General features: G+C 44.6%; 41 protein-coding genes. 10 read left to right on the top strand and 31 right to left on the bottom strand.

Annotated features, from left to right (window positions below):
* The 18 genes from ICN25_RS09850 to ICN25_RS09765 all read right to left on the bottom strand — a co-directional run.
* The coding region (locus ICN25_RS09850) for a phage major capsid protein (RefSeq protein WP_216179470.1) at positions 1-484 on the bottom strand (484 nt) is incomplete at its 3' end.
* A 334-nt stretch (positions 485-818) separates the two neighbouring features.
* The gene (locus ICN25_RS09845; RefSeq protein ID WP_216182482.1) at positions 819-2,288 is read right to left on the bottom strand and encodes a Fic family protein; all 1,470 of its coding nucleotides are present in this window, start codon (positions 2,286-2,288) and stop codon (positions 819-821) included.
* Between the two features lie 341 nt (positions 2,289-2,629).
* Complete coding sequence (locus ICN25_RS09840) at positions 2,630-3,832, bottom strand: hypothetical protein (protein ID WP_216182479.1); 1,203 nt, start codon at positions 3,830-3,832, stop codon at positions 2,630-2,632.
* Entirely contained in the window at positions 3,813-5,774 is a 1,962-nt protein-coding gene (locus tag ICN25_RS09835; RefSeq protein ID WP_216182476.1) for a hypothetical protein, read from the bottom strand. Before ICN25_RS09835 ends, ICN25_RS09840 begins: the two co-directional genes overlap by 20 nt.
* A gap of 112 nt (positions 5,775-5,886) precedes the next feature.
* Complete coding sequence (locus ICN25_RS09830) at positions 5,887-6,579, bottom strand: ABC transporter ATP-binding protein (protein ID WP_216182473.1); 693 nt, start codon at positions 6,577-6,579, stop codon at positions 5,887-5,889.
* Between the two features lies 1 nt (position 6,580).
* Positions 6,581-7,771, bottom strand: coding sequence for an ABC transporter permease (locus ICN25_RS09825; protein ID WP_216182470.1), 1,191 nt, complete (start codon positions 7,769-7,771; stop codon positions 6,581-6,583).
* A complete protein-coding gene (locus ICN25_RS09820; RefSeq protein ID WP_255536764.1) occupies positions 7,768-8,925 on the bottom strand; it encodes an efflux RND transporter periplasmic adaptor subunit in 1,158 nt (385 codons plus the stop codon). The genes ICN25_RS09825 and ICN25_RS09820 overlap by 4 nt, the downstream gene beginning before the upstream one ends.
* Positions 8,926-9,744: 819 nt before the next feature.
* A complete protein-coding gene (locus ICN25_RS09815) occupies positions 9,745-10,293 on the bottom strand; it encodes an HPP family protein (RefSeq protein ID WP_216182467.1) in 549 nt (182 codons plus the stop codon).
* A 68-nt stretch (positions 10,294-10,361) separates the two neighbouring features.
* Positions 10,362-10,952, bottom strand: coding sequence for a nitroreductase (locus ICN25_RS09810; protein WP_255532669.1), 591 nt, complete (start codon positions 10,950-10,952; stop codon positions 10,362-10,364).
* Positions 10,942-11,616, bottom strand: coding sequence for a carbonic anhydrase (locus tag ICN25_RS09805; RefSeq protein ID WP_216182450.1), 675 nt, complete (start codon positions 11,614-11,616; stop codon positions 10,942-10,944). Before ICN25_RS09805 ends, ICN25_RS09810 begins: the two co-directional genes overlap by 11 nt.
* Before the next feature lie 19 nt (positions 11,617-11,635).
* Positions 11,636-12,337 (bottom strand): respiratory nitrate reductase subunit gamma, encoded by a 702-nt coding sequence (gene narI / locus ICN25_RS09800; protein ID WP_216182447.1) that lies wholly within the window; start codon positions 12,335-12,337, stop codon positions 11,636-11,638.
* A complete protein-coding gene (narJ, locus tag ICN25_RS09795; RefSeq protein ID WP_370624735.1) occupies positions 12,334-13,011 on the bottom strand; it encodes a nitrate reductase molybdenum cofactor assembly chaperone in 678 nt (225 codons plus the stop codon). Before narJ ends, narI begins: the two co-directional genes overlap by 4 nt.
* An 8-nt stretch (positions 13,012-13,019) precedes the next feature.
* A complete protein-coding gene (gene narH / locus ICN25_RS09790) occupies positions 13,020-14,543 on the bottom strand; it encodes a nitrate reductase subunit beta (protein WP_216182441.1) in 1,524 nt (507 codons plus the stop codon).
* Positions 14,544-14,555: 12 nt separating this feature from the next.
* The gene (locus ICN25_RS09785) at positions 14,556-18,329 is read right to left on the bottom strand and encodes a nitrate reductase subunit alpha (protein ID WP_216182438.1); all 3,774 of its coding nucleotides are present in this window, start codon (positions 18,327-18,329) and stop codon (positions 14,556-14,558) included.
* A 20-nt stretch (positions 18,330-18,349) separates the two neighbouring features.
* Positions 18,350-19,732 (bottom strand): NarK family nitrate/nitrite MFS transporter, encoded by a 1,383-nt coding sequence (locus tag ICN25_RS09780; protein WP_216182435.1) that lies wholly within the window; start codon positions 19,730-19,732, stop codon positions 18,350-18,352.
* A 24-nt stretch (positions 19,733-19,756) separates the two neighbouring features.
* Positions 19,757-21,019, bottom strand: coding sequence for a nitrate/nitrite transporter (locus ICN25_RS09775; protein WP_216182431.1), 1,263 nt, complete (start codon positions 21,017-21,019; stop codon positions 19,757-19,759).
* A 128-nt stretch (positions 21,020-21,147) separates the two neighbouring features.
* Entirely contained in the window at positions 21,148-21,807 is a 660-nt protein-coding gene (locus ICN25_RS09770; protein WP_216860525.1) for a response regulator, read from the bottom strand.
* Between the two features lie 40 nt (positions 21,808-21,847).
* On the bottom strand, positions 21,848-23,698 hold the full coding sequence (locus ICN25_RS09765; protein ID WP_041484816.1) for a type IV pili methyl-accepting chemotaxis transducer N-terminal domain-containing protein: 1,851 nt from the start codon (positions 23,696-23,698) through the stop codon (positions 21,848-21,850).
* Positions 23,699-23,715: 17 nt separating this feature from the next.
* On the opposite strand from ICN25_RS09765, the gene ICN25_RS09760 reads away from it, so the two are divergent.
* A complete protein-coding gene (locus ICN25_RS09760) occupies positions 23,716-24,681 on the top strand; it encodes a potassium-tellurite ethidium and proflavin transporter (protein ID WP_015420595.1) in 966 nt (321 codons plus the stop codon).
* Positions 24,682-24,702: 21 nt separating this feature from the next.
* Here the strand turns inward: ICN25_RS09760 and ICN25_RS09755 are convergent, their stop codons facing one another.
* Genes ICN25_RS09755 through ICN25_RS09740 form a run of 4 tightly spaced genes read right to left on the bottom strand, consistent with a single transcriptional unit; the run spans position 24,703 to position 29,960 of the window.
* A complete protein-coding gene (locus ICN25_RS09755; protein WP_216182428.1) occupies positions 24,703-27,123 on the bottom strand; it encodes an adenosylcobalamin-dependent ribonucleoside-diphosphate reductase in 2,421 nt (806 codons plus the stop codon).
* On the bottom strand, positions 27,104-28,318 hold the full coding sequence (locus ICN25_RS09750) for a nitronate monooxygenase family protein (protein WP_255536765.1): 1,215 nt from the start codon (positions 28,316-28,318) through the stop codon (positions 27,104-27,106). The genes ICN25_RS09755 and ICN25_RS09750 overlap by 20 nt, the downstream gene beginning before the upstream one ends.
* A 50-nt stretch (positions 28,319-28,368) precedes the next feature.
* Positions 28,369-29,523: an NnrS family protein gene (locus tag ICN25_RS09745; RefSeq protein WP_216182422.1), complete on the bottom strand. Its 1,155-nt coding sequence runs from the start codon at positions 29,521-29,523 to the stop codon at positions 28,369-28,371.
* Between the two features lie 11 nt (positions 29,524-29,534).
* Positions 29,535-29,960 carry a PAS domain-containing protein gene (locus ICN25_RS09740; RefSeq protein WP_216182419.1) on the bottom strand — a complete coding sequence of 142 codons (426 nt, stop codon included), beginning with the start codon at positions 29,958-29,960 and terminating at the stop codon, positions 29,535-29,537.
* Positions 29,961-30,166: 206 nt separating this feature from the next.
* Here ICN25_RS09740 and ICN25_RS09735 point away from each other — a divergent pair, with 206 nt between their 5' ends.
* Positions 30,167-30,373, top strand: a complete 207-nt coding sequence (locus ICN25_RS09735; protein ID WP_216182416.1) for a DUF3079 domain-containing protein — start codon at positions 30,167-30,169, stop codon at positions 30,371-30,373.
* Positions 30,374-30,819: 446 nt separating this feature from the next.
* Here ICN25_RS09735 and ICN25_RS09730 read toward each other — a convergent pair whose 3' ends face one another.
* A complete protein-coding gene (locus tag ICN25_RS09730) occupies positions 30,820-31,434 on the bottom strand; it encodes a class I SAM-dependent methyltransferase (RefSeq protein ID WP_216182413.1) in 615 nt (204 codons plus the stop codon).
* 143 nt (positions 31,435-31,577) lie between these two features.
* Here ICN25_RS09730 and ICN25_RS09725 point away from each other — a divergent pair, with 143 nt between their 5' ends.
* From ICN25_RS09725 to ICN25_RS09700, 6 genes are all read left to right on the top strand, one after another.
* Positions 31,578-32,351 carry an energy transducer TonB gene (locus ICN25_RS09725; RefSeq protein ID WP_216182411.1) on the top strand — a complete coding sequence of 258 codons (774 nt, stop codon included), beginning with the start codon at positions 31,578-31,580 and terminating at the stop codon, positions 32,349-32,351.
* A gap of 537 nt (positions 32,352-32,888) precedes the next feature.
* Positions 32,889-34,133 (top strand): tyrosine-type recombinase/integrase, encoded by a 1,245-nt coding sequence (locus tag ICN25_RS09720; protein ID WP_216182408.1) that lies wholly within the window; start codon positions 32,889-32,891, stop codon positions 34,131-34,133.
* Positions 34,130-34,717, top strand: coding sequence for a hypothetical protein (locus ICN25_RS09715; protein WP_216182405.1), 588 nt, complete (start codon positions 34,130-34,132; stop codon positions 34,715-34,717). The genes ICN25_RS09720 and ICN25_RS09715 overlap by 4 nt, the downstream gene beginning before the upstream one ends.
* Before the next feature lie 100 nt (positions 34,718-34,817).
* Complete coding sequence (locus ICN25_RS09710) at positions 34,818-35,009, top strand: AlpA family transcriptional regulator (RefSeq protein WP_216182403.1); 192 nt, start codon at positions 34,818-34,820, stop codon at positions 35,007-35,009.
* Positions 35,006-35,653, top strand: coding sequence for a hypothetical protein (locus ICN25_RS09705; RefSeq protein WP_216182401.1), 648 nt, complete (start codon positions 35,006-35,008; stop codon positions 35,651-35,653). Before ICN25_RS09710 ends, ICN25_RS09705 begins: the two co-directional genes overlap by 4 nt.
* 1 nt (position 35,654) lies before the next feature.
* Positions 35,655-37,460 (top strand): DNA polymerase, encoded by a 1,806-nt coding sequence (locus tag ICN25_RS09700; protein ID WP_216182398.1) that lies wholly within the window; start codon positions 35,655-35,657, stop codon positions 37,458-37,460.
* Positions 37,461-38,507: 1,047 nt separating this feature from the next.
* Here the strand turns inward: ICN25_RS09700 and ICN25_RS09695 are convergent.
* Genes ICN25_RS09695 through ICN25_RS09665 form a run of 7 tightly spaced genes read right to left on the bottom strand, consistent with a single transcriptional unit; the run spans position 38,508 to position 47,182 of the window.
* Complete coding sequence (locus tag ICN25_RS09695) at positions 38,508-39,482, bottom strand: tripartite tricarboxylate transporter substrate binding protein (protein WP_255536763.1); 975 nt, start codon at positions 39,480-39,482, stop codon at positions 38,508-38,510.
* Between the two features lie 21 nt (positions 39,483-39,503).
* The gene (locus tag ICN25_RS09690) at positions 39,504-39,896 is read right to left on the bottom strand and encodes a VOC family protein (protein ID WP_216182395.1); all 393 of its coding nucleotides are present in this window, start codon (positions 39,894-39,896) and stop codon (positions 39,504-39,506) included.
* Positions 39,897-39,906: 10 nt separating this feature from the next.
* Positions 39,907-40,890: a D-glycerate dehydrogenase gene (locus tag ICN25_RS09685; RefSeq protein ID WP_216182392.1), complete on the bottom strand. Its 984-nt coding sequence runs from the start codon at positions 40,888-40,890 to the stop codon at positions 39,907-39,909.
* Positions 40,891-40,894: 4 nt separating this feature from the next.
* Positions 40,895-42,211, bottom strand: a complete 1,317-nt coding sequence (locus ICN25_RS09680; protein ID WP_216182389.1) for a glycerate kinase — start codon at positions 42,209-42,211, stop codon at positions 40,895-40,897.
* Positions 42,211-45,015, bottom strand: coding sequence for a phosphoenolpyruvate carboxylase (gene ppc, locus ICN25_RS09675; RefSeq protein WP_216182386.1), 2,805 nt, complete (start codon positions 45,013-45,015; stop codon positions 42,211-42,213). The genes ICN25_RS09680 and ppc overlap by 1 nt, the downstream gene beginning before the upstream one ends.
* Before the next feature lie 21 nt (positions 45,016-45,036).
* Positions 45,037-45,972, bottom strand: a complete 936-nt coding sequence (locus ICN25_RS09670) for a hydroxymethylglutaryl-CoA lyase (RefSeq protein ID WP_216182384.1) — start codon at positions 45,970-45,972, stop codon at positions 45,037-45,039.
* Positions 45,973-45,985: 13 nt separating this feature from the next.
* Positions 45,986-47,182 carry a CaiB/BaiF CoA-transferase family protein gene (locus tag ICN25_RS09665; protein ID WP_216182381.1) on the bottom strand — a complete coding sequence of 399 codons (1,197 nt, stop codon included), beginning with the start codon at positions 47,180-47,182 and terminating at the stop codon, positions 45,986-45,988.
* Positions 47,183-47,295: 113 nt separating this feature from the next.
* On the opposite strand from ICN25_RS09665, the gene ICN25_RS09660 reads away from it, so the two are divergent.
* The gene (locus ICN25_RS09660; RefSeq protein WP_216182378.1) at positions 47,296-48,210 is read left to right on the top strand and encodes a LysR family transcriptional regulator; all 915 of its coding nucleotides are present in this window, start codon (positions 47,296-47,298) and stop codon (positions 48,208-48,210) included.
* A gap of 262 nt (positions 48,211-48,472) precedes the next feature.
* Here ICN25_RS09660 and ICN25_RS09655 read toward each other — a convergent pair whose 3' ends face one another.
* Positions 48,473-48,790, bottom strand: coding sequence for a hypothetical protein (locus tag ICN25_RS09655; RefSeq protein WP_216182375.1), 318 nt, complete (start codon positions 48,788-48,790; stop codon positions 48,473-48,475).
* A 217-nt stretch (positions 48,791-49,007) separates the two neighbouring features.
* Here ICN25_RS09655 and ICN25_RS09650 point away from each other — a divergent pair, with 217 nt between their 5' ends.
* Entirely contained in the window at positions 49,008-49,280 is a 273-nt protein-coding gene (locus ICN25_RS09650; RefSeq protein ID WP_216182372.1) for a hypothetical protein, read from the top strand.
* Positions 49,281-49,482: the final 202 nt, after the last annotated feature.

Below are 49,482 nucleotides of genomic sequence, written 5' to 3'. Positions count from 1 at the left end.
CTACTGCATCGGCGCCGTGTGAGCCGTCGCGGTGAAGCTCTAAGTCCAACTTATTCAGAAAGCCCTCCCTCAAGACTTCAAGTTGCTCATCCAAGAGGTTGATGAGTTGTACACGCTCGTTGTATTCGAGCTGAAAACCTCGAGCCCCGCCTTCACGCACTTTGATGCCATTGCTAAATAGGCGGTCATAGTCAATATAGAGACCATCCACTGCTCTGCGCCACGGGAAGGAAGCTTGCTCAGTCGTATTACGTTTATTGAACTTGACCGTCTCTTCTCCAAAGGCCCAGCTAAAGTTACTACCGTGTTCTTTGCGGATGTTCTCGACTACGTTCTGCTTTGCGCCCAATAGGCTCTTGCGCCCTTCCATCAGTTTCTTAAGGAAAGGTCTCTCTACAGCGATTTGATCGACTGGTAGATTGCGAAGGTACTCATCCAAGGAAACCTTAGCTAACTCTTGCAAGTCTGTATTTGAAATTGGCATATGCCACCCCATCAATAGTTATTTAATAAATTGGTGGCTTCAATACCTGGTGATGGAGCGTGAACCCATCTATTGCTACGCTACTAGGCGCGACTCTAGCTTTAACACATAGGCGTGAAGCACTGAGATCAATTATTGGGGCGGTAGATATAGGCTCGGGATATTTGTGGGGTTTTTGTTGAGTTACTAAATGAACTCGCTTTGGGTCTTTATGCCCAATGTGTCTTTCTGCCACCTTGGGCATAAAAGAGCGTTGCTTTAATCGTGGCCGTCAAGGGTTCGCAAGCCACCCCTTTGGGGTGCCCTTGACAGAATTACTCTGGGGATTTTTGAATCAGCCCACTACCTTCGCATATTCAACCTCAATTGCATCAAATATTTCTTCAGGTACTGTTGCAGCAAATTTCTTACGGCGGTTAGCCGATAGTTTTCCGTTTTGCTCCATGCAGGCCAGAATTAATGAATTGAGATCTTTGCCTCTGATGTCGTACTGCCCATCAATCGCACGGTAAATGAGGTCGTACTTGGCCAAGAACTCAGTCTCTTCTCTTAAGTCCTTTTCTAGCGCCTGCTTGGCCATCTCCAATCCAAACTCAACGCAGGCAGTGGCATTCCAATAGCGATATAAGGAATCATCTGATTTGAAGGTCATTTGATATTCATCACCGTCAATCCAAATGACTTCCCAGCGCTTGCGAGCAGGCTCAGAAAAACTCTTTAGAGCAGCTAGGTATAAATCTTCATTGCGCTTCATCGCAATAGATACTGGCAATAGCAAGCCATTCTTTAAGGCACCCGACTGGCACAAAGCATGATGAAATAAGAAGCGCGATAAGCGCCCATTACCGTCCATGAATGGGTGAATGAAAACAAATCCGAATGAAACAATCGCAGCAGCAATTAAGGGATCGATCTGCTTTGGTGCGGTATTGGCAAAATCTACCAAACCTTTCATCAAGTCATTAACGATTTCAGGTGGCGGTGGAATATACGTTACGCCAGCAGCACCACGCAATGGACTGCTTAACCAGTTTTGTTGGTGGCGATAGTTAACTGCCCTATCCAAAGGATTGGTAATGGCGGTATTTTGCAAGCCAACCAAGTACTCTTCATCCAACTGGGTAGTCAGATGAGCTTTTTTAAGAAGCTCTACAAATGCCTCCGATTTCGTGGCACTCGGTGTCTCATGCTCGATCTCAAAAGAGCTTTTGGTCTCACTTAAATAAGCCCAAGACATTGCCCTATCGGATGCTGCCCCACCAAGCTCTGATAGAAATTCATTTGCTTTCTGGAGGATATTAGATTCAAGCAGGCTATTAATACGTGTGGTTCGCTCAACAGTTACGCAGTAATCCAAAGAACCCAAGCCATTGAAGTTAACTCGCCATTTGGCATTGCGTATGCTTGGTCCTGTAATGTATTTTTTGGGGTCAAATAAATTAACCATTGGCCCCGTAATTACTGGCGCACCCTTTAACTCTTGCTTATTAAAGGCTTCCCACAAAAAACAAGCTGTACGAATATAAACGCCTGTTGGCGATTCGCTAATTGCGGCCAGCATCTCTTGGGCTGGGATTTTTCTTAAGGCCTGCGATAACAATTGGAGATTAACTCCTTCATGCTTTAGCGCAAACAACAGGTGGCTTAGTGGGCGATCATCTTTGGGAGCTACCTTTGCGGGTATCAACAATGCGCCCTGGGTGGGCGTTACACTGGTTACCGAGGCAAGGCGTGCAGGTACAAGTGGGTCAAAAGCACTGAGATCAAGCTGACTTTTTACCTGTGAATAGCCTATATCGCCCATATTTCCCCCAAGCCCCACTTTTTCGTTCGAATGGCTATTTTCCCACACTTTTTCTTACATATACACACTTTTTCTTACGATTACACATATTTACACACTTTTTCTTACATATTTCAATAGATTCCTACATTTTTAAACATATCCTCACTTTTTCTTACGAAATAGCAGTTTGAGTATTTTTTGCTAACTAGCTTCAAAAGCTAAATTCACCTGGAATAGGCAGATTTATTAACAATAACTGCGATTATTAGCAGTTTTATTGACATTCCAGGGCAATTTAGCAAGAAATATGCAGCTTTATTGACATGTCACCCATTAGGAGCGACATGTCAAAAAACACCTTAAATTCCCATATTGCCTAAGTGTTGCGCAATCCGATCCATGGGATTGCCTGCACTAGCTAACGGCGCTCCTAATGCTGAAGTTCGCGCCCGAATCGGTTGAGGGCTATGGATTGCCATAGGCTTAACACTTGCAAAGCTTGGCTCCGGCCTTCCTATTGCCTCATAGATAGACTCAATCATGGTCTGCCACTGCTCTGGCTGATTGCTCTGCACAAAGACTTGCATGTAGAACGGGTCTGACATGTATTTGTTAAAGCAGATCGCCTTATCGGTGTGATCGATTTCATCTGAACGGGTATTTAAGAACTTGAGCATTTGCAGCTTTGCTTCGGATACCAATTCAGAAGGCTTTTTCTGGCTATTGGCGAGAGTCATCACATTGCCTACAAGCTTGCCCTCTATTTCGTATTTGCGAACTGCATCCTGAAGAGTGGCCACCATAGATTGCAAATCAACAACCTGCTTTTCTAGGTCGCGTTTTTCATTAATCATTTTCTGAATACGTTCACACCCTCGCTTTGATTTGATGCTACTAGAGGATTCTGTATTCACACTAGGGTCGGCATCGGGACTCGAAACCGCGGACCCAGAGTTCAAAGCCCGCTTCATTAGCTCTTCAGCTGTCTCAGCTTGAATATCAGTCTTTGGAAGTGTATCGACGGTAATGGCGACTGGTGCAGGCAATATTTCACCTAGGTCATGGGCTTGTAGTGGCGCCGTAACCTCTGTAGCAGGCATAAAGGCTGGCACATGCACTTCGCCCCTTACAGGTGTAAATATAGACTCAGGCTCTAGAGCTTCAGATTCCTCTTCTAATACTTCGCCCTCATCAATGTCCTCAGATAACTTGGTAAGAGATGCATTAGGGGCCTTACTTAAATCATCTAGTAAGTTGGTTGCTTGGGTCCGACTCTGACTCTTACGTTCCGCCTTTTGGGTTTGTTGCGCCTGAGCGCTACGCTCCTTATCTAATTGAGCGGCTTCTTGCCTGGCTTTTGCTTGTGCAATCAATTCAAGCGCACGCTCTTCCCTTGCCTTATTGCGCCTTGCGGCGCTCTCGGCGGCGTGCTTCTCATAGGCTTCTTTTTCAAGCCGCTCGCGCTCTTTCTTGGCCTCCCTATTCTGCTCCCTTTGAATTGAGCCACCCTTGGATAGAACCTCCGACTTAAAGCCTTCCACTTCATTTGCTACTTGCGTCATTGCCTGCCTCCTCTTTTAATAAGTTGCTGTCGTAATGCATTTCAGCATTTGTCTTTTGCCTTCGTTCAGAAAACCAATTCATTCCTAAGTTTGGATCGTCATCGCGTGACCATCCCTCCATTTGCTTTTCTACATTCGGTATAAATAGATTTGAATCGATACGATCGTCATATCGCAAGAGGGTCTCGTGTAGGAGATTACGGATATGCTCGTAATCCATTCCTCTGGCTTGTAGGTTTTGTATCTGAATTGATAGATTCGTAATCATGGGTAAAACCTTGAGCCAGCTCTCTTTGTCTTCTATCCCGTCTGGTGCGCCGGTAGTACCTGCACGTATTCGTAGATCAACCATGTCAAAGATTCGGTCTTTGGTGAGTTCTGGCCAGTCATAGGTTTTCTCCATAGTCATGACTAGTTCGCCATTGACCATGGTGGTCTTAGTACTTGGTGGCCCCATGTAGCGCTCTACTTGCTCTTTGGCCAGTTCTTGTAAAAGTACTTGGGCGCTGTATTGCGCGATCTCTTGTAGCCAATCTTCTATCTGGTCTTTGAATTCAAACACGCGCCCCGATAAGGCTCTTTGTAATATGTTGGCTTCGGTGGCTGTCTTGGGCCTGACTACGGTAGATCGCGCAGCATCTTGCAAGCCAGTGACTTGCTCCCAGTCATAACGTACTGCACTGGTGTCATAGACGATGGGGTCGATCTTCGGATGACCTCTAGGAATAATCACTTGATTAAGGGGTTTGCCTTCGGTATCCACAATCGTGATCTCGCCAAATCTTGAGTCCGAGTGCTTCTTGATGGTCTTCTCATTGATATCAGCAGAGGCTACCCATCCCGGTATACAGAGGTCGCGATGTTGATTGAATCGATCTCTTGCTTCGTTGTGCTCGTCTTGTAGACGCTCGGTTAGATCTACCAAACTTGGACCAACAAACTGGCCATCAACTACTTGGTACGGTAATAGGAAGAATGGATACCAGCGTTCTCCTGCTCTTGGAGGTGAGTAGGGTTCACGTAGCCATTCAGTCGCGCCCTCCACCATGGTGTAAACACGCTGGGTAGCTCTGTCCCAGATCTCCAGCACTGCTATTTGTTGATCATCAATGACCGGGCCTGAACCAGCATTCATCTGCATTGAGGCTAGGCGCTTGGCTTTCTTATGGGATAGTTCGCCTTGGCCTGGTTGGTAGATCTTGGCATTGGCTAGGTTCTTTTTGTAGAGCGCTTCAGCCTGGCCACGTTTCATGGGGATGATTTGGCAAATCCAGTCTGCATCGGTGTAGTCCCAGAACTCGCAGATGGATGGATCAATAAGGAGGTTTTCTGTAAGAACTCTGTCGATTACTAAGCCTTCGGCAGATTGCACTTCCGATTGTTCCTGCAATGACTTGATGAGCTCTTCTAGCTCCGCTCTCTTGGCATCATGATGATGACGTTGGTCATTCTCTTGGAGGTCTCGCGCTAGCTCCTCTATTGCCAGGAGGTTTTCTTGGGCATCGTTGATGCGACCTTGGACATAGGAATCCTTGCTGGGATCTCGTTGATACATCACTTTCAGAATGCCGAAGCTACAGGTCAGCGCTGCCCTTACGGTGGACTTCGCTCGATTCTTAAGCTGAGCCTGTTCTAGCGCTCTATTGGTGACCTTCTCTAGTGTTTTACAGAAGAGCTTGATATCCGCGCCCGAGTGGGTTGGGGTTGTTGAAATTTCTGGATTGCGAGCGTAGACATTGGGAAGGACTGCTGAGATAGTGCCGTGTATGAGGTTAGCTCTTAGGCTATAGAAGTCTTTGCCGGTGGGGTCGGCATTCCAGCTAAAGCCGGCTACTGTATTGCGGTTGTGTCTTACACGCTTATGAAAGGTTGCCCAGTGAGCGCGCGCATGCGTAATGCGGGCGGTCCATTTTTGCTGGAGGGCTTTGGAATCTTGGGGCACATAATAGTTATAAAGCCCAAACTCTAAGGAGCGGATTTATTTAAGACAAATAATCGATACAGTATTTCAATCAAAAGCAGATTTTCGTGACCGGTAAATTGGTAATGAACTCCTATCTAGATTCCTCAATAGTTTGCCCATCTCTAATAGCGTAAATCCGCTTAAATAAAGGAATGATTTTTTCATCATGGGTAACCACAATAATCGCAGTCTGATATTGACTGGCCATTTGATTTAAGATTCCCATTACCCCTAGAGCCCTCTCGCTATCTAGAGGCGCAGTAGGTTCATCAGCCAAAATCACTGGGGGTCTATTTGCCAAAGCTCTTGCAATGGAAACTCGTTGTTGCTCACCCCCAGATAATTCTGATGGGCTTGCATTAGCCCTATGTGCAACATCCAAAGCCTCTAGCAACTCCTTAGCGCGCGCTCTAGCAATGTTGTTTGGTACTCCCGCAAGCATGGGTAAAAGCGCCACATTATCCGTCACGTTCAGAAAGGGTATTAAGTATGGCGCCTGAAAAATAAAGCCAATTTTGTCTCTTCTCAGGGCTCTTAGGTCTTTAATCTTCCAGCCATTCTCGTAAATCACCTCACCACCCAAAGTCATGCGACCTGCAGTGGGCTCAATGACTGCACCTAGACATTTCAGTAGCGTACTTTTTCCGGATCCAGATGGGCCAATAAGCCCCACCACTTCACCTGGAGCAATTTGCATATTGACATTTTTCAGGGCATCTACAGCGGCGTCGCCTTGCCCATAAGTTTTTCGAAGCCCCTCTAATTGAATGCTGTATGTACTCATATCAGCCTCCAATCGCTTGGGCAGGATCTACCAGCAAAGCAGCTCTAATCGCCAAGGTACTAGCTAGAGCGCAAATGACCATCACTAAAATGAATCCGATGATTGCATCTACAGGCTCTAATAAAACATACTTTGGAAATAGCGGCGCCCAAAAAGTAGCGGAAGTTTTTCCCACAATAAAGCCAATTAACCCCAAGCCAAGGGCTTGCTGCAAGATCATGCTGGCAATAGTACTATTTTGAGTACCAATCAATTTCAACACCGCAATCTCCCTTATCTTTCCTAGGGTCATGGTGTAGATAATGAAAGCCACAATGGCAGCGCTTACTACCGCCAAGATCACTAGAAACATACCAATTTGTTTCGCAGAATTTGCAATCAACTTGGCAACAAGGATTTCTTCCATCTGCGCTCTTGTATACACCTCAAGATGTTTCCAGCGACGGATTGGTTTAGCCACCTCCTCCGGAGTTCTTCCCTCTTGGATTTGAACAAGGATGGCATTAACGCTATGATTGGTAGATTGCGATGCCGTAATAGCATCCAATAACCCAGGAATGGGGCGATTCAAACTTGGATTAGCTGTATTTCTGGCGCGATCATTCAGAATCGCATCGTTGTCCTTTAGAAATTGCGCCTCTTGTGCATCTTTAATCGGAATGAATACCATTGGATCGCCGCCCGATGAAACCATACGGCGAGTTAAACCTACTACCCGATACTGATGGCGCTTAATTTGAATCAGGTCGTTTAGCTCAAACCCCGTTTTGATATCTGCTAAAGCTTCATAGTGTGATTGGACTATGTGTCGACCAGAAATCAAATAAGCCGGCTCACCAAGCTGCCCACTTTCCACCCCAACCACCATGGCTCTAGTGTCACTCTGCCCTTTACGAACCTGCATTGTGAGATAGGTGATGTTAGCTGCGCGTGCAACGCCCGGCATCCCCAACACGCCCCTGACGTAATCATCTCGAATACTGGATGCTTCAGCATAAGGGCCTTGGGTATCTTTTTGTACCACCCAAAGATCTGCACCACTATTGTTTAGTAGGGCCATGGCATCATCCACCATGCCTCGATATACCCCTGCCATTGTTAGAGTGACACCGATTAGCAGTCCGAGACCCAATCCCGTTAGAGCAAACTTACCCCAAGAATGCGCAATGTCACGACCCGCTAGGCTAATCACGGCGTTTTCTTCAATAAAGAATCAACCACCTTAATACGCTGCCCTTCTTTAATTTCAGCATCGCTATAGAGAACAACTTCATCACCACTCTTAAGTCCACTCAGAATAACCACTTGACCATTTAAGCCGTTTTGTCCAATTTGTACCCGAGCAAAATGGGGCTTGCCATCCTTGAGCACCCATACCCCAGTTTCATCACCCCTCTTTTTAATGCTTGCATTGGGCAAGCTAAGGCCATATTCACTAGAGGCTAATTGCAATGTCACTTCTGCCATCTCCCCAATTGAAACAGTCTTGGGCATATCTATCATTTCAATTTGGGCAATGCGTTCTTCCGCGACACTATCACTGAGCATCTCAACGCGAACTACCTTGCCCGAGATTGGGTGATGTGGATTAGAGCGCAATATCACATTTGCATCTAAGCCAACGGCTAATCCCATTGACTTACCTTGGTCAAAACGCGTCTTAATCCATAGGCTCGTTGGGTCGATTAATTTTAAAACCGCCTGACCAGCAATAACAGTTGAGCCTGGCTCGGCATCTCTAGATGTAATGATCCCATCTACTGGAGCCCTTAATTTAATATTAAGCTCTTGTTGTTTAAGCCCAGCCAAATCAGCAGTTGTTTTTTGAACAATCGCTTTTGCTGAATTGAGTTCCTGTGACTTGCCTTCAACAACAATTGGGCTAATAAAATTTTTCTTTCCCAACTCCACATATCGCTTGTACGTTTCAGAAGCCAGCAGTAAGCGTGCCTTTGCATCAGTCACTTGTGCCTCAGCAGCAATCATTCTCTGATTCAGATCAATAGAATCCATCTCGGCAAGTAGTTGACCCTCTTTAACCAAATTGCCTACATCTACATATACGTTTGAAACGCGTCCAGCAACTACTGGTCCCATCAAATATGACCGCCTCGCTTCAATTGTTCCCACTCCAAATAGTGTGGGTGCAAGCGATTGATCGCTAACTTTAATAGTCGTCACTTTTGTGGACGCTAAAGGCCCAGAATTTAGAACAACAAATCCAAATACGACTAATAAAAATGTAAGCGTGAGACCCATCAGTAATTGACGGCGGGTAATGTTCAATTCACGCATTCGGAGCAGCAGTGAACTAAAAAGTTCTTTTAATTTAATGGTGGTATTCATATTTGAATCTAGGTTTATATTTTGCGAACCATCAATAAACTTAAGTAAACGAGATGTGTCCCTTAATGATGCTCCTTTTGGTTGTCAAATAGCGATTTAATTACCCATTTCATAGGAGATCAACTCAATCAAAGTTAACTCTCGCTTTTTGTCTACTTTGCTTTTCCTTGGATCATTATTCATTATATATTAATATATAATGAATAATGATCTTCAGGCAGTAAAAAAATTAAATAAACTAAAAATGCATTATTGGTAGCAGAAGATAAATCCAAAAAACACAACATTGATAATAAGAATTCAATGGCCAATATGTGATCGCTTAATCTAGCAATAGCTGTCCTTCTATTGTAGATTTGGGTATTTGCGAAGTCTTTTGAAGCTTAAACCTTAGTCAAAGCAACGCCTAGATAAATAACCCAACTAAATTTAAAGGTTCTCGTAGTTTAATTTCAGATTGGAGATTTTGCGTTTTCAAGTGTATCGATTAATGCCTCCAAAAAAGAAATTAATCCTCAAAAATATTAGGAATTCCATTTAATAAAATTTTTTTTGAACTTGATACTGACTCATCCAGATCAGACTCTATAATTTTCCTAAAATTAGTGCAATTATCTCTATGCACACACTCAGACAGAGTTTGATGCTTTTTACGATCGTTATATGCCGTGCAATGATCGCGAGTCCAGCTTCCGTCCAACGGGCAAGAATCTTTCTTTCCCATACACACCCCCACTTAGTCAAAAATACTGCATTGAGGTAATTTAAAGCGCATCCCAAGACTAGGACTTAATCTAAATTACATATGTTGCGTTGCTTTTAACCCTGTTTGCTAAGTTCCTTAATCGGGTAGGGTTTCTTGGTTAATTTTCCGTACAGATATGCAGCGGCAACCAGGACTAACGAGTCCGCAAAAATAGGATAGATCGCAAAGTAATAGCTACTAATATTTCCAGCGGCGATAAACATTGCCAGTAATAAAGCTGTTGGGCTAAAGCACTTTAAACTATACATAGCTAAAGCTGAAGCGACAACCGCTGCTGGCATTCCCACAAATGGCGAAGGGAAGATAGAGGCGCTGGCTGCAGCCAGTAATGCAGAAACCACGTTGCCTTCGATAATTGCCTTAGGATGAAACATCGGGCTAGATGGCATTAGAAAAATCATCAGCGCCATCACCAAAAAAGCAGCATTGATAGGCACCGCTTGCTCAGGTACGCCAACTAGCTCATTAAACATCACAACAGCAATGATCAGCACATCTACCCCAAAGCAAATCCTAAGGATTTCTAACCAAGAAAATCCATAAGGATCTGGTGGGATGTACTTTTTAAGTCTAGATAGATAGCTTTCCCAACGATTACTCATATATTAGAGAATTTAGCAGAAATCAATATTCAAGCTATATTTGTTTAGGTTATTAGTTAATTAGGCGCTTAGAACTCCAAGGTAGTCACAAATTCGGAGGGGACCATACGTGACTTTGGAGGGGTGGATCTATCTGGGGTGCCTATATTAATAAAACACAATGGATCCTCGTAATCTTGAAGGCCAAATAGCTCCCTTACCGGCTTCATATACATTGATTTACCACTTGTTGGACTTGCACCAAATCCCATAGCATGGGAAATTAAAAAGACGTTCTGTATGGCACATCCAGCAGAAATAATTCGTTCGCTAGGTGGAACTTCTGAATCCGTACCTCTAGCATTCACAATTGCTAGCATTACCAAAGGTGCTCTATGGGCTTTAACCATGGCGTCCTGAACTTGTTGCTCAGTTGCGCCCGGGTCCCGCTCAAGCAATGATTTTGCAAAGGCGTCCGCTAATAACCCCCTGCACTCAAGAGGGCAGATAACAAAACGCCACGGACGAGTCAAATTATGATCAGGCGCCGTCGCAGCCATCGAAAAAATAGTTTCCAATTGCTCTGGGGTAGGCCCAGGCTGAAATAGCCTTTTAGGCAAAAATGATTGTCTTGAGCTAATTAATGCTGCCGCCATTTCTGCAGTCTGGTTATTCGACATGTTTTGGATCTCCATCAAAATGATCATCAGCGTAAGGCCCAGTTCCGCAGTTATCTGCATGGTGCGCCGGGATAAACTTTCCTTCAGTTACATCAAATACCTGCACTTCACCCTCTTCAATTACGTAATACCAACCGTGAAGGGTTAACTCCTTGTTTTCAACTTGTGAGCGAACCATTGGGTATTCCATTAAACGTTCTAGCTGCAAGATGACTGAGCGTTGCTCCACCCTTCGGAGTGCCTCAGGGGTTTGGCAGACCGGCAAAAGTGCCTCATCAATTAATTCAAGCCAAGCACTTAAATTAATCGCCTCTTCTGGCACCCCTTCATAAGCTGACCTGACTGCCCCACAATGACTATGTCCACATACAACAATTCGACTGACCTTTAGTTGCATTACTGCAAATTCAATTCCTGCAGCCGTCCCATGAATACCATAGGAGCCATCGTAAGGTGGAACAATGGCGCCTACATTGCGCAAAATAAACAAGTCCCCAGGCCCCGTTCCGGTAAGTAAATATGGAACAATTCTGGAATCAGAACAACCTAAAAATAAGGTTTTAGGTGTCTGCCCATTTTGAATAAGGCTTGTAAATTCTTGGCGATGCGCCGGGAAATATTCTGTCCGAAATTTGCGCAGTCGATCCAATAACTCATCTGGCATCGTCAATTGCTCTCATCGTTTACTTACGACCCATACCGAATTTTCTACTACGTACAATTTGATATGGTCTTACCAGATAGGTGATGGATGCAAACCCGCTCCAAACATGGACTAGGCGAGTAAATGGGAATATTAAGAAGATTGTCATACCTAAGAACATGTGCAATTTAAATACCCAATCTACCCCACTTAATAACTCAACAGCTCCACCACGTAAGGTGACTATATGTTGAGCCCAGCCTGCCAGCTTCATCATGACCGAACCATCTAAATGTTGGCCAGATAGAGGAATGGTTGCTAAACCGAGCAATAACTGCAACCAGAGCACTACAACAATCAAAATATCACTTGGCTTTGAAGTAATACGGATTCGATCGTCGGTCAAACGTCTATGTAAAAGAATGGTTAATCCAATAAATCCAAATACGCCAGCGATGCCACCACTTGCCATTGCCATAACCTGCTTTTGTCCGGCAGTAATAAATGGCTCATACAAGAAATGTGGTGTCAGCATGCCAAAGAAGTGGCCAAAGAATAAAAAGAGTACGCCAATATGAAAGAAGATGCTGCCTATGCGCAATTGTTTCTTACGTAATAATTGGCTTGAGTCGCTTTTCCAGGTGTACTGATCCCTATCAAACCGAATAAGACTTCCTACAAAAAATACCGCAAGGCAAATGTAAGGATAAATTCCAAAAATAAATGTATCTAGATAGCTCATGGTTGAACTCCTTTGAACTCTTTCGCACGTTTGACAAATTGAAGCGGTTGCTCTTCACCAGGTTTGGATTGGCCACGGGTTGAGCATCCGCCAAATGCTGGAGGCTCTGCCCACTCTTCATCCATAGACTCTTCCTCAATCTTCAATTCAACAATTTTGAATTTTTCACCGGAGAACTCTATAGCTGCAGCTATCAACCATGCGTAGCGGTTGTTACGAGCAACTAAAGTGGAGTAGACGGCATTCAAGATATGGGCCATTTCCCCAATAAATTGCTTGGACTGATCTAAGGGTAGTGTTGAGGCAAACTCGAGAATTACCGACAAGTGATCGGGAAGCTCATTAGCACTTAACTCTAAACCACCATCTTTATAAGTTTGAAGTAAGTCGACCATAGCTTGACCGCGCTCACGAGAGTCTCCATGAACATGCTCAAACAAGTGCAGGGATGTCGCCCTACCTCGATCAAAGCACTCTACATATTCTTCCTGCAGGTCATACAAATCTGCAGATTCCAGGTGGTTAACAAAATCAACTAGACCGGCATGAACCTTTTTAGTGAGCTTTGGCATTGCCAATAGCGCACTAGTCACTTCGGCTGAATGCTGAATAAGCTCTGCATCTGGATACTGAAGAAATCTAGAAAGCGCTCGTAATGGTAGTGAATGTTTCATCATTTCTCCTAAACAGCCGGCTTAATTGGAATGGTGCGACGCTTAGTGCCGCCGAAGAGACTTGCTTCAGAGTCGCCATCAGAGCATCCGTTTCCAAAAGTAAAGCCGCAACTTCCCTTCATATCGAATGTATTTTCTGCATACTCACGATGCGATGTTGGAATGACAAAGCGATCTTCATAGTTAGCAATCGCCATGGTCTGATACATATCTTCCACCTGATCCTCAGAGATGCCAGCCTGTTTCAATGCCTCTAGATTGCGTGTGCCATCCACATGCTTATCTCGCTGCCATGCCCTCATTGCCAACATTTTTTCTAAGGCGGATATCACCGGAGCCTCATCTCCAGCAGTTAACATATTGGCTAAATATTGCACCGGAATACGTAACTGCTTCACATCTGGAATATGGCCATTTACTCCGACATAACCAGCCTCTACTGCCCCAGTAACCGGGGAAAGTGGTGGAACATACCAAACCATTGGAAGCGTTCTATATTCGGGGTGAAGTGGTAATGCAATTTTCCAATCCATCGCCATTTTGTATACAGGACTCTTTTTGGCAGACTCCACCCAAGATGGAGGCACGCCGTCAGCTAAAGCTTGTTTCTGTACTTCTGGATCATTTGGATCCAAAAATACCTTCAACTGTGCTTTATATAAATCTTTTTCGTTCTCAACGCTGGCAGCGCTTTCAATTTGGTCGGCATCGTAAAGCATGACACCTAAATAACGGATACGGCCAACACAGGTTTCCGAACAGACTGTTGGTTGACCCGCCTCAATACGTGGATAGCAGAAAATGCATTTCTCTGCTTTACCGCTTTTCCAGTTGTAATAAATCTTTTTATACGGACATGCAGAGACGCACATACGCCATCCACGGCATTTATCCTGGTCAATTAAAACAATCCCATCCTCTTCACGTTTGTAAATAGAACCTGATGGGCAAGATGCAACACAAGCAGGATTCAGACAATGTTCACACAGACGTGGCATATACATCATGAATGTATTTTCGAACTGGCCCCATACGTCTTTTTGCATTTGATCAAAGTTAGCATCTTTGCTTCGTTTAGCAAATTCACCGCCCAAAATCTCTTCCCAGTTAGGGCCCCACTCTATCTTCTCCATGCGCTTGCCAGTGATCAAGCTTCTTGGGCGAGCAGTCGGAGTGGCCTTAGATTCGGGAGCGCTTTGTAAATGCTCATAATCAAATGTAAACGGCTCGTAGTAATCGTCGATTTCTGGCAAATTAGGGTTCCCAAATAAGTTCATCCAAATCTTGGACCTACCACCTTGTTTGGGTTCAATCTTGCCATTGCTCTTACGTTTCCAGCCACCCTTCCACTTCTCTTGGTCTTCCCAATTTTTTGGGTAACCGATTCCTGGTTTTGTTTCTACGTTGTTAAACCAGGCGTACTCCATCCCTGGACGATTCGTCCAAACCTGCTTGCAAGTAACGGAGCATGTGTGACAGCCGATACATTTATCCAGGTTTAAAACCATGCCAATTTGTGCGCGAATTTTCATCTTTATTCTCCGTTAAGCCTGAACTGAATTGGCATTTTCAGTGTCAAGCCAATCTATGTTTCGCATCTTCCGAACCGTTACAAACTCATCTCGGTTGGTTCCAATGGTTCCGTAGTAGTTAAATCCATAACTTAGCTGTGCGTAACCACCAATCATGTGCGTAGGCTTAAGAACAATTCGAGTTACTGAGTTATGAATACCGCCACGCATACCTGTAATTTCAGATCCAGGAGTATTAATAATTTTTTCCTGTGCGTGGTACATCATGACCATTCCTGGATTTACCCTTTGGCTCACGACAGCTCTCGCTGCGATTGCTCCATTGGCGTTATATAGCTCAACCCAATCGTTATCCACAATGCCAGCTTTAACCGCATCATCTTCACTCAACCAAACGACTGGTCCACCACGATTCAGAGTCAACATCATTAAGTTGTCACTGTAGGTGGAGTGAATTCCCCACTTTTGATGCGGTGTAATGAAATTCAAAACAATTTCTTTATTACCATTAGGCTTAATGCCCTTGACCTCAATAATGGTCTTTAAATCTACCGGTGGTCTATAAGAAACAAATCCTTCGCCAAATGCGCGCATCCACTTGTGATCCTGATAGAACTGTTGACGGCCAGTCAATGTTCTCCAAGGAATGTACTCATGAACGTTTGTATAACAAGCGTTATAAGAAACTTTTTCACTCTCCAGTCCAGACCAAGTTGGCGAACTGATGATCTTTCTTGGCTGTGCCTGAATATCGCGGAAACGAATCTTCTCATCTTCGCGATGCAAAGCTAAATGCGCATGCTCAAGGCCCGTGATTTTGGATAATGCATCCCAAGCCTTGACTGCTACATGTCCGTTTGTCTCAGGAGCAAGCATCAATACAACCTCAGCAGCATCAATATCCGTTGAGATTTTTGCCATACCCTTCATCTCACCATGCTCAACACGACCATTGAGCTCGCGCAACTGCTCCACTTCAACCTTGGTATCCCAGGCAATACCCTTCCCGCCATTTCCAACCTTGTCCATCAGTGGGCCTAAGGCTGTAAAGCGGTTATAAGTATTTGGATAGTCACGCTCTACTACGGCAATTTGAGGCGCAGTTTTGCCGGGTATGAGATCGCACTCACCTTTCTTCCATTCCTGCACATCAAATGCCTGAGCTAATTCAGCGGGCGTATCGTGCATTAAGGGAGTCATCACAATCTCTTTTTCAACACCCAGATGACCTACGCACACTTCTGAAAACTTTTTCGCAAATCCTTTATAGATATCCCAATCACTACGAGCCTCCCAAGCAGGGTCAACGGCTGTAGATAACGGATGGATAAATGGATGCATGTCGCTAGTATTAAGGTCATTCTTCTCATACCAAGTAGCAGTAGGTAGAACAATGTCGGAATACAAACAGGTAGTACTCATCCGAAAATCTAAGGTCACTAATAAATCAAGCTTGCCTTCAGGCGCCTTATCATGCCACTCAACTTCAGAAGGTCTTGCCTCATCAACTCCAAGATCCTTGCCTTGAACACCGTGACTTGTTCCCAGTAGGTGTTTTAAAAAATACTCGTGCCCTTTTCCTGAGGATCCTAAAATATTAGATCTCCATACGAACATATTTCGCGGCCAATTGCTTGGATGATCTGGGTCCTCGCAACTCATTTGTAATGCTCCAGACTTCAAGCCATCAACAACATATTCCTTAGGATCTTTACCTGCAGCAAGAGCCTCTTTTACAACCTCAAGGGGATTTGTCTTTAACTGGGGAGCCGATGGCAACCAACCCATCCGCTCTGCACGGACGTTAAAGTCAATCATGCTGCCCGTGTACTCCTCTTTATTTGCTAGGGGCGATAACACCTCCTCCATACCAAGTTTTTCATAGCGCCATTGATCGGTATGCGCATAAAAGAAACTGGTAGAGTTTTGCTGACGCGGTGGACGAATCCAATCCAGTGCAAAAGCCAGGGGGGTCCAACCAGTTTGTGGGCGTAATTTTTCTTGGCCTACATAGTGAGCCCAGCCACCACCGCTCTGGCCGATACAGCCACACATCATTAACATATTGATGATGCCGCGGTAATTCATATCACAGTGATACCAATGATTCATCGCAGCGCCAATAATGACCATTGACTTGCCTTTAGTCTTTTCTGCATTTTCTGCAAATTGACGAGCCACTGCGATTACTTGCTCACGCTTTACTCCGGTAATAGATTCTTGCCATGCTGGAGTATAGGGAACATTGTCATCATAAGATTTGGCGCATTCACCACCTAATCCACGGTCAATTCCATAATTACCTGCCAATAAGTCAAAAACTGTTGCTACAAATACTTCTTTTTCAACGCCATTCTCAGTAAGAATAATTTTCTTAGCAGGTATATTCTGAACAAGAACATCACTTTGCTTATTTGCATCAAAATATGGTGTATCAATACCACCAAAGTATGGGAATCCAACGGGGACAACATCATGTATTGACTGATCCTCCATTAGTGATAACTTCAATTTCACATCATTACCGTAATTAGCTTCTTTTGATTCTAGATTCCATTTACCCTGGTCTTTACGTCCTTCCGGACCCCATCTAAATCCAATGGACCCATTCGGTACTACCGGCTTGCCAGCTGTATCGAATGCAACCGTTTTCCAGTCGGCGCCATTAGTCTGGCCAAGCTTGCCATCAAAATCGCTTGAACGCGCATAGCGTCCAGGAACCAATACTTTTCTGCCGTCATCCAATACTTTTTCTTCCAGCATCACCAGATTTGGCATATCTGTATAGCGACGTACATAATCATCAAAATACTCAGTGCGCTTATTGAAATAAAACTCTTTCAGAATGACATGCCCCATGGCCATCGCAATCGCAGCATCTGTACCCTGCTTAGGGTGCATCCAAATGTCTGCTAATTTAGAAATTTCGGCATAGTCCGGAGTGATTGCCACCGTTTTAGCACCCTTATATCTCACCTCAGTAAAAAAGTGCGCATCGGGAGTACGTGTTTGAGGGACATTAGAGCCCCATGCAATGATGAAAGTAGAGTTATACCAATCAGCGGATTCCGGCACATCGGTTTGCTCACCCCATACCTGGGGGCTAGCTGGCGGCAAATCACAATACCAATCGTAAAAGCTCATGCATACGCCACCGATTAGACTTAAGTAACGCGATCCAGCTGCATAACTCACCATTGACATTGCTGGGATCGGAGAGAAGCCAATAATCCGATCGGGTCCATGCTTTTTAATCGTATAGACATTCGCTGCGGCAATGATTTCATTTACCTCATCCCACGAACTGCGAACGAAACCACCCTTACCCCGTAACTCCATCCACTCTTTGCGCTTAGCAGTGTTTTCAACTAAATTTGCCCAAGCATCTACCGGAGATTTGGCGACCGACTTTGCTTCACGCCACTGCTTTAGCAGTCGGCCGCGGATCATTGGATACTTCACGCGATTGGCACTGTACATGTACCAGCTGTAGCTCGCGCCGCGTGCACAACCCCGAGGCTCGTGATTAGGCAGGTCAGGTCTAGTGCGCGGGTAATCAGTTTGCTGAGTTTCCCAAGTAACAATGCCGCCTTTGACATAAATTTTCCAAGAACATGATCCCGTGCAATTGGTACCATGCGTTGAACGTACGATCTTATCGTGCTGCCAGCGCGAACGATAAGCGTCTTCCCACGTGCGGTCTTCTCCGACCGTCACACCATGGCCATCTGAAAACTCTTCTTTATCTGCAGATAAAAACTTGAGGCGATCTAAAAAGTGACTCATATCAATCCTTTAATATTTTCTTAGCAAGGCATTGGTGCGTTCTTACGGCTGTAATACCACCAGGTAATGAACGTACAGGTAACGTAAAAAACAATGAACGAGTACAGGGCAGCTTCAGGACCGCCTGTAGCAGCAATAGAACTTCCATAACTCTTGGGAATGAAGAATCCTCCGTAAGCACCTACTGCAGAACTAAAACCGAGCACTGCTGCAGCTTCTTTATTGGCATCACGAATTGCTTGGTCCTTGTCGGCCTGAGTATTGCCAGCGGCACGTTGACGCTCTGTCAAGAAAATGACTGGGATCATGCGGAAAGTTGATCCATTGCCAATTCCAGATGTTGCAAACAACACCATAAATGCAAACAAGAATCCGTAGAAGTCACCACCCGCGCCTTTAAGAGGCAGATAATTCAAGACTGCAAATACACCAGCACCCATTGCAATGAAGTTCCAGAATGTAACTCTGGCGCCGCCTAGCTTATCTGCCAGCCATCCACCTATAGGTCTTGCTAATGCACCAACCAATGGTCCAAGCCATGCATAACTAAGCGCGTTAACGCCAGGAAATTGGCTCTTAATCAGCAAAGGAAAGCCAGCTGAGTAGCCAATAAAAGAGCCGAAGGTACCCAAATACAACCAGCACATGAGCCAGTTATGTTTGCGCTTAAAGATCACTGCCTGATCAGCAAAAGAGGCTTTTGCCTCAGCCAAATCGTTCATACCAAACCAGGCAGCAATTGCCGATACCGCAATAAAAGGCACCCAAATGAAGCCAGCATTTTGCAGCCACATTGGAACTTCTTTACCGGCTTTTAAAATTATTGTGGAGTCACCACCTAAACTACCAAATACGCCTGCTGTAATCACTAGCGGTACAACTAACTGAACAATAGATACCCCCAAATTACCTAGACCTGCATTAAGGCCTAAAGCCGTGCCTTTTTGCGCTTTGGGGTAAAAGAAGCTGATATTAGCCATTGAGGAAGCAAAATTTCCGCCACCCAACCCACATAACAAGGCTAGCAAGATAAAAAACTCATAAGGGGTTGCCGGATTCTGGACTGCAAATCCGATGCCAACAGCAGGAATTAATAATGATGCCGTTGAAAATGCCGTCCAGCGTCTGCCTCCAAAGATTGGAACTGCAAAAGAATAAAAAATTCGCAGAGTAGCGCCACATAATGCAGGAAGGGATGCCAACCAAAAAAGTTGATTCGTCGAGAATTTAAATCCAACATTCGGTAAGTTCACCACTACTACTGACCACACCATCCAGACTGCAAATGCAAGGGTTAAGGCCGGGATCGAGATCAATAAATTGCGCTTCGCGATCGGCTTTCCAGTAAATTCCCAAAACTGCTTATTCTCCGGCTCCCAGCGCGAAATTACGGTCGAGGACATGATGTTTCCTTTTCTTTGCGATATTTAAGAAAGCGATGGAATGGATTTAGCACCCATCACTTCAGATTTACGAACTTCAGTGAGATACATCCAGATAAGCGATACCCACACTACGCCGTACATCAGCATGAATGCACTTGAACGAATCCCTGTGACATCTAAAATGGCGCCAAACATAATCGGCAGAATGAATCCGCCCAAACCACCGGCCAAGCCAACAATTCCTGAAATGGTGCCGATATTTTCTGGGTAGTCGTCGCCGATATATTTGAAAACACTGGCCTTACCAAACGCCCATGCAATGCCCAAGATGAACATGAGGCCAGTAAACAAATAAATATTCAGGCCAATGTGAAAAGTCTCAGGCCCATTAATCGTTTGGATAGTGAAATCGGTTTGGGGGTAAGAGAGTAAAAAAAGGCAAATCCAACTTACCCACATTACCCACCAAGTGACCTGATGGGCACCATATTTGTCAGATAACCATCCACCAATTGCCCTTAATACGCCACCAGGTAATGAGAAACATGCAGCAAGTAATGCGGCGGTCCGAATTTCCAGACCAAACTCACCGACGTAGTACTGCACCATCCACAAACTGAGGCCAACATAACCACCAAAGACAATGCTGTAGTACTGGCAGTAGCGCAATACTTTCGGGTCTTTTAGGGCTTTTAATTGATCTTTAAAGGAAATATTGCTCGTTACCAAATGAGAAGGATCGCTAGCACTAAAAATCCAAAATAAGAGTGCTGCGCCCAACATAACGCCTGCATATACCTGCGGTACTACAGCCCAACCAAATGCCACCACCAAGGCAGGCGCTATAAATTTGTTAACTGCGGCACCAGAGTTACCAGCACCATAGACGCCCATTGCAAAACCCTGACGATTTTTTGGGAACCATCTTGCTACATAAGGAGTGCCGACAGAGAACGATCCGCCAGCCAAGCCTACGAATAGACCAATAACCAGAAAGTGCCAATATTGGCTGGCATAACTCATCATCCAGATAGGAATAACTGTAGAGAGCATCAGTAAAAACATCACAATGCGACCACCGAATCGATCGGTCCAGATTCCCAGGGGCACACGTACAAGTGAACCAGTCAAAATAGGGGTAGCTGTTAAAAGACCAAATTGAGTTGCACTTAAGTCGAGTGATTTTTTAATCGGTATACCAATCACCCCGAACATCATCCACACCATAAAGCAAACGGTGAAGGCAAATGTGCTGACAATCAAAACTGAATATGCTTTAGCGCTAGTTTTGGCTATCGAACTCATGAATACCCCTTAATGTCATGAGTTAATTATCAAAACTAACGGGGATTAAGAATATCCTCCAAAAGACTACTTTCAAAAAGCAGTCGAACTATAGGCAGCTGTGGCTTATAGTTCTTTAGGACTAGTACTTACGAAATAATGCCTTCAGCATTGGCAAACACTGCCACCTGTACTCGAGAAGTCAAGTTGAGCTTTCTCAAAATATGCTGTACGTGAATCTTGACAGTAGTTTCAGCTATGCCAAGCTGCCGAGCGATTTCTTTATTACTTGACCCAACGGCAATCAAGCGGACAGTATCGATCTCCCTGGGTGATAACGTAGCCGCCAAAGAAGTATTTGAGGGCTTATCTTCTTTTCTGGTATTGGTCTTAAAGGCGCTAACTAGCTTATGAGTCAGCTCCTTGCTAATAACCGACTCACCTTCAAACGCCTTCCGAATGCCAAGTAGAAGCTCGTCTTTCTCGCTAGTTTTAAGCAAATACCCCTGGGCGCCATTTTGCAAAGCTTGCATTAAATCAGATTCATCTTCGCTCACTGTAAGCATGATGACAGTCGAATCAGGGGATGCATGAAAAATATCAGGGAGCGATTGAATGCCACTGGCGCCAGGCAAATGATTGTCAAGCAAGATTACATCCGGCTTTAGAGATTTACATAAGCGTAACGCCTCAATAGCGTCCCCAGCTTCGCCGACAACATCAAAGTCACTGGCCTGCGAAATTAAAGCGATCAAACCTCGCCTAAATAAGGTGTGATCGTCAACAACTAGAATCCGGATTTTTTCCAATTTTTTCCACACCTTCAATATTGAGATAACAGAATATCACCTACGTAGGTAAAGTTAACGATATGCAGGTTCCTGCCAATGCCTCCGAGCTCAACTCCAGCTTGGCTCCAATTTTATTGGCACGTTCCTGCATGATACTCATCCCCACATGCGTGCTATCAACCGTATTTAGCTCTGTTGAAAAACCAATCCCATCATCAATTACTCTAAACGTCCATTTTGGCGATTGCGCTACTTCGACTCTTACAATGCTCGCTTTCGAATGCTTTCTGATATTTGATAAGGCCTCTTGAATGACATGCATTACCTGAATCTGAACATCTGGCGCTAAAGGAAGTCCTTGCCCTTCAACAGATAGCTCAGTATGAATACCGGATTGGTGCTCGAATTTTTGTAAAGTCGTCTTTATCGCAGGTTCAATATCCTCGGTATTAGTACGCGTTCTAAAATGCAACAAAAGCTCGCGCACGTCACTATAACTTTCTCTCAAGCCTTCATCCAACTCACCTAGGATAGTTTTGGCCTTTTCCGTAGCGGGCTCTACGATCTCATCTCTGAGCATTCCAACCTGTAATTTTAAAAACGCTAGTGACTGCGCAATTGAATCATGCAACTCTCTTGCTAATAAACTGCGCTCCTCAGAAATTGCCGCCTCTTTCTCCAAAGCTTTAATTCTCAAAGCCTCCATTGCCCCAGCCAAATGATGCGCCAAGGTCCCTAGCAAGGCCCTCTGATCTGAATCTATCGACTGCTCCTTAGTATAAAAAATATCAATTTCGCCAAGTAAATCTTGCTGAAATAGGATTGGAACCGAAATAAGGGCGTTATAACCTGCCTTTACGCAATGCCGATCCGCCTCTATCTTTGGATCAAATGTAATTACCTGAATTTCTGCATTACCACTAGACTGTCCACAGTAACAGTCTCCAGCAACCAAACATTGCTCTTCCTCGGCAATGGATGAGGGTAAATTTGCGCCAGATAATAAAAAATATCTCTTATTTGCCTGATCTGTCCAACGTATCGCGATGGCAGAAGCGTCCGTTATAGACAAAATTCGCTTTGAAAATCCTTGAGCCAATCTTTCCAGATTATCTTCTGTTGAAACGAATGAACTCAAATCATATAGCGCTTGCAAACGATTTTGTCGCTCTTGTAAATGGAATGTCTTTTCCCGGACCTTTGCCTCTAACCCGCTATACAAGTCACTAATAGTTTCAGTCATTGAATTAAAGCCGATTGCCAAATCACCAAATTCATCTTTTGCCTCGATTTGAACTCGTGTATTTAATTTTCCGGATCTCACACCATCAAAACCAATGCGCAGCTTCTCTACTGGATCTAAAATAACGGAATACCCCACATACATGATGACTAATGTGGCAAAAAGAGAGATAGCCAACATAGCAAACTGGAATAGATGGAGCATATTTGTCCAGTAATCAACCTCGACTTCTATTGACCCGACAAACCGATCAATATTCGCAACAAAATTATCAATGCGCGATACAGAAATACTGGTAGCCTTCCTCGTCTGTAGATCATCTTTGATGCTGCTCCATTGACCAGAAATATTTAGAAACAATTGTTTATTTAATTGATTCCAAGGCACAAATAGCGGCCGAGCTGGATCTCCATATTTAAGGGTAATGATGCTGTTGTCAAACTTAGTTATTAGCTTAGTTGTTGCCGCAGCATCACCCTCATTTACCAGAAGGGCTAACTGATAAGTTTGCATTCTCATGCGGCCAGCCTCATTGATTGCTGCCGCGCCACCCTCAAGCTTCCAAGTAACCCATAAAGTAAAGCTAATAGAAATCATCGCCAACACCAAAAGTGTCGTGCCAATGATCATTAGTTTCTTTTTTAAGGTAAATTCGGTATTCTTCATTCCACAATATATAAATAATGATACAAAGAGACAAAGAGCCCAATTGGCTTCATCGCCTACACCCAGGACTATTTGGCATGTCCCTAAGCTTACTTAGCCTCTCCTTCGCATGGAGTAAATACTCTCACGTCACTTCAATTTCAACTTTTTGGATTGAACGTTTTTTTCTTGTACTCGGCATCTTCATTCTATGCTTTCTAACAATACTCTGGAGTATTAAGGCGATTTTTTATCCTCAAGCGATTAGGGAGAAGTTCTTAAACCCGGTTTTAGGCCCAATGATGGCTTATTTTCCTATTAGCACAATGCTTGCTATCGCTCTACTATTCCCCAGATTTCCGGAATACTCTACGTTTGCTTATACGTTAACTGCTATCGCGCTCATTATTCAAGTCACCATTGCTTGGCGAGTGGTTCATATGCTCTCAATGGGTAATATGCCCACTGACCAAGTAACACCAGCGCTGTATCTACCCATTGTTCCTGGCGGCTTAGTTGGAGGCGCTGCGTTAGCTGCAATTGGATTGCCTGGATTTGGATATCTTGTATGGGGAATGGGTCTTGGAGGTTGGGCGTTATTAGAAATGCGCATTTTGCATCGCTTGTTTGCAGGCCCTCTGCCACCGCAATTTCGCCCAACCATTGGAATTGAAATGGGTCCAGCAGCAGTTAGCACCATCACCGCCATTACGATTTGGCCAAACCTTCCAGTTGATGCCATCTTGGTAGGTTTGGGTATTGCATCAGGTCCTATTTTTGCAGTACTCACGAGATGGCGGTCTTGGACGGCGGTCCCCTTTTCATTTGGATTTTGGTCATTTGCATTCCCTGCTGCTGCAACCACCTCTTGCGTCATTGAGGCGGTTATACGAGGAGGCTGGCCCCATCAAGCTGCGACGATTGCAATTGCTATTTCTACTGCGCTTGTCCTATTTTTGCTAGCCCGAACAATAATCTTGTTGATTCAACAAAAACTATATTGAACTCACTGCATCCACAGATGATTAGCCACACGCTCCGACGTAACCACAACTTGTGCAGTAATCACAGCCATCTTTTTTTATCATCGCATGAGCGCCACAGTCCGGACATTTTTTCCCAGCCATTAGGCCCCCGCCCGTGCTTTTTTGAGAATCAAGCTCACCAATCGTAAACTCCTCTGCAGCTTTAAATTCTGTAATTCCCCTTTTGGCTAGGATATTCTCAATAGCAAAAGCTACAGCAGCCACTTCAGAGTCATGCCACATTGGGGCTACAGCACCATCTTGCTTTTTCTTCGTTCCTAATCGAACAGCCCCTCTATCCCAAGCAACCTTCCTCATATCACTGAGAGCTCTTGCAAGGAAGCCTCCGCGTGCTGCAAGAGAGAGCATTCGCATACTCGAAGTAATCCACTGCTGAGACTCTCCACTTTGACCTACAGGCATAAAAAATTCAATTGCCCTCTCAACACTTGCTTTCTTGCCAGCAACCACCCCCTCAACAGTCAAAAAGGAAATAATTAAATACAGCGTTTTTTGCCCATCCTGAGTCCAGTAATTAATTTTCTCAGCCACCGCAGGTAATTCGCCATTAGGACGGCGATCCACCACTTTTTTTGACGGACTATTTCTCCAATCCTCGCCATCTAGATCTGCGCTTAAGGGATTCTCGTTTGGACTAGGAGTTACCTGCAATACCGAACCCAAAATACTATTGGGTCGATAGGTGGCCATTCCCTTGAGTCTGGACTTCCATGCCGTTAGATATAGATCCTTAAATTTCTCATAAGGATAATCTGCCGGAACATTTACCGTTTTTGAAATGGCGGTATCAATAAATGGTTGAACTGCTTCCATCATCAAAATATGATCTTCAGCAGACATTTCTAAGGCAGTTACGAAATACTCTGGCAATACATTGACGTCTCCACCCAATTCCTTATACATCCTCCAAGCGTGATCCTCAACCGCATACTCTTTCGTTGAGCCATCAGCCTCTCTTTTCTTTCTGGTATATGTCCATGAGAAAGGAGGCTCAATTCCATTTGATGCATTATCTGCGAATGCAAGACTCACTGTTCCAGTAGGCGCTATCGACAACAGGTGGCTATTTCTCAAGCCAAACTGCCGAATTTTTTTCTTCAAATCCTCACCAAGTCGACTCGCAAAATTTCCACCCGAAAGATATTGGTCGATATCCAAATCTGGAAATGACCCTTTCTCCTGAGCCAATGCAATTGAAGCCTCGTAGGAAATATCACGCAACTTTTCTGATATTTCCGCGGCCTTTAATCTCGCTGGAGCGCTGTTGTATGCCAGCTTAAGCATAATTAAGGCATCTCCAAGACCGGTAAAGCCTACGCCAATACGTCGCTTTGAGTGGGCCTCTAATCCCTGCTCTTCAAGTGGCCAGTATGTTGCATCCAAGACGTTATCAAGCATACGTACTTGAACCTTCACTACTTCAGAGAATTTATCGAAATCAAAATAAGGTTCACCTGAAAACCCGAAAGGATTGACGATAAATCTGGGGAGAATTATAGGGCCTAGGTCACAACAACCATAGGGAGGCAAGGGCTGCTCACCACAAGGATTGGTCGCCTCAATCCTCTCGCAATAATACAAATTATTATCCTGATTAATATTGTCCAGAAATAAAATTCCAGGCTCGGCAAAATCATAGGCCGATTGCATAACCGCATCCCAAACATCTCTTGCTTTTACTTTCTTGTATACCCAGATTTGATCCGATTTTTGGTAAGCTCCATCCGCAATCAATAATTCACCAGGCTTTGCCTTGTGTACTAGCTCCATCTCCCCATCATTTTCAACCGATCGCATGAAATCATTTGAAACGCCAACGGAGACATTGAAGTTATTCCATCGACCCGGCGTTCTTTTTGCCGTAATGAAATCGAATATATCTGGGTGGTCTATTCTCAATACGCCCATTTGAGCCCCCCGTCTTGATCCAGCGCTTTCTACTGTGGAGCAGGATTGATCAAATACATTGATGTAACTACAAGGGCCTGAAGCAATTGAGGCGGTTCCTTTGACCTCGGAACCTTTTGGTCGAATTCTAGAAAAGTCATACCCAACCCCGCCGCCACGACGCATAGTTTCGGCAGCCTGCTTTAAAGCCTCATAAATACCAGGGTAACCATCCTCATCTAAGTCCTGAATACAATCTCCAACCGGCTGCACAAAGCAATTAATTAGAGTTGCCTTAATCCCAGTTCCCGCTGAGCTCATAATGCGACCGGCGCCAATGGCGCCTGCATTGAAATTCTCCAAGAATTTCTTCTCCACTTCTTCGCGTAGAGACGGCTCTTCTACTGAGGCGAGACTTTTTGCCACCCTTGCAAAAATAGTTTGCTCATCTTTTTCACCATTTTTTAAATACTTTTCAGCTAATACATCAAAACTAATTGGCTGCATAACCATAATTTTCTGGCTCCACTTCTGACAATAATTGGGTAATTAATTCGATGACGGGGCGTATCTGATTGCCAAAAGGTAAGGCGCCGGCCCCTCGAAAAAACAACCCTTTCTGTACATTGCCAGTAAGGGCGCTCCCAAGGACCTTATCAATGCAAAATTGACCCCATGAACTATTACCATCACGCAAGCCGCAATCATGAAGGCAATCAAAAATCATTGTGCAACGTGGTTTTTTGCGAGCCGTACCTTGCAGAATGCTCTCAACCTTTAGATACTTTCCAAGCCAGGGAGTTTTGACTGCTCTAGCTGGAAGTCCAGCCACACTTAAAAACTCAACTAAATCCTTTTGTTTGGCATTAGCCAGCACATGTTTAAATGCCTCGTCAGCGTCGCTCTCACAAGTTACCGCAAAAGCAGTGCCTAACTGGACGCCAGATGCTCCAAGTGCCTGCAAGCGCTTAATGTCTTGTAAGGAAGAAACTCCGCCAGCTGCAATTAGCGGAATCTGCCCTTCAATTCCGATGGATTTAAAAAAAGTAAGCACCTCAGGGATGACATTTTCAAAATCAAATTTTGGGTTGTGAATATCCCCCACGCTAGATGCCCCTACATGCCCTCCAGCCAATCTAGGATTCTCGATCACAATGGCATCAGGAAGACGCCCTTTCTTCATCCATTTTTTTACTAATAATTGAACGCCTCTAGATTCTGACAGAATTGGAATCAAAATGGCATCCGGAAAATCTGCCGCTAGATCCGGTAAATCAAGCGGTAAGCCGGCACCCACTACGATGGCATCAGCTCCATTCTCTAAGGAACACCTCACATAGGCGGCATACTCATTCACAGCCTTCATGACGTTTACTGCAATTAAACCAAATCCCTCAGAATCTACTTTAGCCTGGGTAATTTCCCGCCTTAATGCCTCAATGTTCGCTTTATTAATGACCTCTCGACTATCCGAACAAGGAGATAGGTGTTGGGTCTCTTGCATTAAGTCTGGATGCAAACGTCTCAAATCAATGGAGGAGATCGTTCCCATGCCTCCATTTTTTGCAACTGCGCCCGCAAGACGATGAGCTGATACCCCTACACCCATACCGCCTTGCACAATAGGAAGAATTGTCTTGCCTTTGATGACTAGCGGTGCAATCCTGCTCTTAGTTAGTAGATCTCCTGAAAAGGAAGGAATCATCATATTCATTGGCATACCCATATAAGAGATGCGCTATCAACTCAATAGCGCCACTACCCTGGTTGCCCATCCAAGCGGGGCTTGGTAAGCCAAGGAAAGTACTTGTAGATGTAAAGAATGAAAGCCAAACACCAGCAGATGCCAGCTAGCCCAATCGTAAAATGGAACCAAACGCCCACTGTTAAATGCGCAACCATCCAAATCACTGCTGTCACCTGCACTAATACATAACAGCTCACCTCGATTGCCCCTGCCTTAATCAGCCTGCCTGTATGCCCCATAGCCGTTCTGGTAATCATGCCGATAATCAAGCCGCCCGTAGCGCCAATACCAAAAGCATGCAGAGCGATATACATGGAGGCCAGCCCCAAAGATGAAAGGCCGAGAAGGATAAATCCTAAAGAAATCCAAAAATAGGCAGCGTGTAGGATCCATAGGATTGGCTTGGATCGTGCAGCCAAGGGCTTCCAGCCTAACAGCAAAATGAACTGTAATATGCCGGTCAGAATGCATATAAGAGCAGTAATAACGCTGACTGGAAAAAGTGTCCAAAGCAAAAAGGATGCGGCACTTAATGCCACCGCAAGAGCTGCAAATGATTTATTGCGAAACTGCTTTAATCCAACAATAGCATTTGCGGTAAAGCTTGGGATCACTCGACCACCAATCATGATTTCGATCATCACAATTAAAAATAATGATGAAATCAAAGGGGCATTACTATCAATGCTGATATGCCCATAGGCAGACATATAGAACAGCCCATTCAATACTCCCAAAACACTAAGAATCAGGGGCAGGAATAGATTTCTCATCATGTTTCTTTGTAATATCAACTTACCAATAATCATTGCGATGATCGGCAAAAACAGAATGTCAATAATTACAAAATACGAACTAAATAACGGACCAAGTCTCCCCGCAATCCAGAAAATTGCTAGCAGCATTAACGATCTGCCCTTAGGTGTCTCAAGCCCCGTCCATGATCTAACTGCAGTTAGGGAGAAGCCAGCTACAACTGTTGTTGCAAACCCAAAAATCATTTCATGCGCATGCCACTGAATTCCAGGAATCGAGCCAATCCCTCGAATGCCTGAACCACTGAGCTCCATCAGCCATTCCAAAATAGCCACTACAGACCAAAATGCCGCCAATAAATAAAACGGTCTAAAGCCTAGCGCAAAAAGCGGAATGGTCTTCTTTGGCATATCTGCTTTAATTACGACTTCGCCTCTAGTTCGGCAATGCGTTTTTTGAGTTCACGATCCGTCTGAAAGCGCTCCGTATCATCCCTCACAATCGCTGCAATAGCGCCTACATTGCCATCTTCATCCGTCAGCATTGCCACTGTGAAAGCAATTGATAAAGATCCCCCCTCTTTGTGAAGGGCCGGTACGGTGAGCAAGGTAGAACCGTAGCGGGTAGTTCCCGTCTCCATGGATTTTTTATACCCGTCCCAGTGCCGCGCTCTAAAACGCTCTGGCGTAATGATGTCCAAACTTTTACCCAGAGCTTCAGCAGCTGAGTATCCAAAAATTCTTTCTGCAGATGTATTCCAAAAAACAATATCGCCTTTGGCATCTGAAATAACAACGCCATCACCCATCGCGTTGGCCAACTGCTCAAAATCAACTTGGTATTTCATATTCAGACAAACTCCGTAAGCTAGGGATCAAAAGGTCTATTGTTTTTAGATTTTTGGATTCTCCACGTAACCATTGGTTATTGAAATAGCTCTATAGAACTATACCCAACAATAAGGCCTCTTTAAACGCTTGAAATGCAGACTTCTTTTGCTATAAATCAAATACTTGGAGATAAACAAGCGTTTAAATACAAATAAAAATTGATATGCTAAAAAAATTCCCCCTCAACCCACCACATCCAGAACGAGTATGTTGGGGATGCGAGAGATATTGCCCGTCGAATTCAATGGCATGTGGAAATGGATCCGATAGAACACAGCATCCCCATGAGCTTTTTGGAGATGGCTGGGAAAGCTGGGGGCTAGATGATCGAGAGTCTTTTAATGATCTTAAAAAATCAGCATGTGACTGAATGATCCTGCTATCGCTAGAGCTACTCCGCAGTTATTTAAAGTAATACCCACAAAAATACCAATTCGGAGATTAGCATCTTCATTCCTAGTGGACCGGCTAGGGGGTGAATCTGGGGACATAAGATTCAAATAGTGCAGGCCTTGGTGACTACTTTTGGCCGCCCTCTATTGCCGAAAAACCTTCAAGCGCCCCGTTTTAATCATTCGCAAAGCACCTCATAAGGCCCAACCGTCACGCTGAGTGACACTAGATAATTCATGTGACTAACGCTCGAGCACGAGGGCTGAGATAGACTCCGGTGATTACAAAACAGGCTTTCGACGTGCCTCTTAACGGCAAGGAGAATGCGCCAAAAAGGAAATTATTAAAAAAACTACCTGAAGGTAATTTTAGTAATTCTTAGAAGTTTGGAACAGAATCGACAGATCTCGAAAATGCTCGACCCTATTCCATCCTACAAAAGCAATATAGGAACTGTTGCGTAGCTCCCATTGGGGTTTGATGGATCTCAGTAGAGCTATCAATAAGCTTAAAGGTCTTACCAAACTGCCCATGTAAATGTTCAGAATCATAGCGAACTACATCTAGGCCGCTACACTTTTCTGGACCCTCGGGACCAAAGGTAGACATAATGACATAGCCACCATGCTTTACTGAACGCATGACTTGCTCTACATATCTTGCTCGTTGTGCTTCTTCAGTTAAAAAATGAAAGACGGCTCTATCGTGCCAAACATCAAAATAGCCTTGAGGTAATATTGCTTGCGTAATATCAGCGCAATACCAGTGAACCTGATCAGCCTGCTTACCAATGCGAGCTCTAGCTACATCAATTGCTTTTTGAGAGATATCTAAAACACTGATGTCCTCATAACCCTCAGACAAAAGGTCATCCACCAGCGTAGATTCGCCGCCACCAATATCAATAACGGCAGCGCCCTTATTTGTACTGGCTTGATGAATTAGATTTAAAGAGGTTTTTAGGTGTGGCGCATACCAACTAACTGCGTCTGGAGCTTTGCTGCCATAAACACCATCCCAGTGCTGTTTATTGTCCATAATTAAGCCTTACATGGTTATTTCTTTGATTCTATGCCCTTTTAAGCCATAAACGCATTGTCCATGACATTATCTAAGCATTCCAAGCCATCAAACTTCATCAGCACGAGAGTCACTCCGAATTGACCAAACAACCGGCGCCTATGCGCTCCGTCGCTATCTGGCTCTCCATCGCTCTTCACCTAGGGCTATTTCTGCTATGGACATCATATGAAGGCTTCACCCACTTAAAACCCAATGATAAAAACCCAGAGATCATTGAGGTTCAGCTTGAGGAACCTATTGCCAAAACCAATAGTAACTTAAGCACCAGTCAAAATAGCGATAAACAACCAGCATCATTGGCTGCTCCCTCAGCGCCAACAGCAGAAGAGTGGGCTTTTGCCTCAAAGTACACGCTTAAAAATAGTAAAGGCTATCGTCACTCTTTTGGTCAGCAAGTGCGAAGTATGATGGGAACTGCTATAGAAGGACCAGACCAAGGACAAGTGCGATTCAGAATCGAAATTGCGCCCAGCGGAAGTGTCACCAAAGTAGAGACGCTTTGGAAAACATCCGATAAGGCAGAGCAACTGGCTAGAAAAGCCATATCTTCAATGCCGCCCCTACCGCCCACACCAACAGGTAAGCCACTTATTTTTGAGAGAACCATTTCATTTACGCCATTTGCTACAAATGATGCGCCAGTCTATAGAGATGATTGCCTGCCCGATACACCAGCGTTTGGCAATCCATTTGCTTGGGATGGAAAATCATCGCAAGAAATCAAGAAGAGCAAGCCTGCTGAAAAACTCAGCCCCGAAGCGTTAGCTGAATGCCTTAATCAATTACCCCAAGACTCTATTGATGGCATCACTGCTGAAGCTCAACGGCAATTTGACATATGGAGCTCGGGCAAACTTAATCAAAGAAAGTAATATTTCTACATATACGTATATACGCATATATTTGTAATGTCGTTTTAAACGACATCGACTGACGCAGGGATGAATAATTGACTTGTCCTTTAAAAGGACGATTCTTGATGGGGATATCCCAGACCAATGGCGCCTAACCCTGCCAAGCCCCAAAAGAAAATAGCCCAACAAGTGGGCTATTGTGATTGTTGGTGCCCCCCCGGGGGGGGGGGAATCGAACCACCGACACAAGGATTTTCAATCCTCTGCTCTACCAGCCGCTGTTGGCCGAAAGCAGACCATCAGCACCAAAAGAAAAGCCACCCCTTGGGATGGCTTTGCACTTTTGCTAACAAGGCAGATGAATTGCCGGGCCTTATTAAAACGATTGTTTTGGCGGAAGAGGTGTGCGGCGAATTGGGCTTTACAGAGCTTCACCATAATCTATAAATCGCCTTTAAACCCCATAAATACGGGTACTTTAAGTTACAGGACTTCATAGCACTCCACCAAAAGCTACGGTAAAATTGGGTACTAATGTGGGTACTGGAGAACCTAATGGCTGCTGAAAAATTACTAACCGAAGCTACATGCAAGGCCGCAAAGCCAAAGGTTAAGCTTTACTACTTAAATGATGGTGCTGGACTGCGCTTACGCATTCGACCAGATGGAAGTCGCACATGGATATATCGCTACCGACTCGCTGGCAAGGAAATGTCTTCTGGCCTCGGCGCTTATCCAAAAGTTACGTTGCAAATCGCAAGGGCAAAGATTGAAGAAGCAAGGCAGCATGTTTCAAAAGGCAACAACCCATCTACGGCTAACCGAATAGCAAAAGCAAACCAGATAACTAAGGGCGAGGCAACCTTTGGAGCTATTGCAAGAGAATGGATGGCACACAACCAGCCCGGATGGAGTTCGCATTATTACGAGCGGAACACTGGGCTATTAAAACGCTACTTGCTACCTGATCTTGAGCGATTACCCATTGATTCAATTAGAGAGGCGTACCTCTACACGGTCATTAAGGCGGTTTATGACAGAGGCACAAAAGAATCTGCACGTAGAGCACGCGGAATAGCGGCTCAAATATTCACATTCGCAAAAGCAACTCACCGGGGCAGCGTTAATCCAGCGCGGGATATGGCTGACAATCCGTACTTTAAAAAGCCTCCAGTTAAGCACTTTACCGCCTTACCCCAGGACAAAGTTGGTGATCTGATTAAGGCTCTTAACGTTACAGGTATGAAGCAGAAACTAGATATCAAAACTGTTTGCGCTCTACGAATTGCGCTTTACACGGGGCTTAGAGATAACTCTATTCGCGGCGCCCAATGGAGTGAAATTGATTTTAAAAATGCAACTTGGACAATACCGAGCACGAGAATGAAAAGTGGCAGAGAACATCAAGTTCCGCTCCCTTCACAGGCGATCTCTACCCTCCTCTCAATTAAGTCGTTGACTTACTCTGGTGATGATAGTTACATCTTTCCAGGCAGAGGAAAACATAAAATTATGTCCGAGAATACATTACGATTAGCATTGCATAGACTTGGATTTGTAGTGACAGCTCATGGACTGCGCTCCTTAATTACTGATGTTTTAAATGAGAACGGATTTAATCCAGATGCCATCGAAAGACAGCTAGACCACGCTGAAAAAAATATGATTCGCAGAGCCTATCTACGCTCCAATTTCATGGATGAACGAATCAAAATGATGCAATGGTTTGCTGATTGGTGTGATGCTAAGGCGAAAGGAAAATCTTTGAACAGCGTCACTAAGTTAAGGGTGGCCGCATGAGTACATTACCCTCAAGCCAAGACGCAATTAATAAGTTATTTGATGACTTCCAAGAAAATGGGCATGAAGATGAATCTCTGGATGAAATGCTTGAAGCCTTTGACGAAGTTGTCTACATGGCTTTACTCGAAAAACTAGGCTACTCCAATAGCAGCGATGAACAAAAAAATCTCGTTCGCCTAAAAATGAGCGAATTCATGGTGAATATGAACTTTAACTCGCCAGCAATTGCTCATGCTGAAAATATGCTTCACTCCATTGGGGCGGGTTCTTTTGCGAAAGCTGCTAGCTATTTAGAGCAACTTTATTCGACACGCTTAAAAGCGTTCAGTGAAATACAAAGGAAACATGCACAAAACCCAAAAGAGAGGGATCCTCTGTCAAAGCTTCTGGCTAAATTCGTTTCTCGCAAACCAGACATCAGCGCAGCAGAAGCAATAGCCCAGCTTGAAAGTGGCAATTATGCTGATGTCATCGTCGATTTTGATGAAGACATCATTGAGTACTACCACCCAGATGGGCGCATATGCCCTGTTAATAAAACAGCCATTCCCGCCCGCCTGAGCAGGTTACGAAATAAATAATAATTTTTCATTTTCGTTAGCCGGCTAGCGAAAAAGCCCATTTTTTAATACTCCTAGTGCGGTTATATGACCGCACATAACTTCATTAGGAGTATTAACAATGGCTTCAATACGAATCTATCGAATTAAAGATGTTTGCGGTCTGACAGGCCTAAAACCGTCGACGATTTACAAACTCATTAGGGAGAATTCATTCCCTAAGGGCATCCACCTCACCGCAAGATCAACAGGCTGGCCAAGCACGCTAGTCGAGGACTGGATATCTTCACGTATCTCTGGGGGCAATAAATGAACAAGTCCCATCAAAACCCTTATGCACGCCCTGCAATGAACGTAAGCAATCAACCATCTACCGCGGAGAATCCCATGAGCAATACAGCACAAGACCTAGTATCAAAAATTAGCGCCCTACGATTACCTGACAACTATACAACCCATATTGGTGGAGAAAAGCTCCCTTTGAAGCCAATTTTTGGGAAATTTAGCAAGCATCGCTTTGCGCGAGTCCATCCTGGCAAAGAATACATGTTTCCCTGTCTTACTGTGGACGATAAGGATTTAGGTGAAACCTACATAGTGACCCCAAATATGCAAGCCTACTTAGGGTCACATGCCGTCCCAAAAATTCTGAGGCTAAGCGTTGATACAACTGGGCTGCCAAAAATCATCGCGCAACCCGTACTCGACCAAAACAGTAGGCCCAATGCATGGCACTCATCTTTGATTCGCGGTATTCAGTATGCAGAAACATCATGGGTTCGCCTCGAGGCAAATATGGGTGCTGGCCAGTACAACATCATCGTCTCAAAGGATGACTTAGGCGAGCCACAGTGGCCAGCCCAGACCATGGATGAGCTAGTTCAAGAGGTATTTAGCAACAACATCATCGCAGACGAAAACCATCCCTATATCCGTCAAATTCAAGGAAGGCTCTAACATGAACAACCTTAAACTTGAGCAGTGCAAATTTATATTTGTGGATTTTGAATTCCGCCCAGTAGATGGTATCGAAGGCAACCCAATTGAAGTAATCTGCATGGTTGCTTTTGACCCCGAGGCCGGAAGGTATTACAGGCTCTGGAAAGACGAGCTTTATAAGCTAGCAGCCCCGCCCTTCGCAATTGACTCTGAGACGATTTTAGTTGCGTATTTTGCTAGTGCAGAAATGGCCTGCTTTGAGGCGTTGGGTTGGCCTATGCCAGATCTCATTCTGGATTTGTATGTTGAGTTTCGCAATCTCACTAACGGGATATTTCTACCCGAAGGCAAATCTTTGCTTGGCGCATTGAAGTATTTTGGTCTTGATTCGATATCCGCGGAGCATAAGGATGATATGCGCGACCTTGCCCTACGAGGTGGGCCATATTCGGAGCTTGAGAAAGCTGGACTTATTGAATATTGCCAATCAGATGTTGACGCGCTCTATCCGCTTTACCTAGCCATGAAGAAGTATCTTGACCTACCTCGAAATCTATTGCGGGGCCTTTATAGCACTGCCCTGGCGCGCATGGAATCATTGGGTGTTCCAATCGATTATCCAACGTATAAAGGGCTGTGCCTTCATTGGGATGCTATTAAAGCCAAATTGATTGCCGAAGTTGACTCTGCATACGGCGTCTATGAAGATGGCGTCTTTAAAGAAGCGGCATTTGATGAATATGTAAAACAGCAGAACATCAGATGGCCCAGGCATGAAAGTAGCCGTCTTAAGTTAGATGAAGACACCTTTAAGTTAATGTCCCAACTATATCCAATTGTGGCGCCATTAAGGTCCTTGAGGGATAGTCTTGCCAAGCTTCGGTTAAGTGCGCTTCAGGTCGGTTCTGACGGAAGAAATCGCTGCATGTTGTCGCCGTACCAGTCAATCACAGGCCGCAATCAGCCATCCACAACCAAGTTTGTATTTGGACTTGCTAGATGGGCAAGAGGCCTCATTCAGCCTCGTCAAGGCTACGCCATTGCCTACATTGACTGGTCGCAGCAAGAGTTCGGGATTGCGGCTGCCCTATCAAACGATCCAAAGATGAAAGAAGCTTACCTTAGTGGTGACCCATACCTCGCTTTTGCAAAACAAGCTGGAGCAGTTCCTCAAGATGCCACTAAGCAAACCCATCCTACAGAGCGAAGTCAGTACAAGGAATGTGTGCTGGCTACGCAATACGGCATGGGAGCAGATGCACTTGCTGAGAGGTTAAAACAGCCAAAGCTCCGCGCCAAACAACTACTTGATATTCATCGTCGGATATACAAGCAATTTTGGGACTGGTCAGACAATGTCTACAACAACACAGTAAACAAAAATCGACTCAATACTCTCTTTGGGTGGCAAATTACCGTGCCTCAAGACATAAACCCCAGAAGCTTGCGCAACTTCCCTATGCAGGCCAATGCGGCAGAGATGCTAAGAATTGCATGCATATTGATGGTTAAGCGCGGTATTCAGCTTTGCGCTCCTGTGCACGATGCCGTCCTAATCGAGGCAACCGAAGACACCATAGACCAGCAGGTAGAAATAGCGCAGGAATGCATGGTGCAAGCTAGTCAGATAGTGCTTGGCGATTTCACATTAGCCAGTGATGCCAAAGTGATTAAGCACCCAGGGCGTTTTTTAGAGGACGATGCGGAGCCATTTTGGAATACTGTCATCGCAATTTATGAGCAAGTTAAAGCCGAAACAACTGAAAAACTTAACACCAACCTGTTAGAAAACTTAACACCTGCTCAATCTTATCTTTCTTATTAAGAGACTATATATGCATACCCCAACTAACCAATATACATTTTCCATCGCTGATATCGACCTAGACAAAGAACTTGGGAGAGGTAAGTACAAGTCAACCCAACCAGAATTATCAATTAAGCCAAAGACAACATCGCGGCTATTTATAAAAGGTCCTATACCATTTGATTGGCTGCAGAAAGCCAATTCTCTTGGAGGAAGTACTGGCATCGTTGGAATCGGACTCTGGTTTTATGTCGGAATCAATGGTTCCAAATACTTCAAAGTTGACAGCAAGTTAGACCGCTTCACGGGCGTCTCAAGGCAAACTCGCCAATGCGCACTTCAAAGACTCCAGTCCGCAGGCTTAATAAAGCACTGGAACCGTCATGGTGGCTACCCATTGATAGAGGTTCTTACAACCCCCTGATGTGGGCTTTGCATAGGTATGGCGAATAATAAAATTTATTGCCGCCAAAAGACCCCCTACACCATATGTTTTTTTCTGTCTAAATACTTCCTATGCCACTACCAAGCGTACTTAATGGCGCCAGTCAATGTCAGGTTTTGACAAAGCGTACTAGGCAACAGTGCAAAAATCCAGCAGCCTTTGGTTGTAAGAGTTGCCGAATGCACGGGGCCCACAAGTCAAAGAATGTTTTGCGCGGAATAAACCATCCGCGCTATAAATCGGGCGAAGAGACTCTAGAAGCAAAGGCTATGCGCGCTGCAAAAAGTGAAATGTTTAGATATTTGACTGACCTTGGTAACCACTGCAAGCTGTTCTATAAGGAAATAAAGACAAAGGGGCGACCCCCCTCAGGCTATGAGAAGTTAGACCTAACAGACCCAGAACAACTAACCATTGCCATATTGAAAACCCTAATAGGCAAGTAATAGAGAACAACTAGGCGGTATCTGGTGCATATACTGGGAAGGATTGGTGGACATAACCTCCGCAATAACCGTTAAGAATCAAAATCCCAAATTAGTAGATATGGATCAAAGCCAATACAAAAAAAGCCACCCGAAGGTGGCCTAAAGTCATGTCATTTACGGGTGTTATAGATATTACTCGGCCGTAATACTGGCGTCCTTAATCACTTTCCCCCAGAAGTCGTACTCTTTCTTGGTAAATGTTGCTAATTGAGCCGGCGTCATTTGTTCAACAAAGGTGCCAGAGTCTTCAGCCTTCTTTTGAATATCTGGACGGGCTAATATTTTATTGACCTCAGCATTGATCTTCTTAATTACGCTTGGAGGAGTTCCTGCAGGCGCATATAAGGCAAACCAAGAATCAAGATTGAAGTTCTTGATGCCCTGCTCACTTGCCGTAGCCACATTTGGCAACGCACTAAGTCTAGTTTGACTGGTGACGGCCAAGGCCTTCAATTTATCACCTTTAATTTGCCCAATCACGGAAGCTGGAGTAGTAATAAATAAATCTACTTGGCCAGCCATAAGGTCTTGCACTGCTGGGCCCGCACCTTTGTATGGGATATGTGCCATACGGACCCCAGTAATTTGCTTTAATAACTCTCCGGCAATATGCTGAATTGATCCATTCCCTGAAGAGGCGTAATTTAATTTACCTGGATTAGCTTTAGCATATGCAGTTAACTCTTTTAAATCGCTTACTGGCAAACTAGGAGTCGCAACAATCACTTGGGGCGCTTTGGTTAAAAAGGCCACTGGCGCAAAATCTTTAATAGGGTCCGGAGCTTTTTGAAATAAATGCGGATTACCAACCTGATAACCACTATACGCAACTAAGAAGGTGTAACCATCTGGCTTGGCTAATGCAACTGCTTGTCCGCCAATATTTCCGGATGCGCCACCTTTGTTTTCAACTACTACAGGCTGACCCAATACTTTAGATAGTGGATCCGCAATTAAACGGGCCGTGAAATCTGTAGTGCCGCCAGGTGCACTGGGGACAATTAATGTGATTGGTCTATTGGGGTAGCTCTCTTGAGCAAAAACCGTTAAAGCCGAGCCCATAAGCGAAATAGCCATGAGGTTTTTAATAAAGAAACGTTTTTTCATTCTTATCTCCTGTTTAAATCGTTAAATTAATTCAGATATCTCAATTAGGTTTTGATCTGGATCCCGCACATATACCGAATTGATTTTTTGTGTAGCACCGGTTCGCACAACCGGCCCTTCAATAATTGGCCAACCTTCGTTTGTTAACTTATCAACCACTTTCTCAAGCGGGCGATCAGCTATAAAACAAAGATCAAGCGAACCAGGTGTGGGGATATCCGCCTTTGGCTCAAACTCTTTACCTTTAATATGAAGATTAATTTTTTGGTTGCCAAATTTAAATGCCTTTCTCTCCACAGGCGGCGTGCCTCCAATGAAAGATTCAAGCTTCATCCCAAGAATGCGTGTGTAAAAATCGACACATTCAGCCTCCTTGGCTGTTGTAAGAACTAAATGATCTAGGTGATCAATCATGTCTGCCTCCTTATATTGAATTAATTAAACTTGGTGGTCTCTTACCGTCTAGTGCTGCTCGTAAGTTTTCTACTGCGAGGTCTACCATTGCTCGACGTGTTTTTTCTGTAGCGCTGGCGATGTGTGGGGCCAGCACAATATTGCTGCACTTGAGTAACTCTGGATGCACTTGAGGCTCACCCTCAAATACATCTAAGCCAGCCGCAAAGATCTTCCCAGATTGCAATGCTTGCGCCAAAGCCGCATCATCCACAATACCGCCGCGGGCAATATTGATCAGGGTTGCAGTGGGTTTCATGAGAGCGATTTCCTTAGCGCCAATCGTATGATGGCTCTCAGCCGAATATGGCAATACGAGAACAACGTGATCAGCAGTGCGAAGCAACTCTTCTTTAGAAACATATTTTGCGCTGCAGGCTTTTTCATCAGCATCCGATAAATGACTACGGTTGTGATAGATCACATTCATACCAAAACCTAATGCGCGCTTTGCAACACCTTGCCCAATGCGACCCATGCCAATAATGCCAACAGTACTGTGATGCAAATCCATACCAAGGGGGTTATTCACAATCGACCATTTATCCCAATGCCCTGCTCTCACCCAATGCTCTGATTCGGTAATACGACGTGCAGTTGCCATTAATAATGCAAAACCAAAATCTGCGGTTGTATCTGTCAATACATCAGGAGTATTCGTCGCCATCACCCCAGCAGCAGTGATTGCCGGAACATCAAAATTGTTATAGCCCACAGAGATATTAGCCACCACCTTTAATTCTTTGGCTTGAGCCAAAGCGGATGCGTCAATGCGTTCGCTACCAGCCACTAGGGCGCCCTGGACTTCTGAAAGTGCTTTTTGCAGCTCTTCTGGAGTCAATATCGTGTCGGACTGGTTGGAGTGAACCTCATAGGATTCCTCTAATTTAGCTAAAGCCTCAGGGAAAATCGCTCTAGCAACCAGAATTTTGGGTTTTTTGTTTTTATTATTCATAAATTTAAATAATCAGAATTGCTCTAAAGTCGTTTACGTTTGTTCTAGTTGGGCCAGTCACTAGCAAGTCGCCAGTAGCGCCAAAAAATGTGTATGAATCATTCTTGTTGAGGCAGTCCACTAGATTCATTCCAAAATCATGACCCTTTTGAATTGTTTTGGGGCTATATGTGGCGCCAGCATTATCTTCAGATCCATCGATGCCATCTGTATCTGCCGCGATTGCATAAATACCCTCCGCACCATCAACAGCATGAGCAAAGCTTAATAAAAAATCTGTATTCCTCCCTCCGCGTCCACCCCCTTTAACAGTGACGGTAGTTTCCCCACCGCTAATCAATACAAGAGGTTTTTTTAAGGCCGAATCTGAATCCTTACGAGCTAACCATAGTGACATTGCGCCAAATACAGCCCCGACCTGCTGAGCTTCACCCTCTATAGAATCAGACAAAATTTCAGCGTTAAGTTCACTATCCTCAGCAAACCTTTTTGCCGCCTCTAATGAGTGCTTAGCAGTTGTAAGCACCACAGGCTCTGGAATCGAAGAAAACAGAGGGTCACCGACCTTAGGGGTTTCAAATGCTGGGGTTTTAAGGCCCTCACGAATAAAGTCAGGAACCTGAATGTCATATTTAGTTATTACCCTCAATGCATCCTCGCAAGTACTGCTATCTGGCAATGTGGGGCCACTCGCAATAATCGAAGGATCATCTCCAGGGATATCAGATATTGCATAGGTTAGTACTTGAGCTGGGTGACATAACTGCGCTAGTCGACCGCCTTTGATTTTTGATAAATGCTTTCTTACGCAATTAATCTCAAAGATGGAAGCCCCACATTTCAGGAGCTCTTTGTTAATCATCATCTTCTCATCTAAGGTGATCCCATCTATTGGGGCCGTAAGTAATGCTGATCCCCCACCAGAAGCGAGGAACACAACTAAATCATCAGCACTAAGATTACTTATTAGCCCAAGGATTCTTTGGGCGGCAATTTGACCAGCTTTATCAGGAACCGGATGGGATGCCTCAATTACTTCAACCTTTTCACAGGCGAGACCATGACCATAACGCGTCACCACAAGTCCTTGCAGTCTTTCATAGTCCGCAGTAGACCAAAAATCCTTAGCAGCCTGCTCGAACGATTTGGCCATTGCCGCTGCACCTTTGCCTGCGCCAATAACAACTATCTTCCCAGACTTTGGGGTCGGGAACTTAAGCCCTAGCTCTTTAAAGTTTGGCATAGCAGCAGCAACTGCAACTTTGAACAATGTGTTGAGAAAGCTAATGGGGTCTTCTTTGTATGTTTTGTTCATCGACATCAACCCGTGTTCCGCAACCCTGCTGCGATTCCATTGATGGCGATATGAATCCCCCTTTGCACACGCTCATCCTGCTTTCCAGATCGATAACGCCGTACCAGCTCGACTTGCAAGTGATGTAATGGATCAATGTATGGAAAGCGATTACGTATTGACCTAGCTAGGGCTGGGTTATTTGCCAGCCTTACTTTTTCCCCAGTAATCACGTTTAAGGCATTTACTGTTTTATTCCACTCAGCTTCGATTGCACCAAAAATTCTTTTTCGCAACTTCACATCTGAAACAAGATCGCTGTATCTTGAAGCTAAACCAAGATCGCTCTTAGCTATGACCATATCCATATTCGACAAAAGTGTTCGGAAAAATGGCCATTGTTGATACATCTTTTGCAGCATCAGCAATGCAGCCTTTTTTTCAGATGGGGTTTTTCTGTTGAGAAATTGCTCAATTGCAGATCCGAAACCATACCAACCAGGTAAAGTAAGTCGCGACTGGCCCCAGCTAAATCCCCAAGGGATAGCTCGTAAATCTTCAATTTTTTGATTCGCCTTGCGGCTGGCAGGACGAGAGCCAATATTTAACTTAGCAATCTCTTTAATAGGAGTTGCCTCAAAAAAGTATTCAGAAAATCCGGGGGTTTCATACACCAAACCTCGATAGGCATCCATACTTGCTTGAGAGATTTGCGCCGCGGCTTCTAGGAAGCTCTTAGTAGCAGGTTTAGTTGGATTTAGAAGCGTTGCCTCTAATGTTGCTGCGACTAAGGTCTCAAGATTTCTTCTGCCAATCTCGGGATTAGAGTACTTCGACCCAATGACCTCGCCTTGCTCTGTTAGACGTATTTGCCCTCGTACGGTACCAGGAGGTTGAGCCAATATAGCCTCGTAGCTTGGTCCACCTCCACGACCGACTGTCCCCCCTCTTCCATGAAAGAGCCTTAACTTAATTCCATGTTCTGAACCAAGCGGATCAAATACCTCAACTAACGCAATTTCTGCTCGATAAAGCTCCCAGTTGCTGGTTACGATCCCTCCATCCTTATTTGAATCGGAATAACCCAACATAATGTCCTGCTCCGCACCAGAGGCCTTAATCAAAGACAAGATTCCTGGCAACGCATAAAAGTCGCGCATGATTGGAGCTGCATTACGTAAATCTTCAATGGTTTCAAATAGCGGAACCACAATTAAGTCAGCAATAGGCTTCTTACCCAACACTCCAGTAAATAAGCCCACTTCTTTTTGCAAGAGAAATACTTCCAGCAAATCACTTACTGTTTCTGTGTGACTGATAATGTAATGACGGATTGCATTCAGCCCAAACTCATGACGCAATTTCTTGGCCATCTCAAAAATAGCAAGCTCTGATAACGTGAAATCAGAATACTTCTGCCCCATCACACGTAATGAACGAGGATCCTTAAGTAAAGAGAGTAATAACTTTTGTTTTTCTTGTTCTGAGAGGGCTGAGTAATCATTCTCCATTCCAGCAGCACGGAGTAATTCACTCAACACCGTTTCATGCATATCAGAGCTTTGCCGCAAATCAACTGTTGCCAAATGAAATCCAAATACCTCAACCGCCCTAATTAGCCCACGCAAACGTTTTTTTGCTAAAGCCTCAGCATTTTGGGAAATAAGTGAAGCTTCAATAGTTTTTAGGTCATCTAAAAATGCTTGTGCGCTGGTGTATGCATTTTGGGGAGGTAATGCGTGACGCGCGGCATCTGCACCTGTTAATGATTTAAGAGAGGCGGCTAATCTTGCATACATACCCGTTAGGGCTCTACGGTATGGCTCATCCTGTCGGTGCTCATTTACATCAGGAGAAGCTGCTGCAAGTTCTTGCATTTTTTTAGGGAATTTTAAAAGCAATGCTGAAACGGAAAGCTCTTTCCCCAGATAGTGAATTTCAGTTAAATAATGGCGCAAAACCATTTCAGCCTGACGCTTAACTGCATATTCAAGCGTAGTGGAGCTGACATTTGGATTTCCATCCCTATCGCCACCAATCCATTGACCCATCTTGAAAAAATTTGCAACTACATGCCCATCGAGAGAATCTTCGATCTGAGCGTAAATCTTAGGTATTTCTCTTAGGAAGGTCGTCTCGTAGTAACTAAGCGCATTTTCAATTTCATCCGCAACCGTTAACTTGGTAAAGCGCAAAAGTCGGGTATGCCAAAGCTGCAGAACACGTGCTCGTATTAATTCCTCATTCGCAGTCAACTCTTTCATCAATAATGCATCTTTTGCAGGATTGCTTGCTTTTGATGATTCTTTAATTTGGTCTCGGGCTGCTAATAAATTTGCAATTTCTCGTTCAGCTTCCAAAATACTCGTACGCTGAACCTCTGTTGGATGGGCCGTGAGGACTGGTGAGATCAAACTCCCCGCCAATGTTTCTGATATTTGCTTACTGGTAACGCCTGCTGAATGCAATTTCTTCATTGCCGCCGGTATGCTCCCATCCCTATAGCTACCTTCACGCTCATGGGCAATACGCCGTCGAATGTGGTGCCTATCCTCAGCCAAATTAGCTAGGTGGCTAAAGTAAGTAAAGGCCCTAAGAACCTTCATGGCGTTCTCACTGCTAAGGCCTTTAAGAAGTTTTGTTAGCTCTTGGTTTGCCTTTTGGTTCGACTCTCTATGAAATGATACTGATAGCTTTCTAATCTGCTCCACCAGCGCATAAATAGCCTTACCCTCTTGCTCACGAACAATATCGCCTAATATCTTCCCCAAAAGCCGGATATCCTCCAAGAGTGGCTCTTCCCTCTCGTTTACTAGGGATTGTTTTTTCATATTTGGCATTTAGTTGGTCGATTACTGGGCGCGGCGCAATTCATCCACATAACTAGGCTCAGGGTGTAACGTGAAAGTGCTACCTGCCTTTGCGACCTGACCAGGGACTTCGTGTCCCACGATCTGAGGCAATTCCTTTGCTAATTGCAATAACTTAGGAATATTCATCCCAGTGTCATAACCCATTGCATCAAGCATGTGAATCGCATCTTCGCTAGAAATATTTCCACTTGCTCCAGGCGCATATGGGCAGCCACCTAAACCACCCAGAGAGCCGTCGAAACGAACAATGCCAGACTGGACCGCAGCCAAGATATTGGCTAAACCCATGCCTCTTGTATTGTGGAAATGCAAGGTAAGCTGAAGGCTTGGAAAACGCTTCTGCAAAGAATCGCACATCTTTTTTACTTGATCTGGATTGGCCATACCAGTTGTATCGCAAATCGTCAGACCCCTCACACCTAGATCGGCAAAGCGCTGAGCAAATCCTTCCACAACATCTTGAGGAACCTCGCCCTCCATAGGACAACCGAAACAAGTGGAAAGCGAAACATTAATAGGCGTTCTGCCATCGACATATTTAATAACTTCAGCCAATCCCGCAAAACTCTTTTCTCTACCCATTCTGAGGTTTGCCAGGTTGTGCGTCTCAGATGTTGACATGACTAGATTAAATTCATCAGCCTTAGATTCAAAGGCGCGCTCTGCACCGCGAAGATTTGGAACTAATACGGTGTACTCAACCCCGGGAGCTCGTTTAATGCGGCCCATAACCTCTTCAGCATCCCTGAGCATTGGAATAGATTTTGGTGAAGTAAATGAAGTGACTTCGATTTTCGCAAAACCACAATCACTAAGTTCATTAACTAACTTAACTTTGTCATCAGTCGGAATAAAGTTTGGCTCAATTTGAAAACCATCTCTTGTCACTACATCGTTGAAATAAATTCTTGTCATAGTCTTTTCCTCTTTATTTTTTAGTAAATGCAATACCACGCTCTTTCAGGGAGGCGACTTGTGAGTCACTTAAGCCAATGCTTTGCAAAATCTCATCGGTGTTCTCACCGATATCGGGAGCAAGAGTTTTAATAGAACCGGGTGTACGAGATAGTTTTGGAATGACTCCGGGCACATTAAGCTTTGAGCCATCTTGCATCTGAATAGTTTGAATATTTCCCCTTGCCTTGTAATGGGGGTCGTTAGCAATATCAGCCACGGTGTAAATTCGGCCAACAGGCACAGCAACAGAATCTAGGATTTCTAGAGCCTTGTCAGTGCTGACTGTTTTAGCCCATTCACCAATGGCTTGATCAAGCTCAGCTACGCGCTTAACCCGGCCATCATTATTCTCGAGCTGAGGGTCATTACCAAGGTCATCACGCCCAATGACTGTCATTAGGCGTTTAAAAATACTATCTCCATTACCGGCAACTAATACATACCCTCCATCAGCACACAGATACGCGTTGGTTGGGGCAATGCCTGGTAAAGCACTTCCAGCCGCTTGACGTACTTCACCAAAGGCGCTGTATTCAGGAAGCAAGCTTTCCATACAGTTAAATACTGCTTCATATAAAGCAATATCAATAATTTGGCCTTTGCCGCTATTGTGGCGCTCTTGCAATGCCAACAAAATACCAATCACACCATGCAAGGAGGCCAAGGTATCGCCAATGCTGATGCCTACACGTACAGGCACCCTGCCAGGCTCCGCAGTCAAATGACGCAAGCCACCCATAGCTTCTGCAACAACACCAAATCCTGGTTTATCTCTGTAAGGACCAGTCTGACCATAACCGCTAATACGGAGAACAATCAGCCTAGGATTGAGCTCGAGTAACTTTGCCGGATCAAGACCCCAACCCTCTAAAGTTCCAGGGCGAAAGTTTTCAATTAATACATCTGCCTCTTTAACCAAAGTTCTGACAATTTCTTGAGCCTCAGCTTGCTTTAGATCCAAGGAGAGGGAGCGCTTGTTGCGTGACTGGACCTGCCACCAAACAGAAGTTCCATCTTTGAGTAATCGCCATTTACGTAGTGCATCACCAACTTTTGGCGGCTCAATCTTAATTACGTCGGCGCCAAAGTCAGCCAAAGTTTTGGCTGCAAAGGGCCCCGCAATCAACTGCCCCATCTCGATTACTTTTAATTTTGCTAATGGCTCCATTGGATCCTCTAAGGTGTTCTTTTAAGCAAAGTTACGCCCCTTCATTACTCTTGAAAATTGCTATTTGGAGACGATTCCTTCTCATTTTGCGAAGGTATGGGTAGAATTACCCTATGAAAACACAGCTAAACCCCGCCAGAGTTGATTTTGTGACCCTCAAATTGTTCTGCTCCATAGTGCAATCTGGGAGCATTACCAAGGGCGCAAGCGCATGCAACCTAGCGTTATCTGCAGCTAGCAGACGAATCTCGGACTTTGAGGAGACGGTGGGCGTCCCATTACTAGATCGTTCCGTTAAAGGGGTTACAGTGACCCCAGCTGGTCATGCTGTAATGCAACATGCTTTGAGATTGTTTCAGGGTTTTGAACAGCTCAGTAACGAATTGGGCGAATACTCCAAAGGGGTAAAAGGGCATGTAAGACTTTGGGCAAACATGTCTGCCTTAACTGAATTTCTACCCTCAGCGCTAGCAAGCTTTTTGAAAGCTCACACCGAGATACAGGTTGAAGTGGAGGAACAGTTAAGCGGCGACATCGTTAGAGCTCTGATGGATGGAATTGCGGATATTGGAGTCTTTGCTGAGGGGCCCGTCACATCAGGATTGGACACTCAGGTCATAGGTAGAGATCAACTTGTCATTGCCTGCAGCAAAGAACATCAACTCAGCAAAAGAAAGGTCATTTCTTTTGAGGAATGCCTTAAGTATGATTTTGTGGGACTTAATCGAGGGAGTTCATTACTAGAGCTCACCTCTCGAAGCGCGGAGAAGCTTGGCAAGCAAATGAGGCTTCGGATCCAGGTTAGAAGCTACGATGCAATGTGCCAGATGATTGCCGTGAATCTTGGTATCGGAGTCCTTCCTTATCAAGCCTGCGCAGCTCAGATTAGAGCTATGAATCTCAAGGTTGTTCAACTGGATGATTCATGGGCAAAACGAAATCTTCTGCTTGCAATGAAAGCAAATACAAGCCAACTGCCTGCCGCAATATTACTTAGCCAACATTTACTTGGGCTAACCCATAATTAATTAGAGGCGACCAAATTTCTAATTAGATATTCAGAATTCGCGAATATAGCAGTGGACCGAGGTTAAGCGTTATTCCGTTCGCCAGCCAACCAACTGCACTAAAAACAAAAGCAACCCTGTAGGATGGCTTTACTAACAAGGATGTTGTGTTGCCACAAACCCTTGTAATACCTATTGGCCTGGCGGAAGAGGTAGTACAAAACCAATGATGGTCGCTTAATGGCCGATTTGGGACATTGGCGCCCTTTTGAATTAGAGCGGGTTAGCGGCTTGTTTGATTTAAATAGGGGTATATACGAGTTGGATGCAGCTCAATCTCAGGCTGCTTCACGCCAAATAACAGCTTAATAAATTTCACATAAGGCGGCGTGTAACTAGGTCTTGGCTTTTGCTTACTGCCGACATACACAAATGCCGAAAACAGCTTTACAGACCCACAACAAAAACAAATCCTTAAATCTTCGGTTGACACAAATGCATCAACGGCAGGCGTCACACTTATAGAGGCGTAGTTCGGCAAGATATGCTCACGATTACAGTCGGGGCATTGATAAATATCGTAGGAAGAAATCCTGGTCATTGATAGCACAATACATTACTTCCATGCACCTTACCGCTGTGATCACATGTATAAGTTTTGACAAAAACTAGAAAAATTGAAATCGTTTGAGCAGATCAATGTGTATGGGTAAAGCGAGGGACCCTTTTTCAAAAATGGGGGGTGCCGGGTGGGTGGGGGTCGGCTTTCAGAAAATTGATGACGGGGTACCCCGCTAAAATTTTGTTAGAGTAATTGCATGGACTTCGACAGCTCAGATAACAGCACCGCTAAATATTCTGGCAAGGTTATGACTCAAACCTTTAAGCAATTCCAGCTAGAGCGCCTTATTAAAGACGGTAAGGTCATTCCAGCTTCCAAGCTAGCCGAGGCCAAAGAACAAGAACTGCAGCGCGTCAGAGAGTTCGAGGCGGCGTCAGAAGACCAGCAGCGTCACAATAGAACAGCCACACCACCACCAAAAGATAAGCTAGAAAAGCTACCCCTAACCAGGGAACGGTTCGACGAATAGGCTCTTTTATTTTGGGTATCTTTATGGGTAGGTAGAAAAGAAAAAAGCCCGTTAGGGCTTAATCTATATATATCATTGGCGGAAGAGGTGTCTAGATTTTGCCCCTCCAATGAACTCTACCATTATCCATAAGCCCATGAATTATATGGCTTTAAAGGGTAACCCTACTCCCGTGTAAACCACCTAAATCCATCTGAGACTA

The organism is Polynucleobacter sp. 80A-SIGWE, from assembly GCF_018882295.1.
In the GTDB taxonomy this organism is placed as follows: domain Bacteria; phylum Pseudomonadota; class Gammaproteobacteria; order Burkholderiales; family Burkholderiaceae; genus Polynucleobacter.
The sequence above is the reverse complement of the archived record's forward strand: the minus strand, read 5'-3'. Positions and strand labels throughout refer to the sequence as shown.

Bases quoted from the DNA above. Each gene is read 5' to 3' on its own strand.
- ICN25_RS09755 (WP_216182428.1), bottom strand. From the start codon at position 27,123: ATGGTTATGCAGCCAATTAGTTTTGATGTATTAGCTGAAAAGTATTTA.
- ICN25_RS09705 (WP_216182401.1), top strand. From the start codon at position 35,006: ATGAACAAGTCCCATCAAAACCCTTATGCACGCCCTGCAATGAACGTA.
- ICN25_RS09720 (WP_216182408.1), top strand. From the start codon at position 32,889: ATGGCTGCTGAAAAATTACTAACCGAAGCTACATGCAAGGCCGCAAAG.
- ICN25_RS09715 (WP_216182405.1), top strand. From the start codon at position 34,130: ATGAGTACATTACCCTCAAGCCAAGACGCAATTAATAAGTTATTTGAT.
- narJ (WP_370624735.1), bottom strand. From the start codon at position 13,011: ATGAAACATTCACTACCATTACGAGCGCTTTCTAGATTTCTTCAGTAT.
- ICN25_RS09660 (WP_216182378.1), top strand. From the start codon at position 47,296: ATGAAAACACAGCTAAACCCCGCCAGAGTTGATTTTGTGACCCTCAAA.
- ICN25_RS09810 (WP_255532669.1), bottom strand. From the start codon at position 10,952: ATGTCGAATAACCAGACTGCAGAAATGGCGGCAGCATTAATTAGCTCA.
- ICN25_RS09830 (WP_216182473.1), bottom strand. From the start codon at position 6,579: ATGAGTACATACAGCATTCAATTAGAGGGGCTTCGAAAAACTTATGGG.
- ICN25_RS09655 (WP_216182375.1), bottom strand. From the start codon at position 48,790: ATGACCAGGATTTCTTCCTACGATATTTATCAATGCCCCGACTGTAAT.
- ICN25_RS09780 (WP_216182435.1), bottom strand. From the start codon at position 19,732: ATGTCCTCGACCGTAATTTCGCGCTGGGAGCCGGAGAATAAGCAGTTT.
- ICN25_RS09760 (WP_015420595.1), top strand. From the start codon at position 23,716: ATGATACAAAGAGACAAAGAGCCCAATTGGCTTCATCGCCTACACCCA.
- ICN25_RS09730 (WP_216182413.1), bottom strand. From the start codon at position 31,434: ATGGACAATAAACAGCACTGGGATGGTGTTTATGGCAGCAAAGCTCCA.
- ICN25_RS09820 (WP_255536764.1), bottom strand. From the start codon at position 8,925: ATGAATACCACCATTAAATTAAAAGAACTTTTTAGTTCACTGCTGCTC.
- ICN25_RS09735 (WP_216182416.1), top strand. From the start codon at position 30,167: ATGCTAAAAAAATTCCCCCTCAACCCACCACATCCAGAACGAGTATGT.
- ICN25_RS09710 (WP_216182403.1), top strand. From the start codon at position 34,818: ATGGCTTCAATACGAATCTATCGAATTAAAGATGTTTGCGGTCTGACA.
- ICN25_RS09665 (WP_216182381.1), bottom strand. From the start codon at position 47,182: ATGGAGCCATTAGCAAAATTAAAAGTAATCGAGATGGGGCAGTTGATT.
- narI (WP_216182447.1), bottom strand. From the start codon at position 12,337: ATGAGCTATCTAGATACATTTATTTTTGGAATTTATCCTTACATTTGC.
- ICN25_RS09745 (WP_216182422.1), bottom strand. From the start codon at position 29,523: ATGCCAAAGAAGACCATTCCGCTTTTTGCGCTAGGCTTTAGACCGTTT.
- ICN25_RS09765 (WP_041484816.1), bottom strand. From the start codon at position 23,698: ATGAAGAATACCGAATTTACCTTAAAAAAGAAACTAATGATCATTGGC.
- ICN25_RS09845 (WP_216182482.1), bottom strand. From the start codon at position 2,288: ATGGGCGATATAGGCTATTCACAGGTAAAAAGTCAGCTTGATCTCAGT.
- ICN25_RS09785 (WP_216182438.1), bottom strand. From the start codon at position 18,329: ATGAGTCACTTTTTAGATCGCCTCAAGTTTTTATCTGCAGATAAAGAA.
- ICN25_RS09725 (WP_216182411.1), top strand. From the start codon at position 31,578: ATGCGCTCCGTCGCTATCTGGCTCTCCATCGCTCTTCACCTAGGGCTA.
- ICN25_RS09670 (WP_216182384.1), bottom strand. From the start codon at position 45,972: ATGACAAGAATTTATTTCAACGATGTAGTGACAAGAGATGGTTTTCAA.
- ICN25_RS09650 (WP_216182372.1), top strand. From the start codon at position 49,008: ATGGACTTCGACAGCTCAGATAACAGCACCGCTAAATATTCTGGCAAG.
- ppc (WP_216182386.1), bottom strand. From the start codon at position 45,015: ATGAAAAAACAATCCCTAGTAAACGAGAGGGAAGAGCCACTCTTGGAG.
- ICN25_RS09690 (WP_216182395.1), bottom strand. From the start codon at position 39,896: ATGATTGATCACCTAGATCATTTAGTTCTTACAACAGCCAAGGAGGCT.
- ICN25_RS09840 (WP_216182479.1), bottom strand. From the start codon at position 3,832: ATGACGCAAGTAGCAAATGAAGTGGAAGGCTTTAAGTCGGAGGTTCTA.
- ICN25_RS09700 (WP_216182398.1), top strand. From the start codon at position 35,655: ATGAACAACCTTAAACTTGAGCAGTGCAAATTTATATTTGTGGATTTT.
- ICN25_RS09685 (WP_216182392.1), bottom strand. From the start codon at position 40,890: ATGAATAATAAAAACAAAAAACCCAAAATTCTGGTTGCTAGAGCGATT.
- ICN25_RS09775 (WP_216182431.1), bottom strand. From the start codon at position 21,019: ATGAGTTCGATAGCCAAAACTAGCGCTAAAGCATATTCAGTTTTGATT.
- ICN25_RS09805 (WP_216182450.1), bottom strand. From the start codon at position 11,616: ATGCCAGATGAGTTATTGGATCGACTGCGCAAATTTCGGACAGAATAT.
- ICN25_RS09740 (WP_216182419.1), bottom strand. From the start codon at position 29,960: ATGAAATACCAAGTTGATTTTGAGCAGTTGGCCAACGCGATGGGTGAT.
- ICN25_RS09750 (WP_255536765.1), bottom strand. From the start codon at position 28,318: ATGATGATTCCTTCCTTTTCAGGAGATCTACTAACTAAGAGCAGGATT.
- ICN25_RS09815 (WP_216182467.1), bottom strand. From the start codon at position 10,293: ATGAGTAATCGTTGGGAAAGCTATCTATCTAGACTTAAAAAGTACATC.
- ICN25_RS09695 (WP_255536763.1), bottom strand. From the start codon at position 39,482: ATGAAAAAACGTTTCTTTATTAAAAACCTCATGGCTATTTCGCTTATG.
- narH (WP_216182441.1), bottom strand. From the start codon at position 14,543: ATGAAAATTCGCGCACAAATTGGCATGGTTTTAAACCTGGATAAATGT.
- ICN25_RS09680 (WP_216182389.1), bottom strand. From the start codon at position 42,211: ATGTCGATGAACAAAACATACAAAGAAGACCCCATTAGCTTTCTCAAC.